Source organism: Stenotrophomonas sp. C-A, from assembly GCF_054030835.1.
This window is the reverse complement of record NZ_CM132916.1, coordinates 3716066-3773736: the sequence shown is the minus strand read 5'-3', so window position 1 is coordinate 3773736 and position 57671 is coordinate 3716066. Positions and strand designations below refer to the sequence as shown.

44 protein-coding genes (2 of these 44 running past the window's edge) are annotated in these 57671 nt (G+C 66.9%); 35 read left to right on the top strand and 9 right to left on the bottom strand.

Annotated features, from left to right (window positions below; translation table 11 throughout):
* From ACW5IY_RS17580 to ACW5IY_RS17565, 4 genes are all read left to right on the top strand, one after another.
* Positions 1–69: the end of a CfaE/CblD family pilus tip adhesin gene (locus ACW5IY_RS17580; protein ID WP_100050004.1), read on the top strand. It extends 1041 nt beyond the left edge of the window; the window shows 69 of its 1110 coding nt (coding positions 1042–1110); its start codon lies beyond the left edge, outside the window; the stop codon is at positions 67–69.
* 17 nt (positions 70–86) lie between these two features.
* The gene (locus ACW5IY_RS17575) at positions 87–794 is read left to right on the top strand and encodes a pilus assembly protein (protein WP_049437129.1); all 708 of its coding nucleotides are present in this window, start codon (positions 87–89) and stop codon (positions 792–794) included.
* A gap of 62 nt (positions 795–856) precedes the next feature.
* Positions 857–5917: an ESPR-type extended signal peptide-containing protein gene (locus ACW5IY_RS17570; RefSeq protein WP_100050000.1), complete on the top strand. Its 5061-nt coding sequence runs from the start codon at positions 857–859 to the stop codon at positions 5915–5917.
* Positions 5918–5986: 69 nt separating this feature from the next.
* Positions 5987–6730, top strand: coding sequence for a hypothetical protein (locus tag ACW5IY_RS17565; protein ID WP_049437127.1), 744 nt, complete (start codon positions 5987–5989; stop codon positions 6728–6730).
* Between the two features lie 155 nt (positions 6731–6885).
* Here ACW5IY_RS17565 and ACW5IY_RS17560 read toward each other — a convergent pair whose 3' ends face one another.
* Positions 6886–7530: a hypothetical protein gene (locus ACW5IY_RS17560; RefSeq protein WP_012511978.1), complete on the bottom strand. Its 645-nt coding sequence runs from the start codon at positions 7528–7530 to the stop codon at positions 6886–6888.
* A 359-nt stretch (positions 7531–7889) separates the two neighbouring features.
* On the bottom strand, positions 7890–10313 hold the full coding sequence (locus ACW5IY_RS17555; RefSeq protein ID WP_049486874.1) for a penicillin-binding protein 1A: 2424 nt from the start codon (positions 10311–10313) through the stop codon (positions 7890–7892).
* Between the two features lie 219 nt (positions 10314–10532).
* On the opposite strand from ACW5IY_RS17555, the gene ACW5IY_RS17550 reads away from it, so the two are divergent.
* From ACW5IY_RS17550 to tkt, 13 genes are all read left to right on the top strand, one after another.
* A complete protein-coding gene (locus tag ACW5IY_RS17550; RefSeq protein WP_049437125.1) occupies positions 10533–11591 on the top strand; it encodes a type IV pilus assembly protein PilM in 1059 nt (352 codons plus the stop codon).
* Positions 11591–12481 carry a PilN domain-containing protein gene (locus ACW5IY_RS17545; protein ID WP_010484062.1) on the top strand — a complete coding sequence of 297 codons (891 nt, stop codon included), beginning with the start codon at positions 11591–11593 and terminating at the stop codon, positions 12479–12481. Before ACW5IY_RS17550 ends, ACW5IY_RS17545 begins: the two co-directional genes overlap by 1 nt.
* Entirely contained in the window at positions 12478–13134 is a 657-nt protein-coding gene (locus ACW5IY_RS17540) for a type IV pilus inner membrane component PilO (RefSeq protein ID WP_049410131.1), read from the top strand. The genes ACW5IY_RS17545 and ACW5IY_RS17540 overlap by 4 nt, the downstream gene beginning before the upstream one ends.
* Positions 13135–13160: 26 nt before the next feature.
* Positions 13161–13667: a pilus assembly protein PilP gene (locus ACW5IY_RS17535; RefSeq protein ID WP_010484064.1), complete on the top strand. Its 507-nt coding sequence runs from the start codon at positions 13161–13163 to the stop codon at positions 13665–13667.
* 21 nt (positions 13668–13688) lie between these two features.
* Positions 13689–15662: a type IV pilus secretin PilQ gene (locus ACW5IY_RS17530; protein ID WP_049437119.1), complete on the top strand. Its 1974-nt coding sequence runs from the start codon at positions 13689–13691 to the stop codon at positions 15660–15662.
* A 173-nt stretch (positions 15663–15835) separates the two neighbouring features.
* On the top strand, positions 15836–16861 hold the full coding sequence (locus ACW5IY_RS17525; protein ID WP_019659996.1) for an AAA family ATPase: 1026 nt from the start codon (positions 15836–15838) through the stop codon (positions 16859–16861).
* Between the two features lie 8 nt (positions 16862–16869).
* The gene (locus tag ACW5IY_RS17520; RefSeq protein WP_049437115.1) at positions 16870–17799 is read left to right on the top strand and encodes a DUF58 domain-containing protein; all 930 of its coding nucleotides are present in this window, start codon (positions 16870–16872) and stop codon (positions 17797–17799) included.
* The gene (locus ACW5IY_RS17515; protein ID WP_010484068.1) at positions 17796–18245 is read left to right on the top strand and encodes a DUF4381 family protein; all 450 of its coding nucleotides are present in this window, start codon (positions 17796–17798) and stop codon (positions 18243–18245) included. The genes ACW5IY_RS17520 and ACW5IY_RS17515 overlap by 4 nt, the downstream gene beginning before the upstream one ends.
* Complete coding sequence (locus tag ACW5IY_RS17510) at positions 18242–19246, top strand: vWA domain-containing protein (protein ID WP_019338744.1); 1005 nt, start codon at positions 18242–18244, stop codon at positions 19244–19246. Before ACW5IY_RS17515 ends, ACW5IY_RS17510 begins: the two co-directional genes overlap by 4 nt.
* A complete protein-coding gene (locus ACW5IY_RS17505; protein ID WP_049437220.1) occupies positions 19243–21081 on the top strand; it encodes a tetratricopeptide repeat protein in 1839 nt (612 codons plus the stop codon). Before ACW5IY_RS17510 ends, ACW5IY_RS17505 begins: the two co-directional genes overlap by 4 nt.
* Positions 21078–22793: a BatD family protein gene (locus ACW5IY_RS17500; RefSeq protein ID WP_049437112.1), complete on the top strand. Its 1716-nt coding sequence runs from the start codon at positions 21078–21080 to the stop codon at positions 22791–22793. Before ACW5IY_RS17505 ends, ACW5IY_RS17500 begins: the two co-directional genes overlap by 4 nt.
* A gap of 57 nt (positions 22794–22850) precedes the next feature.
* Positions 22851–24170: a dicarboxylate/amino acid:cation symporter gene (locus ACW5IY_RS17495; RefSeq protein ID WP_005410848.1), complete on the top strand. Its 1320-nt coding sequence runs from the start codon at positions 22851–22853 to the stop codon at positions 24168–24170.
* Between the two features lie 215 nt (positions 24171–24385).
* Positions 24386–26383, top strand: coding sequence for a transketolase (gene tkt / locus ACW5IY_RS17490; protein ID WP_049437110.1), 1998 nt, complete (start codon positions 24386–24388; stop codon positions 26381–26383).
* Positions 26384–26509: 126 nt separating this feature from the next.
* Here tkt and ACW5IY_RS17485 read toward each other — a convergent pair whose 3' ends face one another.
* Together ACW5IY_RS17485 and ACW5IY_RS17480 are read right to left on the bottom strand one after the other, a co-directional pair.
* The gene (locus tag ACW5IY_RS17485) at positions 26510–28462 is read right to left on the bottom strand and encodes an acetyl-CoA hydrolase/transferase C-terminal domain-containing protein (protein ID WP_049437109.1); all 1953 of its coding nucleotides are present in this window, start codon (positions 28460–28462) and stop codon (positions 26510–26512) included.
* Between the two features lie 34 nt (positions 28463–28496).
* Positions 28497–29054 (bottom strand): flavin reductase family protein, encoded by a 558-nt coding sequence (locus ACW5IY_RS17480; protein ID WP_049437107.1) that lies wholly within the window; start codon positions 29052–29054, stop codon positions 28497–28499.
* A 118-nt stretch (positions 29055–29172) separates the two neighbouring features.
* On the opposite strand from ACW5IY_RS17480, the gene ACW5IY_RS17475 reads away from it, so the two are divergent.
* Genes ACW5IY_RS17475 through ACW5IY_RS17465 form a run of 3 tightly spaced genes read left to right on the top strand, consistent with a single transcriptional unit; the run spans position 29173 to position 31332 of the window.
* Complete coding sequence (locus ACW5IY_RS17475) at positions 29173–29538, top strand: BlaI/MecI/CopY family transcriptional regulator (RefSeq protein WP_457326803.1); 366 nt, start codon at positions 29173–29175, stop codon at positions 29536–29538.
* Positions 29531–30772 (top strand): M56 family metallopeptidase, encoded by a 1242-nt coding sequence (locus tag ACW5IY_RS17470; protein WP_049437102.1) that lies wholly within the window; start codon positions 29531–29533, stop codon positions 30770–30772. The genes ACW5IY_RS17475 and ACW5IY_RS17470 overlap by 8 nt, the downstream gene beginning before the upstream one ends.
* Positions 30769–31332, top strand: coding sequence for a hypothetical protein (locus ACW5IY_RS17465; protein WP_049437101.1), 564 nt, complete (start codon positions 30769–30771; stop codon positions 31330–31332). The genes ACW5IY_RS17470 and ACW5IY_RS17465 overlap by 4 nt, the downstream gene beginning before the upstream one ends.
* A gap of 57 nt (positions 31333–31389) precedes the next feature.
* On the opposite strand, the gene ACW5IY_RS17460 is transcribed toward ACW5IY_RS17465, so the two are convergent.
* The 3 genes from ACW5IY_RS17460 to ACW5IY_RS17450 all read right to left on the bottom strand — a co-directional run bounded on the left by ACW5IY_RS17460 (position 31390) and on the right by ACW5IY_RS17450 (position 33886).
* Entirely contained in the window at positions 31390–32190 is an 801-nt protein-coding gene (locus tag ACW5IY_RS17460; protein ID WP_049437099.1) for an MBL fold metallo-hydrolase, read from the bottom strand.
* An 11-nt stretch (positions 32191–32201) separates the two neighbouring features.
* Positions 32202–33020 carry a S1/P1 nuclease gene (locus tag ACW5IY_RS17455; protein ID WP_049437097.1) on the bottom strand — a complete coding sequence of 273 codons (819 nt, stop codon included), beginning with the start codon at positions 33018–33020 and terminating at the stop codon, positions 32202–32204.
* Positions 33021–33256: 236 nt separating this feature from the next.
* Positions 33257–33886 (bottom strand): OmpW/AlkL family protein, encoded by a 630-nt coding sequence (locus tag ACW5IY_RS17450; protein WP_049437095.1) that lies wholly within the window; start codon positions 33884–33886, stop codon positions 33257–33259.
* 193 nt (positions 33887–34079) lie between these two features.
* Here ACW5IY_RS17450 and gap point away from each other — a divergent pair, with 193 nt between their 5' ends.
* From gap to ACW5IY_RS17410, 8 genes are all read left to right on the top strand, one after another.
* Positions 34080–35084, top strand: a complete 1005-nt coding sequence (gap, locus tag ACW5IY_RS17445; protein WP_010484083.1) for a type I glyceraldehyde-3-phosphate dehydrogenase — start codon at positions 34080–34082, stop codon at positions 35082–35084.
* Positions 35085–35209: 125 nt separating this feature from the next.
* A complete protein-coding gene (locus ACW5IY_RS17440; RefSeq protein ID WP_049437092.1) occupies positions 35210–37885 on the top strand; it encodes a DUF2339 domain-containing protein in 2676 nt (891 codons plus the stop codon).
* Positions 37882–39258, top strand: coding sequence for a DUF3999 domain-containing protein (locus ACW5IY_RS17435; protein WP_049437091.1), 1377 nt, complete (start codon positions 37882–37884; stop codon positions 39256–39258). The genes ACW5IY_RS17440 and ACW5IY_RS17435 overlap by 4 nt, the downstream gene beginning before the upstream one ends.
* A gap of 666 nt (positions 39259–39924) precedes the next feature.
* Positions 39925–41100 carry a phosphoglycerate kinase gene (locus ACW5IY_RS17430; RefSeq protein ID WP_049434788.1) on the top strand — a complete coding sequence of 392 codons (1176 nt, stop codon included), beginning with the start codon at positions 39925–39927 and terminating at the stop codon, positions 41098–41100.
* Positions 41097–41750: an HAD hydrolase-like protein gene (locus ACW5IY_RS17425; RefSeq protein WP_049434789.1), complete on the top strand. Its 654-nt coding sequence runs from the start codon at positions 41097–41099 to the stop codon at positions 41748–41750. The genes ACW5IY_RS17430 and ACW5IY_RS17425 overlap by 4 nt, the downstream gene beginning before the upstream one ends.
* Before the next feature lie 208 nt (positions 41751–41958).
* Entirely contained in the window at positions 41959–43425 is a 1467-nt protein-coding gene (gene pyk, locus ACW5IY_RS17420) for a pyruvate kinase (RefSeq protein ID WP_049434791.1), read from the top strand.
* Positions 43426–43621: 196 nt separating this feature from the next.
* Positions 43622–44626 (top strand): class I fructose-bisphosphate aldolase, encoded by a 1005-nt coding sequence (locus ACW5IY_RS17415; protein ID WP_010481439.1) that lies wholly within the window; start codon positions 43622–43624, stop codon positions 44624–44626.
* A gap of 129 nt (positions 44627–44755) precedes the next feature.
* A complete protein-coding gene (locus ACW5IY_RS17410) occupies positions 44756–45904 on the top strand; it encodes a hypothetical protein (protein WP_049434793.1) in 1149 nt (382 codons plus the stop codon).
* Between the two features lie 92 nt (positions 45905–45996).
* Here ACW5IY_RS17410 and ACW5IY_RS17405 read toward each other — a convergent pair whose 3' ends face one another.
* Both ACW5IY_RS17405 and cysK read right to left on the bottom strand, forming a co-directional pair.
* Positions 45997–46596 (bottom strand): O-acetyl-ADP-ribose deacetylase, encoded by a 600-nt coding sequence (locus tag ACW5IY_RS17405; RefSeq protein WP_049434795.1) that lies wholly within the window; start codon positions 46594–46596, stop codon positions 45997–45999.
* Positions 46597–46806: 210 nt separating this feature from the next.
* Positions 46807–47766, bottom strand: coding sequence for a cysteine synthase A (gene cysK, locus ACW5IY_RS17400; RefSeq protein WP_049434796.1), 960 nt, complete (start codon positions 47764–47766; stop codon positions 46807–46809).
* A 208-nt stretch (positions 47767–47974) separates the two neighbouring features.
* On the opposite strand from cysK, the gene ACW5IY_RS17395 reads away from it, so the two are divergent.
* The 7 genes from ACW5IY_RS17395 to ACW5IY_RS17365 form a co-directional block, all read left to right on the top strand.
* A complete protein-coding gene (locus ACW5IY_RS17395) occupies positions 47975–48958 on the top strand; it encodes a LysR family transcriptional regulator (RefSeq protein ID WP_043403003.1) in 984 nt (327 codons plus the stop codon).
* Between the two features lie 594 nt (positions 48959–49552).
* Positions 49553–49984 carry a DUF2946 family protein gene (locus tag ACW5IY_RS17390; protein WP_049433698.1) on the top strand — a complete coding sequence of 144 codons (432 nt, stop codon included), beginning with the start codon at positions 49553–49555 and terminating at the stop codon, positions 49982–49984.
* Positions 49985–50056: 72 nt separating this feature from the next.
* Positions 50057–52120 (top strand): TonB-dependent copper receptor, encoded by a 2064-nt coding sequence (locus ACW5IY_RS17385; protein WP_049433699.1) that lies wholly within the window; start codon positions 50057–50059, stop codon positions 52118–52120.
* Positions 52121–52393: 273 nt separating this feature from the next.
* A complete protein-coding gene (locus tag ACW5IY_RS17380) occupies positions 52394–53500 on the top strand; it encodes an efflux RND transporter periplasmic adaptor subunit (protein ID WP_010481451.1) in 1107 nt (368 codons plus the stop codon).
* Positions 53497–56622: an efflux RND transporter permease subunit gene (locus tag ACW5IY_RS17375; RefSeq protein ID WP_049433700.1), complete on the top strand. Its 3126-nt coding sequence runs from the start codon at positions 53497–53499 to the stop codon at positions 56620–56622. The genes ACW5IY_RS17380 and ACW5IY_RS17375 overlap by 4 nt, the downstream gene beginning before the upstream one ends.
* Positions 56615–57154 carry a GNAT family N-acetyltransferase gene (locus tag ACW5IY_RS17370; protein WP_049433701.1) on the top strand — a complete coding sequence of 180 codons (540 nt, stop codon included), beginning with the start codon at positions 56615–56617 and terminating at the stop codon, positions 57152–57154. The genes ACW5IY_RS17375 and ACW5IY_RS17370 overlap by 8 nt, the downstream gene beginning before the upstream one ends.
* Positions 57155–57334: 180 nt before the next feature.
* Positions 57335–57671, top strand: partial view of an alanine/glycine:cation symporter family protein gene (locus tag ACW5IY_RS17365; protein ID WP_049433702.1) — the 5' portion only. The gene runs 1181 nt beyond the window's last position; only the first 337 of its 1518 coding nucleotides appear in the window; it begins with the start codon at positions 57335–57337; its stop codon lies off the right edge, out of view.

Here is a 57671-nt window from a genome sequence, read left to right as displayed (position 1 = left end):
AGCAAACGCCCCGGCTATTACGACGGCGATCTCAAGGTGGAACTGCGTGTTCCCACTGTCACGCCCTGATTCCCATGGAGCCCCCGATGAAGCCTCTCATTCGCTGCCTGCTTCCCTTGTCGCTGCTGATGGCGATGCCTGCCCACGCCAATCTCACCGTGCACCCCATGCGCACGTCGGTGGACGTGAAGAAGGGTGCGCAGATCCGCATCTATTCGCAGTCCACCCAGCCGCAGTACGTGCAGGCCTCGATCAAGCGCATCGTCAATCCCGCTGGCGCAGACGAGCAGGAGGTTGAGGTCGAGCCCGGCGAAGCGGCCATCGCCATCACCCCCGGCAAGTTCGCGCTGGCCGGTGGCGGCAATCGCCTGATCCGGGTGATTCCGCTGCAGCCGGTCGAGAAGGAAACCGCCTACCGCGTGTACTTCGAAGGCGTGCGTGGCCCTGACGCCATTGAACGCGCAGGCGAGGGCGAGCGCGCACAGGCCAATGTCGGTGTCAGCCTGATATGGGGTGCGCTGGTCAATGTGCTGCCCGCGCAACCGGCCATGGCGGTGCAGGTGGAAGGCAACCGCCTGCGCAACACCGGCACGGTGCGCGTGGGCATCACCAGCATCGCCGACTGCGATGGCGCGCGCTGCACCGCGCATGACGTATCGCGAAGCCTGTATCCCGGCAGCGCGTTGGAGCTGCCTTTCCCCGTGCAGCCGGGGCACACGCTGCAACTGCGTTACCGCCTGACCCGCGATGGCTATCGCGAGCACGTACAAACCTTGGCGCCCAGCGCCGGTTGATTCCCCAGCCCCGCCAGCGGCGCTGGTGGGGTTCTTTCTGACATCCCTGTTAAGGAGATCCAATGAATCGTATCTATCGTCGACTGTGGAACCGCGTTCGGCAGTGCTGGGTGGTTACCAGTGAATTGGGGCGGACAAAAGGCAAGTCCGCCCGGCAAGGTAGGGTCGCACCCGCGTTGGTGCTGTTGACTCTGGCCGGTTCAGTTGGCGCTTCAGTCGATGTAGAGCGGGATCGCGGTGATCACGTCGATTGGCGTGATCCCATGTCGTTGATTGGATCACCTCTTGCCTTGAGGTCTGCCGTCAGTCCGATGGCGACGTACAGGCAACTAGCCATCGTGAACGACCCCAACTATCGCGATTCGACCGTGAGCGGGGATTTCTCGATGATCCTTGGCTCGCGCTCGACGGCAACAGGTAAGTCATCTGTTGTGTATGGGACGCTGGCAATTCTTGATGGTGAAAGCTCCGCCGCCATTGGTTCGCATTCCACGGTGAGGGGGAGCTTCAGTGTCGGCGTTGGTGCAGGTTCGTACGTCAATGGTTGGGGCTCGACTTCACTCGGTGCGTATGCGAGGACTGTTGGCGACAATGGAGTGGCGATCGGAAGGGCGGCTCAGGTGGATACTGGCGCTGGCATTTCGGGCGTGGCCATCGGTGCTGATTCTCGAGCTGGTACGCCCGGTTGGACGGGGGCTGTAGCGGTGGGTGGAGAAGCTCAGGCGGGCTACGATGGCGTGGCGCTCGGGTATGCGTCGAAAGCCAACGGTGCAGGCGCATTGGCCATGGGCAGCAGGGCCAATGCGACCTCTAATGATGCCCTCGCCTTCGGAAGGAACTCCAGATCGAGCGGCGCCGGTGCAACTTCGCTCGGGGGCTACGCCTCTGCCAGCGGCACGGGAGCGACGGCAATCGGGCTTAACGCCTCGGCCACAGGCGAGTTCGCAATGGCCTTCGGTTACGAGTCAAAGGCGAACAGCACTCACACGACCTCCTTGGGCAGTCGCTCCAGAGCCAGTGGAATTGGCGCCACCGCCTACGGCAACTCGTCATACGTGAGCGGACGCAATGGTATTGCCGTGGGCAGTGGCTCCCGTGTTGACAGCGGAAGCTCGGAGGGTGCCATCGCAATCGGTGGCGATTCCCGTGCCGGGGCCAATGGCTACAACGGTGGCATCGCATTGGGAGGCAAGGCCAACGCCAGCCACGATAGTGTAGCCATCGGTTACGAAGCTGCTACGCGAGCAAACAATGCTGTTGCGCTGGGGCGTGGCTCGATTGCGACCGAGGCCAACACGGTCTCAGTGGGAACCAGTAGCGCCAAAAGGCGCGTTGTGAATGTGGAGGACGCGCGTCTGTCGACCACCAGTACCGATGCGGTTACCGGCAAGCAGCTCAATTCCACCAACACCAACGTGACCAGAGCCCAGACCGCTGCCGATGCAGCGAAGACGACAGCCGCGGCAGCACAGTCCACTGCCAACACGGCCAACACCAACGCCAATACAGCGCTGGCCAAGGCCAATACGGTCAGTGGCCTGGTCAGCCAGGTATCGGCCAGTGGCAACGTGCGCCTTGGCGGCGAGAACACCGGTACCGTGATGGATGTCCGCAACAAGTCCAACGCTGTTCGCAGCATCACCGGCCTGAAGGATGGGGCGCTTTCTACATCCAGCACTGAAGCTGTGACGGGCAAGCAGCTCAATGCAACCAATACCAATGTGACGACTGCTCAGACGGCGGCCGACGCCGCGAAGACGACGGCCACGGCAGCGCAGACCACGGCCACTACGGCCAACACCAATGCCAATACAGCGCTGGCCAAGGCAAATACGGTCAGTGGCCTGGTCAGCCAGGTATCGGCCAGTGGCAACGTACGTTTGGGCGGCGAGAACACCGGCACGGTGCTGGATGCCCGCAACAAGTCCAATGCGGTGCGCAGCATCACCGGCCTGAAGGATGGGGCACTGAGCACGTCAAGCACGGAGGCCGTCACCGGCAAGCAGTTGAATGCCACCAACAGCAACGTTGCCGCCGTGAAATCCACGGCAGACGCAGCGCAGGCGCGCGTGGCGGTACTGGATGGCCTGGTGGGGCAGGTGTCGGCAAGCGGCAACGTGCGCCTGGGTGCGGACAACACCGGCACCGTCATCGACGTGGCCAACAAGGCCGGCGCCAAGCGCAAGCTGCAGAATCTGGCCAACGGCGTGCTCAGTACGTCCAGCACGGATGCAGTGACCGGGCAGCAGCTCAATGCCACCAATAGCGAAGTCACCAGCGTGCGCACGGCGGCAACCGCGGCGAAGACGGCGGCCGACGCTGCCCGTGGCGTAGCCGATGGCGCTGTGCTGAAGGCTGATGCCTTGGGCGGACTGGTCGGCCAGGTGTCTGCCAGTGGCAACGTGCGTCTGGGTGCGGAGAACACTGGGACTATCGTGGATGTTGCGAACAAGAGCGGTGGCAAGCGGCGCATCTACAACATCGCCAACGGCACGCTGAGTACGGGCAGCACGGATGCGGTGACCGGACAGCAGCTGTTTGCGACCAATACCACGGTGGAGACTCAGCGACAGGCTTTGGCTGGGCACGCGCAGCAGCTGACGGATCAGGACGGGCGTATCGCCGACAACCGGGTCGAGCTGGATGCGCTGCGTACGGATTTCGACAACTTCGATCCGGATCTGGAGGGCGTGGTCAAGTTCAGTGCTGATCGTCGCTTGGTGGATATGGAGGGCGCCCGCGTGTCGGGCGTGGTAGCGGGGGATATCAGTTCTGCGACCAGCACGGATGCGGTGAATGGCGGGCAGCTGTTTGCGACTAACGATCGGGTAGAGAAGATCGAAAAATCAAATGGCTACCTGAGAGTTGGAGTGGATGATGAGAGCAATTACGCGCAGGCGGGATTGATGGGTGTGGCGATTGGAGATTCGGCAGAGGCAGCCATTCACTCTGATGGGGCTACCGCAGTTGGTTCATTCGCGCGCGCTCGTGGGCAGGGCTCCGTGGCTCTTGGCAGGGGGGCGCTTGTCGACGCCGCAGCAAAGAGTGGATTTGCACTTGGGACGGGTTCTAATGTCTACGCATCGGGAGGGGCAGCACTGGGTTCCTTCAGTCAGATTGAATCAGGAGCGGAAAACTCAGTTGCGCTAGGCACCGGTTCCGTAGCCGAGGACGCAAACGTTGTGTCCGTTGGGAACTCTCGGCTTATGCGGCGGATCGTCAATGTGGGGCGAGGGGTGAACTCCAGTGATGCAACTACTGTTGGGCAACTGAGCGAAGCTTTGGCTGCTCTTGGCGGGGGCGCAGGTCTGGATCGAAATGGCGATGTCGTTTCTCCGACCTACAACCTCCAGGGGGGAACACAGAAGAACGTTGAAGACGCCTTAGTTGCGTTGGATGGTGCGGTGGTAAGGGCTGACAGTCGCGTAGATGGCCTCGAAGGCCAGCTGCGTGCGACATTCCAACAATCACCCTCGACCCGGGCGGATGGAGTTGGCCAGCTGAATCTGGCAGGTGCGCAAGGCATGGTTCTGTCGAATCTGGCTGACGGACGTATTGCAGCAGGCAGTCGCGATGCGGTGACTGGCGGCCAGTTGTATGCAGCCAAGCAGGATATCGCCGAAAACAGAAGCGAGATCGATCAGATGAAGGAGCAGCGAAATGGCCTGGCTGGCTTTGCTCGCCAAGGTCCGATTGACTTCGCTGGCGCTCGGATCACCGGTCTGGCTGATGGTGATATCAGTTCTGCATCGAGCAGTGATGCCGTCACTGGCGGGCAGCTGTATACGACAAACAGCAGGTTGAATGATCTGGAAGATTCACAAAGGTTCCTGTCGGTAGGCTCCGCCGGTCCGGCAGTTTCCGCCAAAGCTGGTTTGGTGGGTGTTGCGCTAGGTGATTCGGCCGTGGGAGTTGGCGAGGGCGCGATTGCGTTGGGTAGTTTCTCCCGCGCAGGAGGCAAGAACTCTGTAGCTCTTGGCCGTGCAGCGCATGTCATGGAATCTGCGGAGGATGGCTTCGCGGTGGGTGTAAGGTCGGTGGTTGACGCGGAGAAGGGCATTGCAATTGGCGCTGCGAGCTCAGTCCAGGCGGGTGCCGCCTATAGTGTTGCCATTGGCAGTGGCTCTATCGCCAGAGATACTCTTACTGTTTCGTTCGGGGAGGGAGCACTCCAGCGCCGCCTCGTCAACGTAGCCAACGGCCGCAACACCAACGACGCAGCCACCATCGGCCAGCTCCGCGGCGCCCTGTCCACCCTTGGCGGCAACATCGACGCCAACGGCAACGTCACCACCCCCGGCTTCAACGTCCAGGGCCAGCACCAGAGCACCATCAACGACGCACTCACCACCCTCGACTCCGCCGTAGTCACCACCGGCTCCCGCATGGACCGCGTCGAAACCCAGCTCCGCTCGGTCTTCCAGGAAACGCCCTCCACCCGCAGCGACGGCACCGCCCAGCTCACCCTGGCCGGCGCCAACGGCATGGTCATCTCCAACGTGGCCAACGGCTTGATCGCGGCCGGCAGCCGCGAGGCGGTCAACGGTGGTCAGCTGCATGCCGTACAGCAGCAGCTCAATGGCCGCATGGACGGGCTGGAGCAGCGCGTGGATGGCCAGCCGCAGTCGCGTGCGCTGTCCACGGCTTCGGCCGCGCCCACCGAACAGGTCACGCCAACGCCGGAAGCCAGCGATTCGCCGCAGGTGGCCTCTGCAGGCGAGGGCACGTCGCCCACGCCGCAGCCAAAGTCGAAGAAGGACGACACGCCGTCGCCCACGCCGCAGGTCGATACCGCTGAACTGGAGAAGATGCTGGCCCGCGCCAACGAATACACCGATGGCGCCATCAGCAACTTCGAACGCCGCCTGGACAAGGTGGACAAGCGCTTCAACCGCATGGCCGCGATGAGCAGTGCGCAGACGGCCATGGCCATGAACACCGCTGGCTTGGCCACCTACAACCGCCTCGGCGCGGGCGTGGGCTATGCCGAAGGCGAATCGGCCATGGCGGTGGGCTACCAGCGCGTGCTCAACGAAAAGGGCTCAGCCACCTTCAGCCTCAATGGTGCGTTCACCAATAGCGGTGAACGCAGCATGGGCGTGGGTGTGGGCATCGGCTGGTAAGCGATGGAGCCCCGGCGTGACGCGCGTAATCCACCCCGTCGCGCCGGGGTCCTGGCCAAGGAGATGGCAATGTACAGATGGGTAAGCGGCTTCATCAGCTATCGCACGTTCTATATCTGGCGGGCGCGTTATCGCTACTACACACGGAACCTGGATCTGTGGACGCTGATGAGCGGTCTGTGCATCGTCGGTCTACTGCTGGTCCTGTGGTACATGTGGCAGATGCTGGGCGTGCCGCCGCCGCGCATACATCCGGATACAGCGGCGCTGCGCATCGAGGGCGTCACCCACGAGGCGATCCATCGCATCGTGCTGGTGCGCCACGCTGGCAGCACGCGGGGGGCCGAGTTCACCACGCCGGAGGACGTGCGGGCGAGTACGCTGCGCACGATGCGGGTGCGGCAGGTGATGGACAGCGAGGTGGTGTGGCGTCTGAAGGCCGACATGCTGGCGGACATTGCTGACTACATCAACGTCACAGGCGGGTGCTTCCCCTACGACTGCCGGCAGATTCGGGATCGGTTGGATCCTGTGCGCAAGGCCGCTGTGGAGAATGCGCAGATCAATGCCTCACTGGCGACGATCCTGGACGTGCCGCTGGACCAGATGCCGCTCTTGAAGGGCGGCGAGCGTGAGCGGGTGAAGAGTGGGTGGTCGGATACGTTCAACGACGTCTACTTTCAGGCCGGCTTGCTGCGGGACCTGCAGGCCATGCATGCGCAGATGATGCGGGAGTATCCGGAGCGAGCCCCCGCGCCCTGGTTGCCGCGGTTGCTCAGCGACCCGCTGCGCGATACCCGTTTCGTCTGGTAGCGGGAGCATGATGGGCGCCATCTGCCAGAGCAGGTAGCGCAGCTCTTGTAGAGTCGAGCCGCGCTCGGCTGCTCTTCGGTCGGCAATCGGTTGCCTGAAGCACGGTGCGGACCAACGGTCCGCACCCACCAAAGACAGGTACCGCTGCGCTACCGTCACCCGCCGATGTACGCGGTGATCTCCGCCTCGGCCAGCACCTGCCGCAACTGCGCGACAGACGCGCGCCGCATCGGCTTCTCATCCACTGGTGACAGCGGTGCTTGGCGCAGGGCGTCGTACGGCAGTACGGCCAGGTCGAAGGTCAGTTCCTCGGCACTGAACACCCACACCGGCACATCCAGGCAGCGTTCGCGGTCCATGCGCAGGCGGCGCGTCCGTGATTCGGCTGGGATGCCGTGCTCGTCCAGGAAGCGATGCACGGCCTCCGGGTCGTCGCTGTGCAGGTGCAGCTGCACGGGGCTGTTGGCGTCGGCGGTGCCATCCAGCACCGGCCCGGCCAGGCGAGGGGCGAAGCCGTGCAGGAACTCCAGCGCACGCATCGCGGCCTCGCGGCGGCGTTGCAGTTCGTTGCCGTGCTGGGGCCCGGAGAACAGCCGCTGGTACTCGCGCAGGGCGTCTTCGATCTCGGTGTTGCGGGGCAGGGAGGCATCGTCGTGGATGCCGAGCCGGCTGGCGGCCTTCAACTTGGCCTGGTGGTAGTCGCGGATGCCGCCTTCGGCCATCAGGCGGGCGGCTTCGTGGGCGAGGCGGTGGCGACGCTCGCGGGTCTGGCTGGCAGCATGCTGACGGGCGCGATGCATGCGATGACTCCCTGTTGCGACCTGGGTACAGAGTAGCGCAGGGATGTGACATCTGCGTGGGTATGGCGCAGAGATGCCAACCAACGGTTGGCAGCTACCACGGCAAACGGGTGCCGTTGATCCTGTAGAGCCGAGCCCATGCTCGGCTGCTCTATCGCGAGCGCCCGGAGCCGAGCATGGCTCGGCTCTACAAAGGCGGCGCCAACCAAGGTTGGCTGCTACCAAGGCAAAAGGGGGCCGTTGATCCTGTAGAGCCGAGCCCATGCTCGGCTGCTCTACCGCGGGCCACCGGAGCCGAGCATGGGCTCGGCTCTACAAAGGGCAGTGCCAACCAAGGTTGGCACCCACCTGTCCCTTCCTCAGAAGATATCGAACGCGGCGGCGTCGGCCTGCGGCGTATTGAGGTTCAGGTCGTAGTCGGTCAGGCGGTCCATGTCTTCCACCTTCACCCATTCGGTCGCGCCGTTGAGGGTGGCCTGGACCATGCCGCTGGGCGGCTCGTTCTGCGCGATCGGGGTGTCCTTCAGCGCGGTGCGCATGTAGTCGATCCAGATCGGCAGGGCGGCCTTGCCACCGTATTCGCGGTAGCCCAGTGAGCGGAAGTCGTCGCGGCCCACCCACACGGTGGTCACGTACGGGCCGCCGAAGCCGGAGAACCAGGCATCGCGGTGGTCGTTGGTGGAGCCGGTCTTGCCGCCCACGTCCTCGCGGCCGAGCACCTTGGCCTGGGCGCCGGTACCGCGCTGGACCACGTCGCGCATCATCGACACCAGCTGGTAGGCGGTGCGGGCGTCGATCGCGCGCGGGGCGGTGCGGGCATCGGGGTTGACCGGCGCGGCCGGGGTCTCGGCCTTGGCTTCGGCCTTGGCCGCAGCAGCCGGGTCCACCTTCGGGGCCGGGGCGCCGAAGTTGAAGCCGTCCACCACCTGGTTGACCGGCTGGTCGCTGCTGCCGGCGCAGTCGCGGCAGGCCATCGCCGGGTTTTCCTTGAACACCAGGTTGCCGTCGCGGTCGTTCACCTGGTCGATCAGCCAGGTGTCCACGCGCGAGCCGCCGTTGGCGAACACAGCGTAGCCACGGGCCACCGATAGCGGGGTGAGCGACGCCGTACCCAGCGACATCGACAGGTTCGGCGGCAGTTCCGATTCGGCGAAACCAAATTCGCTGATGTACTTGCGCGCGTAGTCCACGCCCATGCCATCAAGCAGGCGCACCGAGACCAGGTTGCGCGACTGCACCAGTGCTTCACGCAGGCGCATCGGGCCGCGGAAGCCGCCGCCGTCGTTCTGCGGCGCCCAGGTCTTGCCGCGGCGGTCGCGGAACACGACCGGGGCGTCGAGCACGATCGAGGCCGGGTTGTAGCCCTTGTCGAAGGCGGCCGCGTAGACGAACGGCTTGAAGCTCGAACCCGGCTGGCGGCGGGCCTGGGTGGCGCGGTTGAACTTGTTGCCGGAGAAGCTGAAGCCACCGACCAGCGCCTTCAGCGCGCCGCTGTGGGCATCCAGCGAGACCAGCGCGGACTGGCCGCGGGGGAGCTGGTCCAGCAGCCACTCACCTTCCTTGGCGCCAGCACGCACGCGCACGATGTCGCCGCGCTGCACCAGCTTGCCCGGGGTCTTGTTGGTCCACTTGGCGGCACCGGCCGGCAGCACGATCTCGCTGCGGTTGGCCAGCACCACGGTGGCGCTGCCATCGGCACCGGTGCTGGCGACGATGGCCGGCAGCAGGCCAGCCTGCCCGAACAGGCCGCGCAGGTGCTCAGCCAGGGCGGCGGCATCTTCGCCGGCACCCACCTGGACCTGCTTCTCCACGCCGTGCCAGCCGTGGCGGTGGTCGTACAGCAGCAGGCCGTCGCGCACCGACTGGTTGGCGGCGGTCTGCAGGGTGGCGTCGATGGTGGTGGTGACGTGGTAGCCCTTGTTGACCACATCGCCGCCGAAGCGGGCGATCATTTCCTGGCGCACCAGCTCGGCCACGTACGGGGCATCGACCTGCACCGGCGGCTCATGCGCGGTGGCGTGCATCGGCACGGCCTTGGCCGCGTCGGCCTCGGCCTGGCTGACGAACTTCAGGTCGGCCATGCGCTGCAGCACATAGTTGTCACGACGCTGGCGGGCACGTTCCGGGTTGGAGATCGGGTTGCCCGAGGACGGGAACTTGGGGATGCCGGCCAGCGAGGCCATTTCGTCCAGGTCCAGCTCGTTCAGCTTCTTGCCGTAGTAGAACTCGGCGGCGGCGGCCACGCCGTAGGCGCGGTTGCCGAAGAAACTCTTGTTCAGGTACAGCTCGAAGATCTCGTCCTTGCTCAGCTCGGACTCGATCTTCCGCGCCAGCAGGATCTCGGCCAGCTTGCGGGTGTAGCTGTACTCGGAGCTGAGGAAGAACTGGCGGGCCACCTGCTGGGTGATGGTGGAGCCACCCGGCACGCGCTTGTCGTTGGTGGTGGCCAGCAGCCACACCGCACGGCCGATGCCCATGTAGTCCACGCCGCCGTGCTCGTAGAAGCGGGCGTCCTCGGTGGCCAGGAAGGCCTGCTTCAGGCGCTCGGGCACGTCCTTCATGGTGATCGGGGTACGCCGGGTCTCGCCGAACACCGCCATCAGCTTGCCGTCGGCAGCGTAGACGTACATCGGCTCCTGCATTTCCACGTCGCGCAGGGTCTGCACGTCGGGAAGCTTGGAGGACACGGCGTAGTACAGACCGCCTACGGCGGCCGCGCCGATCAGCGCCAGGACCAGGACAATCAGGAAGATCCAGCGCAGCCAGCGGCGGAGTCGAGTCATCGGGTTCAGATTCCGATTGCGAATTTCGTGGTCGCAGAGTATAGATTACGCAAGGTGGCGGCTGGGGTCGTCGCCGGGGAGCGCAAGGGGAACAGTCAGGGGCTGCATGGTGAATCCGTGAGGGACTTCACAGCAGGGCCGTTGCCATTTGCTAAGAATACGTTATTAATGCTCGGGCGCAGGTCTTGCGTCCAAGTGCCCGTCGGCAGGGGAGAAACCGTGGGGCTCATCCCAAAAAGTCAGTCGCCGCTTGTGGGCGTCGACATCAGTTCGACTGCGGTAAAGCTTTTGCAGCTGTCCCGCAGTGGCAACCGTTTTCGTGTGGAACATTACGCCGTGGAACCTCTTCCGCCGAACGCGGTGGTGGAGAAGAACATCGTGGAAGTGGAGGCCGTGGGTGAGGCCATCCGCCGTGCGATGAACCGCTCGGGGAGCAAGGCCAAGCTGGCCGCTGCCGCCGTCGCCGGTTCGGCGGTGATCACCAAGGTGATCCCGATGCCGGCCGAGCTCGACGAAAACGACATGGAAGCCCAGATCGAGCTGGAAGCGGTCAACTACATTCCGTACCCGATCGAGGAAGTGAACCTGGACTTCGAGGTGATCGGGGCGATCCCGAACAACCCGGAGATGGTCCAGGTGCTGCTGGCCGCGTCGCGTTCGGAGAACGTGGAACTGCGCCAGTCGGCCCTGGAACTGGGTGGCCTGCAGGCCAAGGTGATGGACGTGGAGGCCTTCGCGGTCGAGAACGCCTATGCCCTGGTGGCCAGCGAGCTGCCGGTGTCCGTCGAGGGCGTGGTCGCGCTGGTCGACATCGGCGCCACCATGACCACCCTCAACGTCCTGCGCGGTGGCCGCAGCCTGTACAGCCGCGAACAGGTGTTCGGTGGCAAGCAGCTGACCGACGAGATCATGCGCCGTTACGGCCTGAGCTACGAGGAAGCCGGCCTGGCCAAGCGCCAGGGCGGGCTGCCGGAAAGCTACGAGATGGAAGTGCTGGAGCCGTTCAAGGAAGCCACGGTCCAGCAGATCAGCCGCCTGCTGCAGTTCTTCTATGCAGGCAGCGAGTTCAACCGCGTTGACCACATCGTGCTGGCCGGCGGCTGCGCCGTGCTCGGCGGGCTGCCGGAAATGGTCGAGGAACAGCTGGGCGTGCCGACCGTGGTCGCCAACCCGCTGGCGCAGATGACCCTGGGGCCGAAGGTGAACGCCCATGCGCTGGCCCAGGATGCCCCCGCGCTGATGATCGCCACCGGTCTGGCGCTGAGGAGCTTCGACTGATGGCACGCATCAATCTATTGCCCTGGCGCGCCGAGCGGCGCAAGCAACGCCAGCGCGAGTTCTACGCAATGCTGGGCATGGCCGCTGTCGGTGGCCTGCTGCTGTCGCTGGTGATCTGGTTCTATTACGACCGCCAGGTGAGCGGCCAGATGGACCGCAACGCCTATCTGGAAGCCGAGATCGAAAAGGTCAAGGAACAGAACAAGGAGATCGACCGCCTCGACGCGCAGAAGGAACGCCTGCTGGCCCGCAAGAAGGTCATTGAGGAACTGCAGGCCAAGCGCTCGCAGATGGTGCACCTGTTCGATGCGCTGGTGCGCACGATTCCCGATGGCCTGGTGCTGACCGCGCTGAAGCAGGAAGGCGACGTGCTGACCCTGGAAGGCCGCACCCAGTCCAACGCCCGTGTTTCGGCGTACATGCGCAACCTGGAGACCTCCGGCTGGATGACCAACCCGGAACTGTCGATCATCGAAGCGCGTGATCCCGAGAAGGACAAGGACGGCAAGGTTGGCCCGCTGGCCGACATCAAGGCGCTGCCCTATGTGTTCGTGGTCAAGGTGAAGCTGCCGGCGCAGAGTGAGGAAGTGGCCGGTACGCCAGGCCTCAACGCGGACGGTTCGGTGGCAACGCCGGCTCCGCCCGCAGTGGCCCCGCTTGCCGCCGGCCCGGATGCAGCGGCGCCCGCTGCACCGGCCGCAGGCCAGCCCGCTGCTGCTCCGGCTGCACCCGCCCCCGCCGCCGCTCCGGTCAATGCACCTGCTGCCACCCCGGCCGCGCCGAACCAGCCGGCAGCCCCGGCTGCCAAGCCTGCGCCGAAGCCCGAGGGCAGCCGCCTGGCGCAGCCGCCGCAGGCCTTCAACGCCCCGCTGCAGGGGGATCGCGCATGAGCCAGAAAATCGATCTGAAGAACCTGGATTTCAACGACATCGGCAACTGGCCGCAGAAGGCCAAGATCGTCTTCTGCTCGCTGTTGGCGCTGGTGATCATGTTCGTTGCGTGGATGCTGCTGATCAGTGGCAAGCGCGAGGAACTGGCCGGCCTGGAATCGAAGGAAGTCGACCTGCGTGCCGAGTTCACCAAGCAGCAGGAGCGCGCGGTGAACCTGGCGCCGCTGAAGCAGCAGCTGGCACAGATGGAACAGGTGCTGCAGCAGATGCTGCGGCAGTTGCCCAGCAAGACCGAAATGCCGGACCTGATCATCGACATCTCGCAGACGGCGTTGTCCAGCGGCCTGACCAACGAGCTGTTCGAGCCGGAGCAGGAGCAGGTCAAGGAGTTCTACGCCGAAAAGCCGATCAAGCTGCGCATGGTGGGCAGTTACCACCAGTTCGGTGCTTTCGTCAGTGGCGTGGCGTCGCTGCCGCGCGTGGTCATCCTGACCATGCACGACATCAACCTCAAGCCCAAGGACAAGGCCAGCGGCAACGCCCGCAGCGGTGCGCTGGAGCTGTCCGGCACGGTCAAGACCTATCGCTATCTGGATGAGACCGAGGTGCAGGCACAGCAGGCGGCTGACGCCGGCAAGGAGGAGAAGAAGTGATCCGTTCCCTCTTTGCGCGTTGTGGGATGGCTGCCGTCGTTCTGATGCTGGCTGCGTGCGGCCGCGATGTGACCAGCACGCCGGGTGATGCGCCGAACCTTGAAAAGTGGGTGGAAGGCGAGCGTGCCCGACCGGCGCAGCCGCTGGAGCCGCTGCCGGTGATGCAGCAGTTCGAAACCTTCGAATACTCCGCACAGGGTCTGCGCGACCCGTTCACCGATGCCTGGACCAATCCGCAGCAGGGGAATGGCGGATTGCGTCCGGATCCGAACCGGCGCAAGGAGCCGCTGGAAGGCTTCCCGCTGGATGCACTGGACATGGTCGGTACCATCGGCACCGGCGCCGCTACCGTGGCGCTGGTGATGGGGCCGGACAAGGTGACCTACCGGGTACGCCCGGGTGGGTACCTTGGGCAGAGCGACGGGCGGGTCACGGCGGTCTTCGAGGACCACGTGGAGCTGATCGAACTGGTGCCGGATGGCGCGGGCGGCTGGCTGGAACGGCCGGCAACGCTCTCGCTTGAAGATCAATGATCGTTTACTGGGGATAGCACGATGACCTTTCACCAAGCCAAGGGGCTGCGTCCCATCCGGCGCTCTACCTTGAACCGTGTCAGCGCGTTGGGAGTCGCGCTGATGCTGGCCTGCGCTCCGGCGCTGGCCGCCGCACCGGCCGAGAAGCCGGTGGGCGCCACCGTGGCACCGGCGGCAGCGCCGGCGGGCCTGTCGGTGGCCAAGATCGATTTCAAGCGCGGCGATGATGGCGCCGGGCGCCTGATCGTCCAGTTCGACGGCCAGGGCGCGGTGCCGGACCTGCGGACGCAGGGCAACAGCGTGGTGGTCGATGTCGGTAACGCCCGACTGCCGGCCAACCTGCAGAAGCCGATGAACGTCACCGACTTCGCCACGCCGGTGCAGCGCATCGACGCCAAGCCGTCCGGTGCCGGTACCCAGCTGGTGCTCAGTACCGGTGGCGCGGTGGAGTCGCTGGCCTACCAGAGCGGCAACGAGTACGTGGTGGAGATCAGCCCGCGGCAGGCGCCCGCCGCGGTGGGCGCGGTCACCGCCGGCAGCGTCACCCAGGCCGCCAAGGCGGTGGGGCAGCGTGGCTTCACCGGCAAGCCGGTGACCTTCAACTTCCAGGACGTGCCGGTGCGCACCGTGCTGCAGTTGATCGCCGAAGAATCCAATCTCAACGTGGTGGCGTCCGATTCGGTACAGGGCAATGTGACCCTGCGCCTGGTCAACGTGCCGTGGGACCAGGCGCTGGACATCGTGCTGCGTGCCAAGGGCCTGGACAAGCGTCGCGATGGCAGCGTGATCTGGGTCGCTCCGCAGGCTGAGCTGGCCAAGTTCGAGCAGGAGAAGGAAGACGCGCGCATCGCCATCGAGAACCGCGAAGACCTGGTCACCGATTACGTCCAGATCAACTACCACAGCGCCACGCAGATCTTCAAAGCGCTGACCGAGGCCAAGGGCATCGGTGGCGGCAGTGGTGGCGGCAATGGCGGTGGTGGCGGTTCGTCGCAGGAAGACAGTGGTTTCCTGTCCTCGCGCGGCCGTATCGTGGCCGACGAGCGCACCAACACGCTGATGATCAGCGACATCCCGAAGAAGATCGCGCGCATGCGTGAGCTGATCGGCGTGATCGACCGCCCGGTCGACCAGGTGCTGATCGAAAGCCGCATTGTCATCGCCACCGATACCTTCGCCCGCGAGCTGGGTGCGAAGTTCGGCATCAGCGGCAGCCGCGACAACGTGTACTTCAGCGGCAGCCTTGCTGCCAACGAGGAAACCCGCAAGTCGCAGGTCGATACGGCACTGGCCAACGCCAAGGCGGTCCGTGAGTGGCAGGCCGGTGGCAGCGTCGGCCCGGCGCCGGTTCCCAGTGGCCCGACCATCAAGCGCGGCCTGAACTGGAACCTGCCGGTGGCTACGGCCAGCAATCCGGGTTCGTTGGCGCTGTCGATCCTCAACGCTGGCTACCTGCTGGACGTGGAGCTGTCGGCCATGCAGGAAGAGTCGCGAGGTGAGGTGATCTCCAACCCGCGCGTGGTCACCACCAACCAGCGCGAGGCGATGATCAAGCAGGGCAAGGAAATCGGCTACGTCACCATCAGCGGCACCGGTGCTGCCGGTGGCGCCGGTTCCACCCCGAACGTGCAGTTCAAGGAAGTGGTGCTGGAACTGCGGGTGACCCCGACCATCACCAACGACAACCGCGTGTTCCTCAACATGCAGGTGAAGAAGGATGAAGTCGACCGCCTGATCGAGCTGCAGGGCTACGGCACGGTGCCGTCGATCAACCGCCGCGAGGTCAACACCGCGGTGCTGGTCGAGGATGGGCAGACCGTGGTCATCGGTGGTGTGTACGAGTTCACCGACCGCAGCAGCATCAGCAAGGTGCCGTTCCTGGGCGACGTGCCGTTCCTGGGCAACCTGTTCAAGAAGCGTGGCCGCAACAAGGACAAGGCCGAGCTGCTGGTGTTCGTGACGCCGAAGGTGTTGCGCGTGGCCAAGCAGAACTGAGCCCGCGCCACCCGCGAAACGAAGAAGGGCCGCCATGCGCGGCCCTTCTTCGTTTCCACCCTTAGATCCACGCCATGCGTGGATGGGCCGTTCAGCCGTTCTTGATGCCAATCGCAGGGCACCCTGCGATGATGTCGGGAACCCGTGCCGTCCCGCGCCGGTCAAAGGCCCCCATGAACCTGCCACCGCCGATGCCCGAAACCGTCTCGCCGCCGCCCGCGCCGGCCACCTCCCGCCTGCATGGCGCCTTCACCCAGCTGCGCGATGCCCTGTCGGCCGAGATCGTCGGCCAGGCGGCACTGGTCGAACGCCTGCTGATCGCGCTGCTGGCCGATGGCCACCTGCTGGTGGAAGGCGCTCCGGGCCTGGCCAAGACCACGGCGATCCGCGCGCTGGCCTCGCGCCTGGAAGCTGACTTCGCCCGCGTGCAGTTCACCCCGGACCTGCTGCCGGCCGACCTGACCGGCACCGAGATATGGCGTCCGCAGGAAGGTCGCTTCGAATTCGTACCCGGACCGATCTTCCACCCGATCCTGCTGGCCGATGAAATCAACCGCGCGCCAGCCAAGGTGCAGTCCGCACTGCTGGAAGCGATGGGCGAGCGCCAGGTTACCGTTGGCCGCCACACCTACGCGCTGCCGCCGCTGTTCCTGGTGATGGCCACGCAGAACCCGATCGAACAGGAAGGCACCTTCCCGCTGCCGGAAGCACAGCTGGACCGCTTCCTGATGCATGTGCGCATCGGCTACCCGGACCAGGCTGCCGAATCGGAGATCCTGCGCCTGGCCCGCGAGCGCGCCCGTGGCGCACTGGGCGAAGCCGCACCGGCGCCGGAAAAGCTGCCGATGCAGGATGTGTTCGATGCCCGCCGCGAAGTGCTGGACCTGCACATGGCGCCGGCGCTGGAGCGCTACCTGATCGAGCTGGTGCTGGCTTCGCGTGATCCGGCGCGCTATGACGCTGGCCTTGGCCGCCGCATTGCCTGGGGCGCCAGCCCGCGCGGTTCCATCGCACTGGAACGCTGCGCGCGTGCGCGCGCCTGGCTGGCCGGCCGCGATTTCGTCACCCCTGATGATGTGCGTGCGGTCGCTGCCGACGTGCTGCGCCATCGCGTGCTGCCCAGCTACGAAGCTACTGCCGAAGGCTGGGATGGCGAACGCCTGGTGCAGGAGCTGCTGGCCCGGGTGCCGGCACCCTGAGCCTGCGCATGACCGATCCATCCCTGCACCACGCCTCCTCCGTCAGCGACGGTGACGGGCTGCGCCCGCAGCTGTCCGAGCTGGTGGCGCTGCGCCGCCTTGCACAGCGTCCGCCGCCGCCACGCCGTGGCCGTGCCGGCAACGTCGGGCAGGCGCCGTCACCGCTGCGTGGGCGTGGCATGGAATATGCCGAGTCACGCGAGTACGTGGCCGGTGATGATGCGCGGCATATCGACTGGCGGGTGACCGCACGGACCGGTCGTGCCCACACCAAACTGTTCCAGGCCGAACGCGAGCGGGTCAGCCTGATCGTGGCCGATACCTCGCCGGCCCTGTACTTCGGCACCCGCGTGCGCTTCAAATCGGTGCAGGCCGCACGTGCAGGCGCCGTCGCCGCGTGGTCGGCGCAACGTCGTGGCGATCGCATCGGAGCCCTGCGTGGCAGCGACCGTGAACCACCGATCGCACCGGCAGGAGGCCCGCGCGGCGTGCTGCGCGTGCTGGATGCGCTCACCCGCTGGTATGCGCAGCCCCCGGCCGATGACCTTGGCCTGGAACGCGCGCTGGACCATGCCGGTCGCGTCCTGCGCCCCGGTGCACGTGTGCTGGTGCTGGCCGATCCGCAGCAGGCCATCCGTATTCCGCCTGCGCGCTGGAGCGCGTTGGCCCAGCACCATGACCTCAGCCTGGTGCTGCTGGTCGATCCATTGGAACTGCAGCCTCCGTCGGCCGCGCTGCAGTTCCAGACCCTGCACCAGCGCATCGGCCTCGACCTGCGCCGCAGCGAAGTGCAGGCGCACTGGCAGGCGCATTTTGTCGAGCCGCTGCAGGAACTGCGGCGCCAGCTCGGCGCGCGCCGCGTCGACGTACAGGTGCTGTCCACCGATGCGCCTAGCGATGCCTGGCTGGCACCATCACCCACCGAGGTGCCGGCATGAGCGCGAACCTGCCGCTGCGCGATGTGCAGCTGCCGCCGGCCCCATCGTGGTGGCCACCGGCACCGGGCTATCTGATGATCGGCGGCGTGGTGCTGCTGTTGCTGGTGGCGATGGCCTTCCTGTGGTGGCAGCGCCGCCGACGCCGCCAGCGCTGGTTGCAGCTGTTTGATCAGGAGCTGGCAACCACCGCCGATGCGGCTGCCGAACTGGCGGCGATCGCAGGGCTGCTGCGTCGCGCTGCACGCCAGGCACAGCCCGGCAGTGAATCCCTGCGCGATGACGCCTGGTGGCAGCGCGTGGATCCGGAAGGCACGCTGCCCGCGGCACGTCGCAGTCTGCTGGCCGAAGGTGCCTATCGCCCGCGGGTGGACGCCAACGATGTGGCGGCGCTGCGCAGCTGGGCGCGCGAGCGCTACCTGGCCATGCTACTGGAGCGCCGCCGATGAACCTGCTGGCAAGTTACTGGCCATGGCCGGACCTGCAGCTGGCGTGGCCGCTGGCCCTGCTGGCGCTGCCGTTGCCGTTGCTGATGCGCTGGTGGAAGCGTCGTGCCGACCCCGGCGCTGCGCTGCGCGTGCCCTATGCAGCGACGGAACTGGAAGCGCTGGCCGGTGGCGGCCGCGTCGATGTGTCGTGGCTGCGCACGCTGCTGTTGTGGCTGGGCTGGTGCGCGCTGTGCATCGCACTCACGCGCCCGCAGCAGTTGGGCGAGGCCATCACCCCGCCGCAGCAGGGCCGGCAGATGATGCTGGCGATGGACGTGTCCGGCAGCATGGGCGAGGGCGACATGGTGCTGGGCGGGCAGGCGGTGGATCGCCTGACCGCGGCCAAGGCCGTGCTCGCCGATTTCCTTGATCGTCGTGCCGGTGATCGCATCGGCCTGCTGATCTTCGGCGACCGCGCCTACACGCTTACGCCGCTTACTGCCGATCTGGCCAGCGTGCGCGACCAGCTGCGCGACAGCGTGGTCGGCCTGGCCGGGCGCGAGACGGCCATCGGTGATGCCATCGGCCTGGCAGTGAAACGCCTGCGCAGCCAACCGGAGGGGCAGCGCGTGCTGATCCTGCTGACCGACGGCGTCAGCAACGCCGGGGTGCTGGAGCCGCTGCGTGCGGCGGAAGTGGCCCGCGCCGAAGGTGTACGCATCCACACCGTCGCGTTTGGTGGCGATGGCAGCATGCGCCTGTTCGGCATTCCCATTTCCGCCGACCAGGATCCGGTCGACGAGGCCACGTTGAAAAAGATTGCCAGCATGACCGGTGGCCAGTTCTTCCGCGCCCGCGATACCGCGCAGCTGGCCGGCATCTACGCCGAACTGGACCGGCTGGAGCCGATCGCGGCGAAGGGGCCAAGCCTGCGACCGCGCGAGGAGCGCTATGCCTGGCCGTTGGGCCTGGCGTTGTTGCTGGGTGCGTTGGCATGGGTGTGGCCGGAGCGCCGCCGATGATCGCGTTGGCATCCCATCTTCCCGACTGGAATGCGCTGCACTTCCTGCGCCCGGAATGGCTGTGGGCCTTGCTGGCATTGCCGCTGATCCTCGCGCTGGCGTTGTACCGGCAGCGGCGCAGCGATGTGTGGCGAACAGCAGTCGATGCCCACCTGTTGCCGCATCTGCTGGCTGCGGGCACGCGCCGCCGTGCACGCCTGCCCTGGGCCGTGCTGCTGGGCGGGACGCTGGCCTCGCTGGCCATGGCCGGGCCGAGCTGGCGCCAGCAGGCACAGCCGATGTTCCAGGCCAGCGCACCGCTGCTGGTCGTGCTGGATCTGTCCAGCCGGATCAATGCCACCGACCTGCCGCCGTCGCGCCTGCTGCAGGCCCGGGCGAAAGTGGGTGAGCTGCTGCGTGCCCGCCAGGGCGGACAGGTGGGCCTGGTGGTCTACGCCGAGGATGCCTACACCGTGGCGCCGCTGACCGACGACGGCAGCAACGTTGCGCTGTATCTGGACGCGTTGTCGCCGGATGTGATGCCACGTGACGGCCAGCGTGCCGACCGCGGTATCGACTGGGCGACGCGGTTGATGCGCCAGATCGGGGCATTGCGGGGGCAGATCCTGCTGGTGAGCGATCAGGCGGATGATGAAGCGGCACTGGCCGCCGCGCAGGCGCGCAGCCTCGGCCTGCAGGTGTCGGTACTGGGCCTGGGCACAGCTGCCGGTGCGGCGTACCGGGATGGCAGTGGGCAGATCCGCCAGGCTGCGCTGGATGAAGGCAGCCTGCGTGCGGTGGCTACCGCCGGTGGTGGCCGTTATGCACGCATCGCCGCCGATGACAGTGATCTGCGCGCACTGGGTGTACTGGATGCACGCGAAGGTACTGCGGCGCAGCGGCCCGGCGAGGGCAAGCAATGGCGTGATGAAGGGTTCTGGCTGCTGCCACCGGTGATGCTGCTGGCGCTGCTGGCCTTCCGCCGCCGCGCGCTGCTGGCGGCGGTGCTGGCGGTGGGCCTGCTGCCGTGGATGAGTGATGTGCAGGCGCAGGCACCCGCCGTGCCGGCTTCACCGCCAGCGCAGGGCACACTGTGGAAGCGCGCCGACCAGGTGCAGCACCAGCGTCTGGCCGAAGGTGCGCAGGCGTACCGCAATGGCGATTTCGCCAGTGCCCGCAAGCAGTTCGAGGGCATCGACAGCGATGCGGGCTGGTACAACCTGGCCAATGCACTGGCCCGCCAAGGCAACTACGACGAAGCCATTGCCGCCTACGACCGCGCGCTGGCACTGCATCCCGGCATGGCCGACGCGGTCGCCAACCGTGCCGTGGTCGATGCCGCGCGCAAGCGCAAGCAGTCGGGTGGCAAAGGCCAGGATCAGCAGAAACCACCGCAGAACGGGCAGCAGAAACCACCGCAGAACGGCCAGGGGCAGCAGAATCCCCAGGGCCAGCAGCCGCAGCAGGGCCAGCAGAATCCCGGCCAGGGCCAGCCGCAACCGGGCCAGCAGGGGCAGCCCAGGCCCGGTGACGACAAGAACCCGTCGAGCCCGCAGCCCGGCGAGCGTGGCCGCGATGGACAGCAGGCGCCACCCCAGGTGGAGGATGCCAAGGCGCAGGCGCAGGCGGATGAGCAGCAGCGCCAGCGCATGCAGCAGGCAATGCAGCAGGCACGTGAAGGCAAGGGCGAACAGGATGGCAAGCCCGTGCCGGGTAGTGACGGCAGCACCCCGCGCCAACGCGAGGAGCAACAGGCGGTGGAGGCATGGATGCGGCGCGTGCCGGATGATCCGGGCGCACTGCTGCGGGCCAAGTTCCAGCTGGAAAACGAACGCAGGAAGAGGGAAGGGCGATGACGCGGGCGATCAACATGCACGGGCGCTGGCCACTGCAGGTACTGGCGGCACTGCTGCTGTGGCTGCCGATGCTGGCCTGGGCGCAGCCGCGCGCGTGGCTGGACCGCGACCGCATTGCGATGGGTGAGACGGTCACCCTCAATGTCGAGAGCGATCAGGGCGCACCAGACTTCACGCCGTTGCGTACCGACTTCGATCTCAGCGGCCAGACCAGCAGCCGTCAGGTGGAGTGGAGCAATGGCAGCATGCAGCAGCGCAATCTGTATGGCGTGGCACTCACGCCGCGGCGTAGCGGTGCACTGGTGGTGCCGGGCCTGCAGGTGGGCAGCGTGCGTACCGCGCCGCTGACCCTGCAGGTGGATGCCGCTGCCGTGGCCGGCCCCGACAGCAACGCGGTGGCCTTCATCGAAACCGTTGTCGATGACCAGACGCCGTATGTGCAGCAGAGCGTAGGCGTGGTGGTGCGGTTGTATTTCGCCTCGCAGCTGGCCTCCGGCGAACTGGTGCTGGATACCCCGGCAGGTGCGTCGTTGCAGCGGGTGGGCGATGACCGCACCGATGTGCGGCAGGTCAACGGCCGCCGCTACAACGTGGTCGAACGGCGCTTCCTGCTGATTCCTGAGCGCAGCGGTGCACTTCGGCTGGCCGGTGCGCGTTTCAGTGGACGCAGTGCCGGTGGCTTCTTCGACGACTTCTTTGGCGGCGGCGACGGGCGGATGAATGCCACCGGCGCCGACCGCACGTTGCAGGTACAGGCACAGCCGGCACAGGCGCCGCAGCCGTGGCTGCCGCTGCAGGGCCTGCAGCTGCGCTACACCAGTGCACCGACCAGCGCACGTACCGGTGAGGCGGCCAACGTGGTGGTCGAGGCGATTGCCGACGGTGCCACCCGCGCGCAGTTCACCGACCTGCCGGTGCCCGACGTTGGCAGCGCCGCGCAGGTGTTCGCCGAACCGGCGCAGTACGAAGAGACCTTCAACGGCAGCACGCCGCGGCTGAAGATCACCCGCCGTTACTCGATCGTGCCGCGCCAGCCGGGTTCGCTGGTGGTGCCGGGGCCGCGCCTGCCGTGGTGGGATGTGCGTGCAGGCAAGCCACAGGAAGCGAAGCTGCCGGACCTGACGCTGGCGGTTGCCGCTGGCAGTGGCGGCGGTAACGCTTCACCTGCATCGCTGCCACCGATCGACACCACGGCGGCGCTGCCGGGCAGTGATGACCAGGACAGCCGCATCGCCGCGACCGATCCGCGCGCCAGTGGCCTGGCAGAGCGTCCGTGGCCATGGATGGGCGCCGCCATCGGTCTGGCGCTGCTGTGGCTGCTGACCCTGTTGTGGGGCTGGCAGCGTGGCCGTCGCCCGCGCGTGGCGTCGCCTGAGGCGGGCAGGGGGGCTGTGCCGGCTGTGGCGACTGGACGTGCCGGCCTGGCCGAACTGCGCCGCGCGCTGGATGGTGAAGGCTTCGATCAGGTAGAAGCTCAGCTGTGCGCGATGGCCGGCGTTGAACGCATCGAGCAGGTCATCGCGCGGTTGGATGACCCGGCCCAGCGCCAGGTGCTGCAGGACCTGCAGCAGGCCCGCTGGGGCGGGCAGGGTGATCTGGCGCCGCTGCGCACGCGCCTGCGCGAGGTCTTCCGTGACGGACCGCACTGGTCGGCGGCGGCGATCACCGCTGACACTGGCCTGGCGCCGCTGTATCCACCGCGGCGAACCTGAACCGGCGCCGCTTGCGCGCTTTGTTAGAGTGCATTCATTTTTCGAGGAAACCCGCGCATGACAGCAGCTGCTGCCGACAAGAAGAAGTTGCCCCTGCATTGGAAGATGGGCATCGGCTTTGCGATCGGCCTGATCCTGGGACTGATCGTGCACGCCCTGGGTGGCAGCGTCGATGGTCTGCAGGCCGGTGCCAAGTGGGTAATGGACTACATCACCACCCCGGCGTCGGGCCTGTTCCTCAACCTGATCTTCATGCTGATCGTGCCGCTGATCTTCTCGGCGCTGATCATGGGCGTGTCGGAGATGGGCGACATCCGCGCCCTCGGCCGCATCGGCTGGAAGACCCTGGCGTATACCGTGCTGCTGTCCGGCATTGCCGTGGGCATCGGCCTGGTGCTGGTCAACCTGCTCAAGCCGGGCGCGGGCGTCGATCCGCAGGTCGCCGCGATGATGCTGTCGGAGAACGCCGAGCGCAGCAAGGAAATCGTTGCTGGCATCCATGGCACGCCGAAGGGCATGGACATGCTGCTGTCGATCGTGCCGAGCAACGTGCTGCAGGCGGCGTCTGACAACGGCGCGATCCTGTCGCTGATGTTCTTCGCGCTGATGTTCGGCATCGGCATGGTGCTGACCGACAACGAGAAGGTCGCACCGCTGCGCCGCGCCATCGAAGGCGTGTTCGAAATCTCGATGACCCTGATCAACCTGGTCATCCGCCTGGCCCCGTATGCGGTGGCCTGCTTCATGTTCAACCTGGCCGCGCTGTTCGGCTTCGAGCTGATCATCCGCCTCGGTGCCTACGTGGGCGTGGTGGTGCTGGCGCTGGGCCTGCACATGATCGTGACCTACGGCACCGCCGTGTGGCTGTCCGGCCGTTCGCCGCTGTCGTTCTTCCGCGATACCCAGGAAGCGACGGTGATGGCGTTCTCCACCGCCTCCAGCAACGCCACCCTGCCGACCGCACTGCGCGTGGCCGACCAGATGGGCCTGCCGCAGCGCGTGTCGCGCTTCGTGCTGACCGTGGGCGCCACCGCCAACCAGAACGGCACCGCGCTGTTCGAGGGCGTGACGGTGATCTTCCTGGCCCAGTTCTTTGGCGTGGACCTGAGCATCGGCCAGCAGATCATGGTGATGGCGGTCTGCATCCTCGGTGGCATCGGTACCGCTGGCGTGCCGTCCGGCTCGTTGCCGGTGGTGGCGATGATCTGCGCGATGGTGGGCGTGAACCCGCTGGGCATCGGCCTGATCCTGGGCGTGAACCACTTCCTGGACATGTGCCGTACCGCGCTGAACGTGACCGGCGACCTGGCCCTGACCACGCTGGTGGCCAAGGGCGAGTCCCACGATGGCCCGGCGCTGGGCCCGCAGCAGGACTGAGTCCGGAGCCACTGCTGGTGACCTGATCGGGGTCGGATTCCTTTCCGCAAGGAAAGGGATCCGACCCCTTTTCACATGCGGAATCCGGCAGAGATCACGACGCTGCCGGCCAGCGGCCAGCTCTACCGGGCAAGTGGAACTGACCCCCCGCCCGGCGACTATGGGACAATAGGCCGCCCGCACGTCCGCGGCCGCCTCCCGATTCCGACAGAACCATGACGCAGCCTACCCGTCGCCAGTTGGCCAACGCCATCCGCTTCCTTGCCGCCGATGCGGTTGAAACCGCAAAGTCCGGCCACCCCGGCATGCCCATGGGCATGGCCGACATCGCCGAAGTCCTCTGGAACGACTACCTCCGCCATAACCCGAGCAATCCGCACTGGTTCAACCGCGACCGTTTCGTGCTGTCCAACGGCCACGGTTCGATGCTGCAGTACGCGCTGCTGCACCTGAGCGGTTACGACCTGCCGATCGAGCAGCTGAAGCTGTTCCGCCAGCTGGGCAGCCACACCGCCGGTCACCCGGAACGCCACGAGACCCCGGGCGTGGAAACCACCACCGGCCCGCTGGGCCAGGGTTTCGCCAATGCCGTGGGCTTCGCCCTGGCCGAGAAGCTGCTGGCACAGCGCTTCAACCGCCCGGAGCTGGAAGTGGTCGACCACCGCACCTGGGTGTTCATGGGCGATGGCTGCCTGATGGAAGGCGTGTCGCATGAAGCGGCGTCGCTGGCCGGTACCTGGGGCCTGCACAAGCTGGTCTGCTTCTGGGACAACAACCACATCTCCATCGACGGCAACGTCGAGGGCTGGTTCACCGACAACACCCCGGAGCGTTTCGAAGCCTATGGCTGGAACGTGGTCCGTGACGTCGATGGCCACGACCCGGAAAGCATCAAGGCCGGCATCGAGGCCGCGCTGTCGCAGAGCGACAAGCCGACCCTGATCTGCTGCCGCACCACCATTGGTTTTGGTTCGCCGAACAAGGCAGGCAAGGAATCCAGCCACGGCGCACCGCTGGGCAAGGACGAGCTGGAAGCCACCCGCAAGCAGCTGGGCTGGGAATACGGTCCGTTCGAGATCCCGCAGGCGATCTACGACGGCTGGCGTGCCAATGGCGCCGGCACCCTGCGCCAGGCCGAGTGGGAACAGCTGTTCGACAAGTACGCCAGCCAGTACCCGGGCGAAGCGGCCGAACTGACCCGCCGTTCGCATGGCGAGCTGCCGGCCGACTTCGTTGCCAAGGCCGATGCCTACATCGCCCAGGTGGCGGCTGAAGGCCCGACGATTGCCTCGCGCAAGGCCTCGCAGCTGGCCATCGAAGCCTACGCCCCGCTGCTGCCGGAAATCGTCGGCGGCTCGGCCGACCTGGCGCACTCCAACCTGACCCTGTGGAAGGGCAGCACGTCGGTCGCCAGCGACGACGCCAACGCCAACTACGTGTACTACGGCGTGCGCGAGTTCGGCATGACCGCCATCGCCAACGGCCTGGCCCTGCACGGTGGTTTCATTCCGTTCGATGCCACCTTCCTGGTGTTCAGCGACTACGCCCGCAACGGCGTGCGCATGAGCGCGCTGATCCCGGCCCACGCCATCCACGTCTACACCCACGACTCGATCGGCCTGGGCGAAGACGGCCCGACCCACCAGCCGGTGGAGCATCTGGCCTCGCTGCGCTACATCCCGAACAACGACGTGTGGCGCCCGTGCGATGCGGTCGAGTCGGCAGTGAGCTGGAAAGCCGCAATCACCCGCCAGGACGGCCCGAGCTGCCTGGTGTTCAGCCGCCAGAACCTGCCGCACCAGCCGCGCAACGCCGAGCAGATCGCCCAGATCGAGCGCGGTGGCTATGTGCTGGCTGATGCCGCCGGCACTCCGGACGTGATCCTGATCGCCACCGGTTCGGAAGTTTCGCTGGCCACTGAAGCCAAGGCCCAGCTGGATGCGGCCGGCCTCAAGACCCGCGTGGTCTCGATGCCGTCCACCGACGTGTTCCTGCGCCAGGATGCGGCCTACCGTGAATCGGTGCTGCCGAACGCCGTGCGCAAGCGCGTGGCCGTGGAAGCCGGCGTGACCGGTTTCTGGCGCCAGTTCGTCGGCCTGGACGGCGCGGTGATCGGCATCGACACCTTCGGTGCCTCGGCCCCGGCCGACCAGCTGTACAAACACTTCGGCATCACCACCGCCCACGTGGTGGAAGCGGCCAAGGCGCTGTAAGCAGCGTCGCAGCGTGATGAAGGAAAGGCCGGCGCACGCCGGCCTTTCCTTTGCTGCAAGAAAAAGGGGACGGAGGGGATTAAGTCGTTTGTGCATAAACGACTTAATCCCCTCCGTCCCCTTTTCTCAGGCAGTGCGTGCCAGCGCCAGGCGCAGCAGTCGCGCGTCCAGGCGCTCTGCGAAATCCGTCGGAGCCTGCAGGCCCATGCGCTGCAGGTACACCGCATCGCCGTCGCCGGCCGGTTGCCGCAACGCTGCCCAGACGGTACGCAGCTTGTCGCCGCGGGTCTGGGTGTTGGCCTTCAGCCAACCCAGCGCTTTCACCAGTACCTGCTCGATGTCGTTGAAGTCGCTGCCCAACGGATAGTCCGGCAGGCTGCCATCGGCGCGGAACGGTGCCAGCGTTGCCGCCAATGCCTGCGGCGTGTTGCGCTGCAGGCGCTGCGGGTCGGGCGGGGACGCCGCCAGCAGCTTGCGCGCGGCATGTGCCTGCTGCAGCAGATCGCCCTGGAACGGGGCTTCGGTGATCGCGGTCATCGCATGCACGCAGTCCTCGTCGGTCAGTCCGCGCAGGTCGGCGATGCCGTACTCGTTGAGGTAGATGTCGCGCAGGTGACGCGGGATGGTGGTATGCCCGTAGTTCCAGCGAACGTTCGATTCGCGCCGGCCCTTGTCATCGCGCGCGGCGCGGAACATCAGCACGCTGCGCGCTTCCGGCAGGGCATGTGCCATCGCCACGAAGTTGTACTGGCCACCCACGCCGGACACCACGCGGCCATCGTCCAGCGCGTCCGACACCGCTGCACCCAGCGCGGTGGCCATCATGCAGGAATTGAAGAAGCGCGCGTGCCGGCGCTGCAGGCGTTCTAGCGTTTCGTTGCCACCGTACAGCTGGTTGATCTCGCTGATGCGGCGCATGCCGATTGCACGGCATTCGTCTTCCGGCAGCGTGCGCAACCACTCGTAGAACTCCGGCGAACCCAGGTAGAACGCGCCATGCAGGTACTCGCCCTCGGCGGCCAGGGTGGCGTGGTCGATGGACAGCGTGCTGCCATTTTCGATGCGCTGCATCAGCGCCAGGTCGTCGTGCACCTTGCGCTTGATCACCCCGGTCTGCACCAGCCGGCGGAAGCCCTCGTTGAGCATCTCGCTGCAGCCGTACAGGCCCACTTCGAACGGATCCAGCCCGCCGATCTCCTGCACCAGCGGGTGGCTGGCCAGCTGCGGATCCAGCGCGTGCAGCACGCGGCGGTAGCGGGCGTTGTCGGTGTGGCGCAGCACAAGCGCATGGCTGAGTGCATCGGCCAGCGTGCCGATACCGATCTGCAGGGTGCCGCCGTCGCGCACCAGCGTGCTGGCGTACAGGCCGATGGCGTAGTCGGCATCGCCGACCGGCTGCCGCGGCAGCCCGAACAGCGCCGGGTACGGCGGTGGCGGAGTGATCACCAGATCGAAGAACGACACATCGACCGTCGCCGAGCCGCCCAGATAGGGCAGCTGCGGATCGATCTCGGCGATCATCAATGGGCGCGGCAGGCCGCGCGCGGTCATCGCATCCAGGGTGTCCTGGGTGATGTCGTTGTTGCACGACAACGACAGCCGGCGGTCATCCGGCCGCATCGCCACCTTCTGCACGATCACCTGCGGCGCGCGCTGGGCGACCGCATCGGCGGCGTGGGTGTAGTTCAGGCTGGTGTAGCTGGACTGCGCCTGCCGCGAACCGAGCAGGGCGCCGGACTGCATGTAGAACTCTTCCACCTGCACATGTGCCGGCAACGCGTCGCGCGCGATCGCATCGGCATAGGCCAGGCGCGGGAAATCGTCGCCGAAATGGCGCTGCGCGAACGGTGCCATGAAGCGCGCTTCCAGACCGTTGCCGCGCGCCTTCGGCGGATTCAGCGACAGTGCGGTATACAGCTGCAGCGGCCGCGAAGGGTCGTGCTCGACGCGTGCGTAGAGGGCATTGAGCAGCCGGTGTGGCTTTCCCAGTGCCAGCGGTGCCCCGATCCGCAGCGGCCCGTCCACGCGCGCAAACAACCAGTCGACGGCGGCGTCCAGGTCGGTGAGGTGTTCGGTCATGCGCGGCGGTCCTGCGTGTGGGGGAGTGCTGGCATTACAGCATGTCGGGCTTGAACCGCCGTCGACGCGAGACTTCGGCGCCGGACACCATGAACTGCCCATCGCCCCGGTAGTGCACCGTGCGCGGCAGCTTCGGCCGGGGCGCGACGTGGGCGCGCACGATTTCCCAGATGAACAGGTTGCTCGATTGCACCTGGCTGTCGTCGTAGAGACGGCATTCGAAGCAGGAATGGCATTGCCCGACCAGCGGCGCGCCGACCTCGCGCGCAGGTACTGCATCCAGCCCGAAACGCGCGAACTTGTCGACCTCGCGGCCGCTGCAGTTGCCGATGTCGACCACGGTATCGAGCAGCTCCACGCCGGGTACGTTGATCACGCACTCGCCACTACTGACGGCCAGTGCATGGCTGTGGTTTTCATTCCACAGGTAGGTGGCGACCAGCGACGGCGAAAAGCCCATCACCATGTGCCAGCCCATCGTCATCAGGTTGCGCTGGCCCTGCCACGCGGTACTGACCAGCACGATCGGGCCGGGTTCGAGCAAGCGGCGCGCCTGCTCGACCGGGAAATCCTTCTTGGGCAGCGCTTTCATCCAGGGCCTGGGGCGGGAGGAACCGATGCTGGCGCAGCCGGGATGAACCCGGAGTCGAGGGGCTTGACAGACGATTCGATTACGCGCGTAATCGGGCTGTCGATTACGGATGTAAACCATGACCCCGATCAGCGAAGCCGAAGCCGTTGTGATGGAGGAGCTGTGGCAGCAGGCACCGCGTAGCGCCGATGACGTGGTGGCCGCGCTGGCCCACCGCGACTGGGCCGAGCCGACCATCAAGACCCTGCTCAACCGCCTGCTGACCAAGGGCGCGATCGCTGCCGAGCGCGATGGCCGGCGCTACCTGTACCGGCCGCTGCTGCAGCGCCAGGCATGGGTGGAGGCGCAGAGCCAGGACTTCATCGGGCGTGTTTTCGAGGGGCGCGTGGCGCCGCTGGTCGCGCACTTCAGCGAGCGCGGCCAGTTGAGCGCGCAGGACATCGCCGAACTGAAGAAGCTGATCCGGGAGCTGGACCATGACTGAGCTGCTCGACGGATTGTGGCAGGCCAGCCTGTGGCTGGCGGTGGGCGCGGTCCTGCTGGCGGTAATGCGACCGCTGCTGGTGCGGATGGGCGGCGCGGGGCTGGCCTACCGCAGCTGGTGGCTGCTGCCGATGCTGCTGGTGGCACTGATGCTGCCGTTGCCGCAGGTTGCGTTGTTGCAGCAGGTGCCCACGCTGCCGCTGAAAGTGATGCCCGGTGCCATCGATGCCCTTAACGGGCCGTCGTTGCCATGGGCCGGGCTGTTGCTGGTGCTGTGGGCACTGGGCACGGGCCTGTGCCTGCTGCGCGACCTGCGCGCACAGCGTCGTTTCGAACGGCGGATGGGCCCACTGAAGCCGCGCGCCGATGGCAGCTGGCAGGCCAGCGGCGACCCCGGCCTGCCGGCGCTGGTTGGCCTGTGGCGGCCGCGCATCGTGGTCGGTCCGGCATTCGACCAGCAGTTCAGCGCACAGGAACAGGGGCTGATCCTGCAGCACGAGCGCAGCCATCGCCGCCATGGCGATCACTGGGCCAACGGCGCGCTGCTGCTGGCGCGCGCGGTGTTCTGGTTCCACCCGCTGCTGCCATGGGCGGCACGCCGCTTCCTGCGCGATCAGGAATTGGCCTGCGATGCCCGCACCATCGGTCCGCAGCCTGCGCTGCGCGGCCTCTATGCCAGCACGCTGCTGAAGGCGCAGCTGGTCCACCCGGTTGCGCCCGCGGTTTGCCATTGGCGCAGCCAACCCGTGTTGAAGGAGCGTATCGCCATGTTGAAGCAGTCCAAGCGGAAGGCATTGCCGTGGGTGTCCGGGCAGGTGCTGGTGGTCGGGTTGTGTGTGGGCATGGGGGCGGTGGCATGGGCCAGCCAAGGCGGTGCGGCCGGTGGCACCCGGATCGGTGTCGAGCCGTTCGAACATGCGCAGGACGATGCGGCCAAGGCGGGGTTGGACCGGCCGATCCAGGTGGACAAGATGCCGCCGCCGTCCTATCCGAAGTCCGCCGTCGAGCAACGCCAGGTAGGCGTGGTCAATCTGCGCATCGAAGTGGATGCACAGGGCCATCCGACCGATGTGCGGGTACTCAGTGCGACCAATCCGGGGGTGTTCGACGCCGTCTCCGTCGCCGCCGCGCGCAGCTGGACCTATCGTCCCGCGGTGAAGAACGGCAAGCCGGTGGCCGGTGCCGTACGCATTCCGATCACCTACGCCATGGATGACACCGAGGACGCGAAGTGAAGTCCGCGCCGCTGTTGATGATGGCGGCGCTGCTGGTGGGGTGTGCAACCCAGGATCGCCTGACCACCGTCGATACCCGCAGCGAGAATGTCGGTCACCAGCGCCTGCAGCCGCAGACGGGCGGCGGCAGTGGGCAGCTGCAGGTGTATTCGCTGGGTGCGACCGAGGGCTACAGGATGCCGCAACTGTACGCGGCACCGGACCCGGAGGTCGGTGATCGCGACCCGCGCGCGGAACTGGCGCCGACCACCATCTGCCTGCAGGTGGTGGTTGATGCCAACGGCGACGTCGAGCGCAGCCTGCCATTGACCGATCGCCCGGAGTGCGCGGCAGGGGCTGCAAGCGAGAACGCGCCCCTGCTGCAGGCTGCGCAGGAAGCCGTGGCGATGTGGAAGTACTCGTCCGCAGCGGTCTGCCACTTCGCGGCCGGCAAGGTGCCTGCCGATCGCGGTGACTGCCGCGGCGCCGAGCGTCTCGAACCGGTGGCCGTCACCCTGCAATATGCCTTTACCTTCGAGATCGTGAAGGGCCAGCACGTGGTGCGCACGCAGGGAAAATGATCGCTCGCGATGACCAGGGGAGCGCCGGGCCATGCCCGGCGGGCGCTGCGGCGTGGATCAGGCTCCGCCCTGGATGTTGGCCTTCACTGCGGGCTGCATCAGCTTTGGTTCTTCCAGCGTCGCATCGCGGGCCTGGCGCACGCTGACGAACTCTGCCTCGGCCACGCCGTCGTGCACGTGGATGTTATGCGCGCGCTGTTCGCCGATGGTGGTTTCGTTGGCGAACCCGCGGCCACCCGGGCCGTAGTCGTGGCAGACAAACACGCGCGTCGCATCGGGCAGGGCCAGCAGGCGCTGGATCGAGCGGTACAACTGCGCGGCATCGCCGCCCGGGAAATCGCAGCGGGCAGTGCCGCCGTCGGGCATGAACAGCGAGTCGCCGGTGAACAGCGCATTGTCGATCAGATAGGCGATGCTGTCGCTGGTGTGGCCGGGCACGGCGATCACCTGGCAGCGCAGTTCACCCAAAGCGAAGGTTTCGCCATCGCTGAACAGGTGGTCGAAGATCTCATCGGCCGCGGGAAGCTGCAGGCCATAGCGCGGTGCAAACGTGGCCTGCACCGCGCGGATGCCTTCACCGATGGCCAGCGTGGCCTGCGGGAAGCGTTGCTTGAGCCGGCGCCCGGCCGACACATGGTCGGCGTGGGCATGGGTTTCCAGCAGCCAGCGCAGCTGCAGGCCCTGTTGTTCGATGGCCTGCAACGCGGCATGCAACGGCGCTTCACTGCTGGCGTCGGTATCCGGGTCGTAGTCCAGGACCGGGTCGATCAGCGCCGCCTCGCCGCTGGCCGGGTCGCTGACCAGGTAGCTGAAGGTGTTGCTGTCACGGTGGAAGAACGACTGCACCTGGACCGACATCGGAACTCTCCTCAGCGCGTGCCGAGCACGCGGTTCAGTAACTGCGCCAGGTTCTCACCGGCCAGTCGCAGCTGCGCTTCGGCCAGCGGCCGGTAGCGTTCGGTGTATTCGTCACCGATTTTACGCGTGGCCGGATAAACGCCAGCTTGCATGGAGATGCGGCAGCTGGCCTCGGCCCACGTCTGCGGGTCGCGCTGCGGGTTGGACTGGCGCGCCAGCTTCGGCGCGCGCTGGCTCTGCAGCAGCGGCAGATAGCCCGCATCGTCCAGCTTGCGGGTATTGAGCATGCCGCTGTCCCACAGCGAGTGCAGGTTGGTACCGCGGTTGCCGAACTGCAGCTGGAAATCGTTGCCGCCCTTGTCGTGGGCGTAACCGGCGTGCATCGGCTGGTGAATGTCGCCGACCAGATGCACCACGAACTTCAGCGCCTGCAGGCGCTCGCCGTCGGTCAGGCTGCGATCGCCGAGGATGGCGCTCTGTGCCTTCAGGGCCTCGACGATGCAGTTGCCGTTTTTGCAGTGTTTCGGTGCTTCGTAATGGCAGTTGTCTTCGGCAATGTTGACGTAGTGCCAGCCGGCCGAGCGGCGGCCCAGGCCCGGGTCCTTGGCGCGCAGCTGGTCGGCCCACGGCGCGATGCTGGCCAGCGTGGCGTCCGGTTCGGTGGCCAGCAGGCGGTCCACTTCGGCGCGGGCGGCGGGGTTGAGGCGGGCGTCGGCGACTTCGGCAACCAGGCGGTGGCCTTGCGCGCCCCAGGCATGTGCGGGGGCGGAGACGGACAGCAGGGCCGGCGCCAGGGCGGCGGCGAGGAACAGGGAGTGCAGGGCTTTCATGCGCACATTCTAGCGGGGTAGGTGGATTGAAGAGCGGCGCGTTCCTGTTCCGAAGTGGGAGCGCAGAGGGATGGGTTTACGGCGTGTCCCAGCTCCGCTCCCCGCCTTGCCCCAGCTCCGGAACCGCTTCAGTCCCAGGCACAAAAAAGCCCCGGCAATCACCGGGGCAACATGCTGCGAGGGTTTTGCGTGCGGCGGGGGAGCGGGGGCGAAGCCCCCGCGCTCAACACACCGCTTTAGAACTTGAAGACGTACGAAGCGCCATAGACCAGCGGATCGATGTTGACCGTGCCGATCTTCTCGCCGTTCAACTTCACCTTGCTGTCGATGTCGATCCAGCGCATGTCCACGCGCAGCGCGCCCTTCTCGCCGATCGCGAAGTCCACGCCCGCATGCGCGGCCAGGCCCCACGAATCCTGCAGCTTCAGGCGGCTGTCCTTCAGCGCACCGGTGGTGTCTTCGCTGAAGAAGGTGGTGTAGTTCACGCCCGCACCGATGAACGGCGACACCTTGCCCTTGCTGTTGAAGTGGTACTGCACGGTCACCACCGGCGGCAGCTGCTTGGTGCTGCCCACGCGGCCCAGGCCATTGATGTTGATGTCGTGCTTGAACGGCAGCGCGGCCAGTACTTCGATGCCCAGGTTGTCGGCGATGAAGTACTCACCGGTGATGGTCGGCTTGACGTCGTTGTCGACGTCGACCTTCAGGGTGTGGTTGGCCAGCCAGCCATTGTTCGACTTCGGGGCCACCTGGTGCACGCCGGCGGAAATGGTCCAGTCGCCCTTGGACTGGGCCATGGCCGGGGCGGCGGCGAGCGACAGGGCGGCGGCCAGGCTGGCCACGATCAGGGGGGAGGTCTTGCGCATGGGGGTGATCTCGTTGCTGGGTGGATGTGGCCAGTCTCGGCCTCACATCGCGCTAACGCTTTGATCCGGATCAAATCCTGTCTGCCGGCCCGCTGCCCGCGGGGGCTGGCCCGCGGTGGCCAGCCCCGGTTTGCTAGACTTGTGGGCCCTATCCATCCCGCCGCACCCGTCGCGGCCGCAGGAGCTTGAGAACATGGCAATCAAGGTTGGTATCAACGGTTTCGGTCGCATCGGGCGTAACGTCCTGCGCTCGGCGGTGCTGAACTTCGGCGACGACATCGAAATCGTGGCCATCAACGATCTGCTGGAGCCGGACTATCTGGCGTACATGCTCAAGTACGACTCCGTGCACGGTCGTTTCAAGGCCGACGTGGCGGTGCAGGGCAACGACCTGCTGGTCAACGGCAAGAAGATCCGCCTGACCCAGGAACGCGACCCGGCCAACCTGAAGTGGAACGAAGTGGACGTGGACGTGGTGATCGAGTCCACCGGCCTGTTCCTGACCAAGGAAACCGCGCAGAAGCACATCGATGCCGGCGCCAGGAAGGTCATCATGTCGGCCCCGTCGAAGGACGATACGCCGATGTTCGTCTACGGCGTGAACGACAAGACCTACGCCGGCCAGGCGATCGTCTCCAATGCTTCGTGCACCACCAACTGCCTGGCCCCGCTGGCCAAGGTCATCAATGACAAGTGGGGCATCAAGCGTGGTCTGATGACCACCGTGCATGCGGCTACTGCCACCCAGAAGACCGTCGATGGCCCGTCCAACAAGGACTGGCGCGGTGGCCGTGGCATCCTGGAAAACATCATTCCGTCGTCCACCGGTGCGGCCAAGGCCGTCGGCGTGGTCATTCCGGAACTGAACAAGAAGCTGACCGGCATGAGCTTCCGCGTCCCGACCTCGGACGTGTCGGTGGTCGACCTGACCGTCGAGCTGGAAAAGGAAGCCACCTACGCCGAGATCTGCGCTGAAGTGAAGGCACAGAGCGAAGGCCCGCTGAAGGGCATCCTCGGCTACACCGAAGACAAGGTCGTGGCCACCGATTTCCGCGGCGAGACCTGCACCTCGGTGTTCGACGCCGAGGCCGGCATCGCCCTGGACGGCACCTTCGTCAAGCTGGTCACCTGGTACGACAACGAGTGGGGCTACTCGAACAAGTGCCTGGAAATGGCCAAGGTCGTCGCCGCCAAGTAAGGCCGGCCAAGATCGCACGCGGACCCCGGCCTGGCCGGGGTTCGTCGTTTATGGGGCCAGCCCTGTCGTAGCATGGGCCGGTCGACCGCTGCCGCTGGGGCGCGGGATTGCAATGGAAGCATGCAATGGAAGCATTGATCGCCCTGGTGGTACTGGTCCTGCTGGCCATCCCGCTGCTGCTGGTGGTGGCGCTGGTGATGATTGCCGGCCTGCGCCGCCGTGTGGCCGCGCTGGAAGGTGCCCTGGCCGCCGCGCCGGCCGCCCGGCCGGTTGCAGCCGAGCCTGCGCCAGAACGGGCTGCGCCCATGCCTGCGGCCGGCGCCGATCCGCCGTTCCTGCGGCCGGTGGCGGCTGCCGCACCGCCTCCGCCCCAGCCAACGCCGCCGCCGGTGCGCGAAGTGGTGCCTGCGGCAACGGAGGCGCTGCGCCCGGTCGCACCACCGCCGGTGCCACACGCGCCGGTGCAGCCGCCGTTGCCTTCCGAACCGGCGCTGCCCAACTTCATCGAGCGCGGCATCGGAGCGGTCAAGCGCTGGTTCACCGAGGGCAACGTGCCGGTCAAGATCGGCATGCTGGTGCTGCTGGCCGGTGTTGCCGCGCTGTTGAAGTACGTCAGCGACCAGGGCTGGCTGGTGCTGCCGATCGAGCTGCGCCTGGCCGGTGTCACCGTGGGTGCGCTGGGCCTGCTGGCGTTCGGCTGGCACCAGCGTGAGCGCCGGCGCCTGTTCGCACTGGCGCTGCAGGGCGGTGCCATTGGCGTGTTGCTGCTGACCATCTTCGCCGCCTTCAAACGGTTCGAGCTGCTCAACCCCGGGTTTGCCTTCGCCAGTTCGATCGCGCTGGTGGCTGGCCTGTGCGTGCTGGCGGTGGTGCAGAACTCGCGCACGTTGGCGGTGCTGGGCATCCTCGCCGGCTTCATGGCACCGCTGTGGCTGTCCACCGGCAGTGGCAACCACGTGGGTCTGTTCAGCTACTACGCGGTGCTCAACGCTGGCATCTTCGCCATCGCCTGGTTCCGTCCGTGGCGTGCGCTGAACCTGCTTGGCTTCGCTTTTACCTTCGGCATCGGCACGTTCTGGGGCGTGTTGCAGTACGCGCCGGACAAGTTCAGCAGCACCGAGCCGTTCCTGCTGCTGTTCTTCGCCTTCTACCTGTTGATCCCGCTGCTGTACGCGCGCCGGCAGCCCGCCGGGCGACGTGACCTGGTCGACGGCAGCCTGGTGTTCGGCACGCCCTTGGTCGCCTTCTCGATGCAGGCGGGCATGCTGCACGAGCAGCCGATGACGCTGGCGCTGTGCGCACTGGGCCTGGCGGCGATCTACGCCGTGCTGGCGCGGGCACTGATCGCGCGCGCGTCTTACACCGTGCTGGCGCAGTCGCATGCGGTGCTGGCGGTGGGCTTCGCCACGCTGGCGGTGCCGCTGGCATTGTCTGCGCGTGCCACCGGCGCGGTGTTCGCGCTGGAAGGTGCGGGCCTGGCCTGGCTGGGCCTGCGCCAGAAACGCTGGCTGCCGCAGGTGTCCGGCGCGTTGCTGCAGATCGGTGCTGCGTTCGCCTTTGTGGCCGGCGCCGACCACTGGCTCGAAGACGCACGCTTCCTGCTCAACCCGACCGCCATCGGTGCACTGCTGCTGGCCATTGCCGGTTTCGCTTCGGCATGGAGTTACCAGCGCAGGGAGCGCCATGAGATCGCACTGGTCTACTACCTGTGGGGCCTGCTGTGGTGGCTGGGCGGCCTGGTGCACGAGATCTTCCGCTTCTTCCCGCACCGCACGCAGGCCGATGCGTTGCTGGTGCTGGTCGCGGCCACGGCCTGGCTGGCGGCTGAAATGCAGCGCCGCCAGCCGGCACGCGCGCTGGGCGTAACCGCCCTGGCGATGCTGGCCCTGGGCTTCCCGCTGGCGCTGATGCAGAGCGATGCGCACCAGCAGCCGTTCGCCGGCTATGGCGCACTGGCCTGGGCGGTGTTTGCGGCGCTGGGCGTACGTACGTTGCTGTGCCTGCGCCAGGGCGGCAACACCGTGGCACGCATCGCGCAGTTCCTGTGGTGGCTGCTGTGGCCGTCGCTGCTTTCGTTGCTGGCCCTGTGGGGCGGCGGCGAGGCCGGGCTGGCACAGGGCTGGACGCTGCTGTTGTTCACGCTGCCGTGGCTGCTGATGGCGGCGCTGTCGTTGTGGCGCTGGGATGCACTGCGCTGGCCGTTGGGGGCTGCCTTCGACAGCGTGCGCCTGCCGTTGCAGTGCGTGCTGTTCGGCCTGCTGTCCGCAGGCTGGCTGTTCGGCCAGTTGCTGCCGGGTGACGCAGCGCCGCTGCTGTGGCTGCCGGTGTTGAACCCGGCCGAGCTGGGGCAGTGGTTGAGCCTGGCGCTGCTGGCGCGCTGGCTGTACAGCGGGCAGGCGCCGCAGGCACTGGTGAAGATCCGGCTGCCGCTGTTGGCATTGGCCACCTTCGTCGCGCTGACCAGCCTGGTGCTGCACGGCGTGCATCAGTGGGGCGGCCTGCCGTGGAGTTCGTCGATGATGCGTTCCAGCCTGGCGCAGACCAGCCTGACCGTGCTGTGGAGCGTGCTCGGCGTGATCGCCTGGGTCTGGGGTTCGCGCCGCGGCCAGCGCGTGCTGTGGATGGTGGGTGCGGTGCTGATGGGCGTGGTGCTGGCCAAGCTGGTACTCATCGATCGCCAGCACCTGGGCAACCTGCTGGGTATCGCATCGTTCATCGCCTACGGCCTGCTGTGCACGGTCGTGGGTTATCTGGCACCGGCACCGCCGAGCGCGGCGCCGACCGTGGAGGAAAAACAATGAAGACGTGGAGCAGGGCGCTGCTGCCGGCGATGTTCGGCATGCTGGCCGCCGTCACCGCACAGGCCGCCGATTACCGTACCCAGTACGCCGAACAGTGGCCGCTGACGTTGTCCAGCGCACAATCGGGTGCCTACCGTGTTGTGCTGGAACCGGCGATCTACCGTCGCGCCGGCAGTGCGGACCTGGGCGATGTGCAGGTGTTCAATGCCGCCGGCCAATCGCTGCCGTCGGCATTGCTGGCGCCGGATCAGCCGCTGGCACAGCCGCCGGTGCAGCGTGAGCTGCCGTGGTTCGCGTTGCCGCCACTGGCCGAAGCACAGCGCAACGACCTGCAGTTGCTGACCGAGCGCGATACCGATGGCCGTGTGCGTCGCGTGGAAGCCCGCGTGAGTGGTGGTGCGGCGGCGAGCGGGCAGGGTGGCTGGCTGATCGACGCCAGTGTGCTGGGCCAGCAGCCGCTGGCGGCCCTGGTACTGGATTGGGCCGACAGTGGCCAGCCGTTGCAGGCTCAGGTGCAGCTGGACGTCAGCGACGACCTGCAGCACTGGCGTGCGATTGGCCGCGACATTCCGCTGGTGGATCTGCAGCGCGCCGGCAAGCGCCTGCTGCAGCGCCGCCTGGAGGTGGATGGTGAAGCGCGCTATCTGCGGGTGCTGGCGCAAGGCGATGCGCGTCTGCCGACGCTGCGCAGCGTACTGGCCGAGCTGCCGCCGGCACCGGCCACACTGCCGTGGGAATGGTTGTCGCTGGAACCGACCTCGAAGGGCAAGGGCGAATACACCTTCGAGATGGATGGCCGCTTCCCGGCGGCACGTGCCGACGTGGCCAGCACCGACAACAGCCTGGTGCAGTGGACATTGTTCAGCCGCGATGACCAGAGCGCGGAATGGCAGCGCCGCAGTGCGCCGTGGATTGCCTATCAGCTGCAGCAGGGTGCGCAGGGCCAACGGCAGCAATCGGCCGCGCAGCCGCTGGGCGGCGTGCATCGGGATCGTTATTGGAAGCTGGTGGCGAACCCCGCCGAAACGGCCACCGCACCGACTCTGCGCCTGGGTTACCAGCCCGAAGTACTGGTATTCCTGAGCCAGGGCGCGGCGCCCTACGCATTGGCGGTGGGCAGCTCGACCGCGCGCCGCACGGAGGCGCCGATTGGCGTGCTGATCGAGGAACTGCGCTTGCGCAACGACCCGTCGTGGCAGCCGACGCTGGCACGCCTGGAAGGCAGCCCGGAGCCGCTGGCCGGCGAGGCGGCGCTGAAGCCGCAGCATGATTGGAAGTCGTGGTTGCTGTGGGCGTTGCTGGGTCTGGGTGTGCTGGTAGTGGGCGGCCTGGCGGTCAGCCTGCTTCGGCAGAAGCCGGCGCCTTCGGCGTAGGTTCCGGCGAACGGCGCAGCCCCTCGTGGGTGGGGGTGGTCGTGCAAAGCAAAAGCAAAAGCCGCGCTTGGCCGGGCGGGGTGGGTTCGCGGCGGACGCCGCAAGTACGTCCTTGTAGGCTTGGCAGCCGCATCCATGCGGCTGACACCCCCGCGAACCCACCCCGCCCGGCCTCTGACAGTTTCCGGTTGCTTCCACCCACGGAAGAGAAAGAAGAAGAGCAAGAGCAAAGCAGCTTCGCTGGGCGCTTCTTGTAGAGCCGAGCCCACGCTCGGCTGCTCTCCGCGAAATCTCCAGCCGAGCATGGGCTCGGCTCTACGTTCCTTCTCCGTCCGACATCAGAAACCGCTCTTGCCTTTTGCCATCCGCTCCACCTCGTGAACCTGTCGAGGCCGGGGCGGTGTGGGCTGGCAGGGGTGTCAGCCGCATGGATGCGGCTGCCAAGCCTCCATGGACGGATTCACGGCGCCCCCTGCCAGCCCACACCACCCCGGCCCACTCACAGCACCACGAAGCGCCAGCGCTTTGGCAGTTGCTGTTGCCGTTGCCGTTGCCGTTGCCGTACGCCTCTGCCTGCCGCAGGCATCGACCCTCCCACCACCCGCACCCGATACAATGGCCGTCTGCCGTACCCCGGCATCCCGTCCCTGAGCCAAAGAGTTGCCCATGTCCATCGTCCGCATGACCGACCTCGACCTCTCCGGCAAGCGCGTGCTGATCCGCCAGGATCTGAACGTGCCGATCGAGAATGGCCGCATCACTTCCGAACAGCGCATCACCGCTTCGCTGCCGACGCTCAAGCGCGCGCTGGAGCAGGGCGCGGCGGTGATGGTCACCTCGCACCTGGGGCGCCCGAAGGAAGGCGTGTGGAGCGAAGCCGAGTCGCTGGCGCCGGTTGCCCAGCGCCTGTCCGAGCTGCTCGGCCGCGAGGTTCCGCTGGTGCGTGACTGGGTCGACGGCGTCGACGTGCAGCCGGGCCAGCTGGTGCTGCTGGAAAACTGCCGCATGAACGTCGGCGAGGGCAAGGACGATGAAGCCCTGTCGAAGAAGTACGCGGCGCTGTGCGATGTGTTCGTGATGGATGCCTTCGGCACCGCGCACCGCGCGCAGGCCTCCACCCACGGTGTCATCCGCTTCGCCCCGGTGGCGGCCGGTGGCCCGCTGCTGATGGCCGAACTGGACGCGCTGGCACAGGCGCTGGATGCACCGGCCAAGCCGCTGCTGGCCATCGTCGCCGGCAGCAAGGTCAGCACCAAGCTGGAACTGCTGGCCAACCTGGTCGGCAAGGTCGATCAGCTGATCGTCGGTGGTGGCATCGCCAATACCTTCATTGCTGCCGCCGGCTACAACGTCGGCAAGTCGCTGTACGAGCCGGACCTGCTGGATACCGCCAAGAAAATCGTGGCCGATGCCAAGGCGCGTGGCGCCGACATTCCGCTGCCGGTGGACGTGGTCACCGCCAAGCAGTTCATGCCGGACGCGGTTGCTGAAGTGAAGGCGGTCGACGCGGTTGCCGAAGACGATCTGATCCTGGACATCGGCCCGCAGACCGCTGCGCAGTACGCGCAGCTGATCGACAAGGCCGGCACCGTGGTCTGGAACGGCCCGGTCGGCGTGTTCGAGTTCGAAGCCTTCAGCAAGGGCACCGAAGCGCTGGCCCGCGCCATCGCCAGCTCGCCGGCATTCTCCATCGCCGGTGGCGGCGACACCCTGGCCGCGGTCGACAAGTTCGATATCGCCCAGCAGGTCAGCTACATCTCCACCGGTGGCGGTGCGTTCCTGGAGTTCCTGGAAGGCAAGACCCTGCCGGCGGTGGCCGCACTGGACGCGCGCGGCGCATGAGTGCCGAGCGCAGCAAGGATGTGCTGTTCTTCGACCTTGATGGCACGCTGATCGATTCGCAGGTGGGCATCACCACCTGCATCGCTTACGCGCTGCAGAAGATGGACCATCCGGTGCCGCCGCAGGAGACGCTGCTGGGTTGGATCGGTCCGTCGCTGCGGACCACCTTCGCGCCGCTGTTCGTTGAACCGGCGCGGGTGGAACAGGCGGTGGGCTACTACCGTGAGCGCTTCGATGCCGAGGGCTGGCGCGAGCATACGGTGTACCCGCAGGTGGAAGACACCCTGCGCACGCTGCACGGTCGTGGCCACCGCCTGGCGGTGGTCACGGCCAAGAACGAGCCGCATGCGCGCCGCATCCTCGCCCACCTGCCGTTCGGCGGGCTGTTCGAGGAGATCGTCGGTTCGACCCTGGACGGTTCGCGCAGCCACAAGCCGGAACTGGTGGGTGAGGCATTGCGCCGCCTGCAGGTGCAGCCCGCGCAGTGCTGGATGATCGGCGACCGCCGCATGGACATCGAAGGCGCACACCACCACGGCCTGCGCAGTGTCGGCGCGCTGTGGGGTTTCGGCGGTGAGGCCGAACTCACCGAAGCCGGTGCCGGCCAGCTGGCCCGTGAGCCAGCACAGCTGACGACGCTGTTGGCCTAGGCTCCTGTAGAGCCGAGCCCATGCTCGGCTGCTTCGGCGTGTGCCCAGCCGAGCATGGGCTCGGCTACAGCACGCCCTGCGCCAGCGTATGTCCGGCCGATGTCCGTTCCATGACCCGCGAAGTCAGGCAGCACAAGGCTGTAACCGTATACATGCGGCGTGAAGGATGTGCTAATTTCCGTTCTTTATCGGGAGAGGCCCATTCACCATGTTCGAGCGTCAGCGTCGCACCAAGATCCTTGCCACCCTCGGTCCGGCCACTGATCCGCCGGGCGTGCTGGAGGATCTGTTCCGCGCCGGCGTCAACGTGGTGCGCCTCAACTTCAGCCACGGCGATCCCTCCGGCCAGGCCAAGCGTGCCGCCGAAGTGCGTGCTGCTGCGGCCCGCGTGGGCGTGGAAGTGGGCATCCTGGCTGACCTGCCGGGCCCGAAGATCCGCATCGAACGCTTCGCCGAAGGCAAGGTGCAGCTCAAGGCGGGTGACCGCTTCGACCTGATCGCCAGCGCCAATGCCGGCCCCGGCGATGCGACCCAGGTGGGCGTCAGCTACCTCGGCCTGCCGCAGGACGTCGGCCCGGGCGATGTCCTGCTGCTCGATGATGGCCTGATGCAGCTGCAGGTGGTCGAGGTGCAGGGCGAGCGCATCATCAACACCGTGCTCAATGACGGCGCGCTGTCTGATCGCAAGGGCCTGAACAAGCAGGGCGGTGGCCTCTCGCTGGGCGCACTGACCGAGCGCGACAAGGAGCTGATCGGCATCGTCGCCAAGATCGGTGTCGACTTCATCGCCGTGTCGTTCTGCCGCAACGCGCAAGACATGAACGACGCGCGTGACATCGCCCGCTCGCATGGCTGCGATGCTGCGCTGGTGTCGAAGATCGAGCGCACCGAAGCGATCGAGAACCTGGAAGAGATCGTCGAGGCCAGCGACGTGGTGATGGTGGCCCGTGGCGACCTCGGCGTGGAAATCGGCGACGCCGAACTGCCCGGCCTGCAGAAGAAGATCATCAAGGCCTCGCTCGCACAGAACAAGGTGGTGATCACGGCCACGCAGATGCTGCAGTCGATGGTCGAAAGCCCGATCCCGACCCGCGCCGAAGTGCTGGACGTGGCCAACTCGGTCATCGACGGCACCGACGCGGTGATGCTGTCGGCCGAAACCGCTGCCGGTGCGTACCCGGTCAAGGCGGTGGAAGCGATGGCGCGTATCTGCCTGGGTGCCGAGCGCCAGTTCCAGACCGAGACCGACTTCAACGCCTCGCCGCGTAATCTGGAACGTGCCGACCAGGCGATTGCCATGGCCACCATGTTCCTGTCGCAGCACGTGGGCGTGCGTGCGATCGTGGCGATGACCGAATCCGGTGGCACCGCCCGCTACCTGTCGCGCTTCCGCGCCAAGGCGCCGGTGTTCGCAGTCACCCGCCACGACGGCGCACGCCGCCAGATGGCCCTGATGCGCGACGTGTTCCCGATCAACTTCGACAGCCGTGGCCTGACCCCGCGCGAAGCCGCGCGCGGCAGCATCCGCCTGCTGGTGGAAGCCGAACTGCTGCAGGCCGGTGACCGCGTCGTGTTCACCAGCGGTGAGCACATGGAAACCCTGGGCGCGACCAACACCCTGCGCCTGCTGGAAGTGGGTGAAGACGGCCGCGCCAGCGGCCTGGGCGATCTGTAAACCCCGTCGGCCCCGGGTCGGAGCCGCTGTGCGGATCCGGCCCAGGGTCAGATCCGCAAAGGGGCTCTGACCCGGCGCAACAGGACATCGCCTGTCCGGTGCGGACATTGGAATCGTTTCCAGACTGGCCTGCACGTCGGCGCAACGGGCGGCGGGGCTATACTTACGTTTTTCCCGCACCCGCCACAGGAAGTACATGAGCATCGAACAGCTGGCTGAAACCGCCCAGGCCATGGTTGCCCCGGGCAAGGGCATCATCGCGATCGACGAATCCACCGCTACCATCGCCAAGCGTTTCGCTGGCGTCGGTATCGAGAACACCGAGGAGAACCGTCGTGCCTACCGCGAACTGCTGCTGACCACGCCGAAGCTCAACGAGCACATTTCCGGCGCCATCCTGTTTGACGAAACCATCCGTCAGTCGACCAAGGACGGCGTGCCGTTCGCCAAGTACATGGCCGACCACGGCATGATTCCGGGCATCAAGGTGGACAAGGGTGCGCACCCGCTGGCCGGCTGCCCGGGCGAGCTGGTGACCGAAGGCCTGGACGGCCTGCGCGAGCGCCTGCAGGAGTACTACAAGCTGGGTGCGCGCTTTGCCAAGTGGCGTGCGGTGATCAACATCGGCGAGAGCATTCCGTCGGGCACCTGCATCGAGTCCAACGCCCACGCGCTGGCCCGCTATGCCGCCCTGTGCCAGGAATGTGGCCTGGTGCCGATGGTCGAGCCGGAAGTGATCATGGACGGCGACCACGACATCGAGACCTGCTACGAAGTCACCGAAGCCACCCTGCGTTCGCTGTTCGACGCCCTGTACCAGCAGAACGTGCTACTGGAGGGCACCATCCTGAAGGCCTCGATGGTCATCTCCGGCAAGGGCTGCGATGAGCAGGCCGACGTCGAGGAAGTGGCCGAGTCGACCGTGATGTGCCTGAAGAGCACTGTGCCGGCGATCCTGCCGGGCGTGGTGTTCCTGTCCGGTGGCCAGAGCGACGAGCAGTCCACCGAGCACCTGAACGCGATGAACCAGCTGGGCAACCTGCCGTGGCCGCTGAGCTTCTCCTACGGCCGCGCCATGCAGCAGGCCGCGCTGAAGCTGTGGGCCAAGGACATGAAGGGCAACTACGCTGCTGCCCAGAAGACCGTGTACGAGCGCGCCAAGGACAACGGCCTGGCCGCGCTGGGCAAGTGGAACGGTTGATCCGTCCCATCGCTGGATGAACAAGGCAACGCCGGCATCACGCCGGCGTTTGCTTTTGCGGGTATCGTTTCCGCCCCCACGCGCCCGGCCGGTGCGTGGGAACCACATGGAAGGCCAAGGAGAAACAACATGCGTTTGGCAGCAATCACACTGGCCGTCGCCACGGTCCTGGTCGCCGGCGGTTGCAACCGTCTCGGCGGCGGTGGTGACGCAGGCAAGGCCGCGTCGCTCGATTTCGACAAGCCGGTGTCCGGCGAGATCACCTCGCGCAGCGGCATCAACTACAACGACGGCAGCCATCACCAGCTGTACCAGATCAAGCTGGAAGACAAGGACCTGGTCGGCCTGAAGCTCACCGGCGCCCTCACCGGTTCGATCGCGGTGTTCAACAACGGCAGCCTGGTGTCCACCAGCAATACCGGTTACGAGCGCGAAGGCGACGTCTCGCTGGCCTTCCGCGCCAACGGCGGCGGCACCTACCAGGTGGCGGTCAACGCCAACGGTCCCAGCGATTTCGGTCCCTACCGCCTGCGCGCCGAGAAGCTGAAGCCGTATGACGGCAAGCCGCTGGTGGGCAGTGGCGAGATCGTCGACATGCTGGCCAGCAGCTCGCAGGACTACACCCTGCAGGTGGAGAAGGCGGGCCTGTACGAGATCCGCCTGGTCTCGGATGTCTTCGATCCGGTGCTGAAGCTGTCGGGCCAGGGTGTCGATGCCGAGAACGATGATGGCGGCGACAGCACCAACTCGCGCCTGACCCTGTCACTGAAGCCGGGCAAGTACACCCTGACTGCACGCGGTCTGGGCGACGGCGTCAGCGGCATGTTCACCCTGTCGGCCAACCGCATCGAGCTGCCCGGCAATCTGGTGGAACGCGATGGCACAGCGCTGCCGAAGTCGGGCAGCGTGTACACGATGCTCGACAACGACGGCCGCCGCCGCTTCCTGCTGACCCTGGATCGCCCGGCCGACGTGCGCCTGGATGCGGTTTCCAGCCAGATCGATACCGTGCTTCGCGTGGTCGGCGGCGACGTCGAGCTGACCGACGATGACGGTGGCAGCGGTACCAATTCGCGCCTGGAAGAGACCCTGCCGGCCGGTCACTACACCGTGGACGTGTCCAGCCTGAACAATGGTGCGGGCATGGTGGAAGTGCGCGTGCAGGTGGATGGAGCCAGTGCCGACGGTACTGCCGCCTCGGCCGCGCGTGCTGCGGCCGAGGCTGCCGCTGCTGTGGCCGATGACGCCGCTGCTGCGGTGGAAGCCGCCAGCCGTTGAGCGTGATCCACGCCGCGCGTGGATGACGACAACGATGCAACGGAAAAGGCCGGGCAATGCCCGGCCTTTTCCTCTACCTGCAGCGCTGCGGTTCAGTGCGCAGCGGCGAAGCCCGAATCGCCCAGAGGCGGCAGCACCGACCCGCGCGGTTCGTTGTCCGTACTTTGCCCGGCGGCGCTCAACGCCTGCTGGTAGGCCTTCGCCGTGGCAGTGTTGAACGCCACCAGCACGATGCGCATCGGCTGTGCATGGCTGCGCTGCCATGCCAGCGTTTCGGTCACCGCGATCTGCGCGGCCTGGTACAACGGATAGCCGTATACGCCACAGCTGATGGCCGGGAACGCGATCGACTGCACGCCCAGCGACTCGGCCAGCTGCAGCGATTTCCAGTAGCAGTTGGCCAGCAATGCCGGTTCGTCGCGCTGGCCGTCATGCCAGACCGGGCCGACCGTGTGCAGCACATGCCGCGCCGGCAGCGCGTGGGCATCGGTGGCGCGCACTTCGCCGGTCGGGCAACGCACGCCCGGGCGCAGCTCCGGCAGTTGCTCGCACTCGGCCAGCAGCGCAGGGCCCGCAGCACGATGGATCGCACCGTCGACACCGCCGCCACCGAGCAGCGTTTCATTGGCCGCGTTGACGATCGCATCCACCGCCAGGGTCGTGATGTCGCCCTGCCAAACCTCGATCTTCATGCGTCCGTCTCCTGCCTGTGAGGTGTTCCGCGCAGCATCTGCGCCGGCTGTTCCCACGGTAGGAGACAGGGCATCGATACTGCGTCATGACCGTCTCACGCGCTGCGATCCGACGGCCTTCACGCACGATGGCGGGCGACGCCTTCACGCAGGCTGAAGCAGAAGCGGGGCAGGGCCTTTTGCCGACGGAAAAAGGATCCGGCCCTTGAATTACGGCAGGCCGGCCAGCCAGTCGTCGTCGGAACCCTCATTCACATCGGCGAACAGCGGCGTGGAGAAATAGCGTTCACCGGTGTCCGGCAGCATCGCCAGGATCACCGAGCCCGGTTCAGCACGGGCCGCCACGTCCAGCGCGCTGGCCACGGTAGCGCCGGCGGAGATGCCGACGAAGATGCCTTCTTCTGCAGCCAGTCGGCGTGCGGTGGCGATGGCGCGGTCATCGTCCACCGTCACCAGTTCATCCACCACAGCGCGGTTGAGCACATCCGGCACGAAGTCCGGGGTCCAGCCCTGGATCTTGTGCGGCTTCCAGTCATCGCCCTTCAGCAGTGCGGCACCGGCCGGTTCGGTGGCGATGATGCGGGTCTGCGGGCGCGCGACCTTCAGCACTTCGCCAACACCGGTGAGCGTGCCGCCGGTGCCCCAGCCGCTGACGAAGTAGTCCAGCCGCTTGCCGGCGAAGTCGCGCAGGATCTCGGCGGCGGTGGTGTTGCGGTGGTACGCCGGGTTGGCCGGATTGGCGAACTGGCTGGCCAGGAACCAACCGTGCTGTTCGGCCAATTCAGCGGCCTTGCGCACCATGCCGCTGCCACGTTCGGCGGCCGGGGTCAGGATCACCTTGGCGCCATAGGCGCGCATCAGCTTGCGGCGCTCCACCGAGAAGGTTTCGACCATGGTCGCCACGAACTTGTAGCCGCGCGCGGCGGCGACCATCGCCAGTGCCACGCCGGTGTTGCCTGACGTGGCTTCGACGATGGTGTCGCCCGGCTTGAGCACGCCACGCGCTTCGGCGTCGAGGATGATCGCCAGCGCCAGGCGGTCCTTCACCGAGCCGCCCGGGTTGAACGACTCGACCTTGGCGTAGACGCTGACCTGCAGGGGCGCCAGGCGCTGCAGCCTGACGATGGGGGTGTTGCCGACGGTATCGAGGATGGAGTCGTACAGGGCCATGGAAGCGCTCCGGAAACGGGGCCGCGCCGGGCTTCGGCGGGCGAAGGGGGGAGGGCTGGCTGTTCAGGCCAGCGGCTGCCGGCTGACCGTAGCGCCGGCATATGACGCCCGGAAATGACCAGATACCTTTCTTAAACAACCTTTGGTTATAAGCTGGTGACGGCAAATGACCCTAGAGTGGACTTCCGCCCCACGCCGCCTGCCTCCCATGACGCTGACCCAGCTGCGCTACCTGGTTGCCATCGCCGACGCCGAGCTGAACATCACGCTCGCCGCCTCGCGCGTGCATGCCACCCAGCCTGGCCTGTCCAAGCAGCTCAAGCAGCTGGAAGACGAGCTCGGCTTCCTGTTGTTCGTGCGCAAGGGCCGCAGCCTGGAGTCGGTCACTCCGGCCGGCACCGAAGTGATCGCCCGCGCCCGCGCGGTGCTGGCCGAGGCCAACAACATCCGCACCTACGCGGCCAACCAGCGCCGCGAGAGCCAAGGCCAGCTGATCCTGACCACCACCCACACCCAGGCGCGCTTCGTGCTGCCGCCGGCGGTGGCAGCGATCAAGCAGGCCTACCCGCAGGTCAGCGTGCACCTGCAGCAAGCCGGCGAAGCCGACGCGCTGGACCGCCTGAACCAGGGCGATGCCGATATCGCGATCATCAGTACCGCCGGCGGTGAGCCCACCGATGGCATCGCGGTGCCGCTGTTCCGCTGGCGGCGTCTGGTGGTGGTGCCGAAGGGCCACCCGCTGGACCGCGCCGGCCGCGCCCCGGACCTGGCCGCGCTGGCACGCCAGCCATTGATCAGCTACGAATCCTCGACCCGTCCGAACTCGTCGCTGCAACGCGCCTTCGCCGCCAATGGGCTGGTGCCCGACCTGGCACTGACCGCGCTCGATGCGGACCTGATCAAGACCTACGTGCGTACGGGTCTGGGCGTAGGCCTGCTGGCCGAGATGGCGGTCAGTTCCAACGATGAAGACCTGCGCTCGTGGCCGGCGCCTGAGCCGATCACCGAGTGCATTGCCTGGGCGGTGCTGCCGCGTGACCGCGTGCTGCGTGATTACGCGCTGGAGCTGGTGCATGTGCTGGCACCGCAGATTGATCCGCGCGACCTGCGCAGGGTGCTGGATGGCAACCAGGCGGCGGCGTGGCCGGTGCCACCGACGTGGGAGTCACTGACCCAGACCATCACGGTGTGAGGTGGGTCGAGCAGGGCTTGCAGCCCTGCACCTGCTGCAAACCGGAGCAACAGCAACGTCAACGTCAAAAGCTCGCTATCCGTGGGATGGCGGGGCGGTGTGGGCAGGCAGGACACGCCGTAAACCCATCCTTGGGGGCTCGATGGCGCCATCCATGGCGCCAACGGTCCTGCCTGCCCACACCGCCCCACCTCTGACAGATTCCGAGGGCTGTTGGTAGGTGTCGACCTTGGTCGACACGGTAGATCCACGCCATGCGTGGATGCTTTTCGATTCCAATTCGAAATATTCGATTCCGATGGAGATTCATCCACGCATAGCGTGGATCTACGACAGATCGCAGAAATCTGTCGAAGGCGGGGTGGGTCCGGTTGCGGGAGTGTCCGCGGCATGGATGCCGCGGCCAAGCCCCCAGGGACGGGTTTACGGCGTCTCCCGCAACCGAACCCACCCCGCCATCCCACGGATTGCCCGCTTTTGACGTTGACGTTGACGTTGATTCAGCGGGTGCAGGGCTGCAAGCCCTGCCGATAAACCCTCTCCTGCGACCGTTCGTCGCACGAGCAACCCTGGACCCGCATCTACACTAGCGGGGTGACCCGCCTGTCCCGCCCGCAGCGCCTTCTGCTCCAGTTCGCCGTCCTGGCGACGCTGCTGATGGTGCTTGCGCCCCTGGTCAGCCGCGCGCTGCAGGCGCCGCCGATGGAGCACGCCGCGATGGCAGGCATGGACCATGCCGCCATGGGCCATGACATGCACGACATGGCCATGGCCGGGCACGCTCAGCATGGCGCTGCGCCGGCAGCGCCCAACCATCCCGCCGATCCCCACGCCATGCACGGCGAAGCCTGCGAATACTGCGTGCTGGCCATGCGCCTGCTGCCGTGGCTGGCGGTGCTGGTGCTGCTGTTGCCGCTGCTGTGGCGGCCGCGCCTGGTGTTCCCGTGGTCGCAACAGGTGCTGCCGGCACTGCGTTGGCCGGCGCACGCCGCGCGTGGGCCACCGCGCCCCTCCATCGTCCGCTGATGTCCCTATCGAATCTGCCGCACGACGCCTGACCGGGCGCCGTGCGCGCGTGCGTACTCTGGAGCTGTTCCGATGAAAATGACTTCCCGCCCCGCGGGCGCCTGCGCGCGCCTGCCGGTTGCCCTTGGCCTGGCCGTGGCCGCGTCACTGGCCCACGCTGCGCCTGCCGAGCAGGCGCGCACCCTCGACACGATGGTGGTCACCGCCGCCGCACCGTCCTCGCCGCTGCACTGGGTGACCGATCCGCGCCTGCCGCGGCAGCCGGTGCCGGCCAGCGACGGTGCCGATTACCTGAAGACCGTCCCCGGCTTCTCCGCCATCCGCAATGGCGGCACCAACGGCGACCCGGTGCTGCGCGGCATGTTCGGTTCGCGGCTGAACATCCTCAGCAACGATGGCAACCTGATCGGTGCCTGCCCGTCGCGCATGGACAATCCGCTGTCCTACATCGCGCCGGAGAGCTTCGACCGGCTGACCATCATCAAGGGGCCGCAGAGCGTGCGCTGGGGTGCGGGTGCATCGGCCGGCACCGTCCGTTTCGAGCGCGATACGCCGCGCTTCGACGAACCGGGGCTGCGTGCCGATGCCAGTGCGCTGGTTGGTTCGCGCAACCGCAATGACCAGGTGCTGGACCTGACCCTGGGTAATCCGACCGGCTATGTACGCGCAAGCGGCAACCGTTCCGAAGCCGATGACTACAAGGACGGCCACGGTGATGTGGTGCCGTCGAAGTGGCGCAAGTGGAACGGTGACGTGGCCATCGGCTGGACGCCGGATGCCGACACGCTGTTGGAAATCTCCGCCGGTGCCGGCGATGCCATCGCGCGCTACGCCGGGCGCGGCATGGACGGCGCCGCGTTCGAACGCACCAGTTACGCGGCACGCTTCGAGAAGCGCAACCTGCCGGGCGCGTGGGATACGGTGCAGGCCAACGTGTACTACAACGAGGCCGATCACGTGATGGACAACTACACGCTGCGCACGCCGAATCCGAACAGCATGATGCCGATGCCGATGGCCTCGAACGTGGACCGCCGTACCCAGGGCGGCCGGGTCAGTTCCGAGTGGCGCTGGCAGGACGTGCAGCTGGTGGCCGGTGTGGATGGCGAGGACAGCCGCCATCGTGGCCGCATGGGCATGGGCCGCGACACCTACCGGCAGGCCGCCTGGGAGACCGATGCCAACTTCCGCCGCTATGGCGTGTTCACCGAGTTGACCCTGGGCGCCGGCACCGACCAGCGCTGGATCAGTGGCCTGCGCATCGACCGTGCCAGCGCCCGCGATGAGCGGCAATCAATCCGCGGAATGATGGGCAACCGGCCCAATCCGACCGCCGGGCAGACGCGCAAGGAATGGCTCGGCAGCGGTTTCCTGCGTTACGAGCAGGACCTGGCCGATGGCCTGACCTGGTACGCCGGTCTCGGCCACAGTGAGCGCATGCCCGACTACTGGGAGCTGTTCTCGCCCAACCATGGCCCGGCCGGTGCAGTGAACGCGTTCACCGGCGTGCAGCCCGAGCGCACCACCCAGCTCGACGTCGGCCTGCAGTACAAGGGGCCGCGTGTGCAGGCGTGGGTTTCGGCGTACGCCGGGCAGATCCAGGACTACATCCTGTTCACCTACCACGGCAGCGGCATGATGGGCATGAGCCAGGCCCGCAACGTCGATGCGCGCATCGCCGGTGCCGAAGCCGGGCTGGAAGTGAGCCTGGCCGAGCAGTGGAAGCTGGGTGGCACGCTGGCCTATGCCTGGGGCGAGAACCGCGACCAGCAGCGTCCGTTGCCGCAGATGCCACCGCTGGAAGCACGCCTGAGTGCGAACTGGGAAGGCGAGCGCTGGAGTGCCGGTGCGCTGCTGCGCGCGGTGACCCACCAGCATCGCGTCGCCGATGGCCAGGGCAATGTGGTCGCGCAGGACCTGGGGCCGAGTGCCGGCTTCGCCACCTTTGCGCTCAACGCAGCCTACCGCTTCAGTTCGCAGCTGCAGCTCAGTGCGGGCGTCGACAACCTGTTCGACCGCGCCTACAGCGAGCACCTGAACCTGGCCGGCAGTGCCGACTTCGGTTTCCCGGCCGATCCGGTGCGCATCAACGAGCCGGGCCGCAGCCTGTGGATGAAGGTGAACTACCGGTACTGATCCGCCGGGTGAAAAAAACCGGGGCCGGATCCCCGCCAGGATCCGTCCCCGCCCGACGCCCTCTGTCGGGCAGCTTCGACTCTACGATGGCAACGCCTGCGGTGCACGGCTGGATACACCTCGACACATGCCGACACCGCTGCTGCCAGCCTTGCACGGAACGGGTTCAGGGCGCTATCGCGACGCCGGTTCCACGCTGGTAAACGCTTGGCACATATCGCTTCTGTGGGCGCTTGCCTACACTCGGCGGCCGTGGATCACTCAGGACCGTTCATGTTGGCTCGCATCGCTTCGACCCTGGCCCTTGGCCTCTGCCTGGCCGTGCTGGCCGGGTGCGCGGGCAAACAGGAGGCCGCCGCCCGTCGGCAGGGAGAAGCGGTGCCGGTCACCGCGCAGGTCGTGCAGTCCACGCAGTGGAACGACACGCTGCAGGCACTGGGTACGGCCAAGGCGCGCGAATCCATCAGCGTCACCGCCAAGGTCAGCGAGATCGTCGAGAAGGTGCACTTCGAAAGCGGCCAGCATGTTGCTGCCGGTGCGCCGATCGTAACCCTGCGCGGGCAGGCCCAGGAGGCCGCGCTGGTGCAGGCGCAGGCCACCTTCCATGAGGCCGACCAGCTGTACAAGCGCCAGCGCGAGCTGGCCGCGCAGCGGCTGGTGTCCAGCGCCACGCTGGATACGCAGAAGTCGATCCGCGATGCCGCCGAGGCGCGTGTGGCGCAGATGCAGTCGGACATCGGTGACCGTCGCGTGCGTGCGCCGTTCGCCGGTGTGCTCGGCATCCGCCAGGTCAGCCCGGGCACGCTGCTGACGCCGACCACGGTGATCGCCACGCTCGATGACATCGAGCACATGCACATCGATTTCCAGGTGCCGGAAGTGGAGCTGGCCGCGCTGGGCGTCGGTGACAAGGTCAGTGCCACCAGCGTGGCGTGGCCGGGCCGTACTTTCGAGGGCGTGGTCAGCACCATCGACGCACGCATCGATCCGGCCACCCGCGCGGTGACCGTGCGTGCCGACTTCGCCAACGGTGACCATGCCCTGCGCCCGGGCATGCTGCTGGACGTGCGCCTGTTCCACCCCGAGCGCCCGGCGCTGGTGATTCCGGAAATCGCCGTGGTGCAGGTCGGTCGCGATACCTTCGTGTACCGCATCACCGCCGACGACAGCGTCGAGCGCGTGGACGTGATCACCGGCGCACGCCGTGCCGGCGTGGTCGAGATCAAGCAGGGCCTGGAAGCAGGCCAGCGCATCGTGGTGGACGGTACGGGCAAGCTGCGCCCGGGCTTGAAGGTTGCGGCCAAGGACGCGGCACCGGCCAGCGGTGCGAAGCCGGCTGACGCGCCGGCGCCGGTCGCGGCCGAGGGCCACGGCGGATGAAGCTGTCCGACATCTCCATCCAGCGGCCGGTGTTCGCCGTGGTGATGAGCCTGCTGTTGCTGGTGCTGGGCGTGATGTCCTTCACCCGCCTGACCCTGCGCGAACTGCCCGCCATCGATCCACCGATCGTTTCAGTATCAGTGGATTACACCGGTGCCTCGGCGGCGGTCATCGAAAGCCGCATCACCCAGGTGCTGGAAGACGCGCTGGCCGGCATCGAAGGCATCGATACGATCAACGCGCGCAGCACCAACGGCCGCTCGCAGGTCAGCATCGAGTTCACTTCCAACCGCGATATCGAAGCGGCGGCCAACGACGTGCGCGATGCGGTCAGCCGTGTCGCCGACCGCATGCCGGAAGAAGCGCGGCCGCCGGAAATCGCCAAGGTCGAAAGCGATGCCGACCCGATCATCTGGTTCAACATGGTCTCCTCGACCATGGACACGCTGGAACTGAGCGACTACGCCGACCGCTACGTGGTCGACCGCTTCTCCAGCCTCGATGGCGTGGCCCAGGTCCGCATCGGCGGCCGCCAGCGCTATGCAATGCGCATCTGGCTGGACCGCGACCAGCTGGCCGCACGTGGGCTGACCACCGGCGACGTGGAAACCGCGCTGCGCAACGAGAACGTGGAACTGCCGGCCGGCCGCATCGAGTCGGCCGACCGCGATTTCACCCTGCGCGTGGAGCGCAACTACATCAAGCCGGAAGACTTCGCGACCATCCCGCTGGGCAAGGGCCGCGACGGCTACGTGGTGCGCATGGGCGACGTGGCGAAGATCGAACTGGCCTCGGCCGAGCGCCGCGCCTACTACCGCAGCAACGGCGAGCCGGGCATCGGCCTGGGTATCGTCAAGACCTCCACCGCCAACTCGCTGGACGTGGCGCGCACCGCGCGCGCTGAAGCCGAGCGGGTGGCGCTGACCCTGCCCAAGGGCACGCAGATCTTCGTCGCCTTCGACAACACCACCTTCATCGAGGCTGCCGTGGACCGCGTCTACGCCACGCTGGTGGAAGCGATGATCCTGGTGCTGGCAGTGATCTGGCTGTTCCTCGGCAGTTTCCGCGCCGCATTGATTCCCGCAGTGACGGTGCCGGTGTGCCTGGTCGCCGCGTTCATCGCGCTGTATGCGTTCGATTTCTCGATCAACCTGCTGACCCTGCTTGCCCTGGTGCTGTGCATCGGCCTGGTGGTGGACGATGCGATCGTGGTGGTGGAGAACGTGCAGCGCCGCATCGACCTGGGCGAGCCCCCACTGGTGGCCTCCAAGCGCGGTACCACGCAGGTCGCCTTCGCGGTGATTGCCACCACTGCGGTGCTGGTGGCGGTGTTCCTGCCGGTCGGTTTCCTGGAAGGCAACACCGGGCGCCTGTTCCGCGAGCTGGCGGTGGCGCTGGCGGCGGCGGTCGCGTTGTCCGCGTTCGTGGCGCTGACGTTGACGCCGATGATGGCCTCCAAGCTGCTCAAGCCGCATACCGGACAGGCACCGCGGGGCCTGCATGGCTTCATCAACCGCAATCTGGAGCGCCTGGCCTCGGGCTATGGCCGCGTGCTCGACCACCATGTCGACCGTACCTGGATCTACCTGCTGGTGATGGTGGCCGCGCTGGCCGCCAGCTGGGGCCTGCTCAAGCTGCTGCCGTCGGAGTTGGCGCCAGCCGAAGACCGCGGTTCGTTCCAGATCATGATCGACGGCCCGGAGGGCGCCGGCTACGACTACACCGTGCAGCAGGTGCAGCAGGTGGAAGCGATGCTGGCACCGCATGTCGGCCCGGACAAACCCATCGTGCGTGCCAACCCGCGCGTGCCGGGCGGCTGGGGCGCCAGCGAGGAAATGCACACCGGCCGCGTCAGCATCTTCCTGCAGCCCTGGCGCCAGCGCAGCGAGGCCACGCCGGATGTGGCCAATGAGCTGCAGAAGGAACTGGACACCATCCGTGGCGTGCGTGTGCGTACCCAGGTCGGTGGTGGCCTGGTGCGCAGCGGCGGGCAGCCGTTCCAGATCGTGCTGGGCGGGCCGGAGTACGCCGAGATCGCGCAGTGGCGCGACCGCATCCTGCTGCGCATGGCCGACAATCCCGGCCTGGTCGGCCCGGATTCGGACTACAAGGAAACCCGGCCGCAGATGCGGGTCAACATCGATCGCCAGCGTGCGGCGGATCTCGGCGTGCCGGTCACCGCGATCGGTTCGGCGCTGGAAACCATGATGGGTTCGCGCCGCGTCACCACCTTCGTCGACAACGGCGAGGAGTACGACGTGCTCGTGCAGGCCGGTCGCGATGGACGCGCCAGCCCGGCCGACCTGGCCGCGATCCGCGTGCGTGCCACCTCCGGTGAGCTGGTGCCGCTGTCCAACCTGGTCACGCTGAGCGAAGTGGCCGAGGCCGGCACCCTGAACCGCTTCAACCGCCTGCGCTCGATCACCATCAACGCTGGCCTGGCGCCGGGCTATCCACTGGGTGAGGCCATCGCCTGGGCGCAGCAGGTCACGCGCGAAGAGCTGCCGCAGTATGCGCAGGTGAACTGGAAGGGCGAATCGCGCGAGTACCAGAGTGCGGGCGGCGCAGTGCTGCTGACCTTCGCGATGGCCCTGCTGGTGGTCTACCTGGTGCTGGCCGCGCAGTTCGAAAGCTTCATCCACCCGCTCACCATCATGCTGACCGTGCCGCTGGGTGTGCTCGGTGCGCTGGTCGGATTGTGGGTGAGTGGTGGCACGGTGAACCTGTTCAGTCAGATCGGCATCGTCATGCTGGTCGGCCTGGCAGCGAAGAACGGCATCCTCATCGTCGAATTCGCCAACCAGCTGCGCGACGACGGAAGAACCGTGCGCGAGGCGATCATCGAATCGGCGATGGTACGCCTGCGCCCGATCCTGATGACCTCCATCGCCACCGTGGTCGGCGCGATCCCGCTGGTGGTGGCCGGTGGCCCCGGTTCGGCCAGCCGTGGCACGATCGGCATTGTGATCATCTTCGGCGTGACTCTCTCGACGTTCCTGTCGCTGTTCGTGGTGCCGGCGTTCTACGCGCGGCTGGCCCCGTACACCCGTTCGCCTGAAGCGGTGAAGCGCGAGCTGGAGAAGCAGGAAGCGGAATCGCCCTCGGTGGGTGGCCATGCCTGATCCGGCCACTTTGCTGCGGGGCGATGGCTTCCAGCTGCGCCCCTGGCGCGCGGATGATCTGGAATCGCTGCTGCGCCATGCCAACGACGCCGAGGTGTCGCGGGGCCTGCGTGACCGCTTCCCGTATCCGTACACCCGCGAGGATGGCGAAGCCTTCCTGGGCGGGCGCGTGCTGGCCCCGGGCACGCTGAACCTGGCCATCGAGATCGACGGCCAGGCCTGCGGCAGCGTCGGCGCCCAGCAGGGTGTGGCCGAGCGCGGACACATGGCCGAGCTGGGCTACTGGCTGGGCCAGGCCTACTGGGGCCGGGGCCTGATGACCCGGGTGGTTGGCCTGTTCGCGCCGTGGGTGATGGACGAACTGCGCCTGTTCAGGCTGCAGGCCGGGGTGGTCGACTTCAACCTCGGCTCGGCACGGGTACTGGAAAAGAACGGCTTCCAGGAAGAGGGCGTGGATCGCTGCGCGATCTACAAGCGGGGTGAGCTGCACGACCTGCGCCGCTTCGCCCGGGTGCGCACGCAGCTGCCCTGAACACGCGGGCGGGCCGCTGTAGAGCCGATCCCATGCTCGGCTTGGGCCCCTGACGGCAGCCGAGCATGGGCTCGGCCCTGCAAAACAGCGCTACCGCAGCGGCCTTCGATCAGGGAGAATCGACCGGTCCCCTCCAGCCGACGGGACGTCCTTACAACCCGCCGACTGGAGAGAGCGCGCGTGGAAGCTACCGTACATTTCATCAACAGCATCATCTGGAGCAAGGCGCTGATCTTCATGTGCCTGGCCGCCGGCCTGTTCTTCAGCCTGCGCACGCGCTTCATGCAGATCCGTGGTTTCGTCGAGATGTGCCGCCTCACCGTCAAGGGTGAGAAATCCGACGCCGGTGTGTCCTCGTTCCAGGCCCTGGCCATGTCGATGGCCGGCCGCATGGGCATCGGCAACATCGCCGGCGTGGCCACCGCCATCGCCTTCGGCGGCCCTGGTGCGATCTTCTGGATGTGGGTGATGGGCTTCCTCGGCGCGTCCACCTCGTACGTGGAATGCACCTTGGCGC

Bases quoted from the DNA above. Each gene is read 5' to 3' on its own strand.
- ACW5IY_RS17575 (WP_049437129.1), top strand. From the start codon at position 87: ATGAAGCCTCTCATTCGCTGCCTGCTTCCCTTGTCGCTGCTGATGGCG.
- ACW5IY_RS17570 (WP_100050000.1), top strand. From the start codon at position 857: ATGAATCGTATCTATCGTCGACTGTGGAACCGCGTTCGGCAGTGCTGG.
- ACW5IY_RS17565 (WP_049437127.1), top strand. From the start codon at position 5,987: ATGTACAGATGGGTAAGCGGCTTCATCAGCTATCGCACGTTCTATATC.
- ACW5IY_RS17560 (WP_012511978.1), bottom strand. From the start codon at position 7,530: ATGCATCGCGCCCGTCAGCATGCTGCCAGCCAGACCCGCGAGCGTCGC.
- ACW5IY_RS17555 (WP_049486874.1), bottom strand. From the start codon at position 10,313: ATGACTCGACTCCGCCGCTGGCTGCGCTGGATCTTCCTGATTGTCCTG.
- ACW5IY_RS17545 (WP_010484062.1), top strand. From the start codon at position 11,591: ATGGCACGCATCAATCTATTGCCCTGGCGCGCCGAGCGGCGCAAGCAA.
- ACW5IY_RS17540 (WP_049410131.1), top strand. From the start codon at position 12,478: ATGAGCCAGAAAATCGATCTGAAGAACCTGGATTTCAACGACATCGGC.
- ACW5IY_RS17535 (WP_010484064.1), top strand. From the start codon at position 13,161: ATGGCTGCCGTCGTTCTGATGCTGGCTGCGTGCGGCCGCGATGTGACC.
- ACW5IY_RS17530 (WP_049437119.1), top strand. From the start codon at position 13,689: ATGACCTTTCACCAAGCCAAGGGGCTGCGTCCCATCCGGCGCTCTACC.
- ACW5IY_RS17525 (WP_019659996.1), top strand. From the start codon at position 15,836: ATGAACCTGCCACCGCCGATGCCCGAAACCGTCTCGCCGCCGCCCGCG.
- ACW5IY_RS17520 (WP_049437115.1), top strand. From the start codon at position 16,870: ATGACCGATCCATCCCTGCACCACGCCTCCTCCGTCAGCGACGGTGAC.
- ACW5IY_RS17515 (WP_010484068.1), top strand. From the start codon at position 17,796: ATGAGCGCGAACCTGCCGCTGCGCGATGTGCAGCTGCCGCCGGCCCCA.
- ACW5IY_RS17510 (WP_019338744.1), top strand. From the start codon at position 18,242: ATGAACCTGCTGGCAAGTTACTGGCCATGGCCGGACCTGCAGCTGGCG.
- ACW5IY_RS17505 (WP_049437220.1), top strand. From the start codon at position 19,243: ATGATCGCGTTGGCATCCCATCTTCCCGACTGGAATGCGCTGCACTTC.
- ACW5IY_RS17500 (WP_049437112.1), top strand. From the start codon at position 21,078: ATGACGCGGGCGATCAACATGCACGGGCGCTGGCCACTGCAGGTACTG.
- ACW5IY_RS17495 (WP_005410848.1), top strand. From the start codon at position 22,851: ATGACAGCAGCTGCTGCCGACAAGAAGAAGTTGCCCCTGCATTGGAAG.
- tkt (WP_049437110.1), top strand. From the start codon at position 24,386: ATGACGCAGCCTACCCGTCGCCAGTTGGCCAACGCCATCCGCTTCCTT.
- ACW5IY_RS17485 (WP_049437109.1), bottom strand. From the start codon at position 28,462: ATGACCGAACACCTCACCGACCTGGACGCCGCCGTCGACTGGTTGTTT.
- ACW5IY_RS17480 (WP_049437107.1), bottom strand. From the start codon at position 29,054: ATGAAAGCGCTGCCCAAGAAGGATTTCCCGGTCGAGCAGGCGCGCCGC.
- ACW5IY_RS17475 (WP_457326803.1), top strand. From the start codon at position 29,173: ATGACCCCGATCAGCGAAGCCGAAGCCGTTGTGATGGAGGAGCTGTGG.
- ACW5IY_RS17470 (WP_049437102.1), top strand. From the start codon at position 29,531: ATGACTGAGCTGCTCGACGGATTGTGGCAGGCCAGCCTGTGGCTGGCG.
- ACW5IY_RS17460 (WP_049437099.1), bottom strand. From the start codon at position 32,190: ATGTCGGTCCAGGTGCAGTCGTTCTTCCACCGTGACAGCAACACCTTC.
- ACW5IY_RS17455 (WP_049437097.1), bottom strand. From the start codon at position 33,020: ATGAAAGCCCTGCACTCCCTGTTCCTCGCCGCCGCCCTGGCGCCGGCC.
- ACW5IY_RS17450 (WP_049437095.1), bottom strand. From the start codon at position 33,886: ATGCGCAAGACCTCCCCCCTGATCGTGGCCAGCCTGGCCGCCGCCCTG.
- gap (WP_010484083.1), top strand. From the start codon at position 34,080: ATGGCAATCAAGGTTGGTATCAACGGTTTCGGTCGCATCGGGCGTAAC.
- ACW5IY_RS17440 (WP_049437092.1), top strand. From the start codon at position 35,210: ATGGAAGCATTGATCGCCCTGGTGGTACTGGTCCTGCTGGCCATCCCG.
- ACW5IY_RS17435 (WP_049437091.1), top strand. From the start codon at position 37,882: ATGAAGACGTGGAGCAGGGCGCTGCTGCCGGCGATGTTCGGCATGCTG.
- ACW5IY_RS17430 (WP_049434788.1), top strand. From the start codon at position 39,925: ATGTCCATCGTCCGCATGACCGACCTCGACCTCTCCGGCAAGCGCGTG.
- ACW5IY_RS17425 (WP_049434789.1), top strand. From the start codon at position 41,097: ATGAGTGCCGAGCGCAGCAAGGATGTGCTGTTCTTCGACCTTGATGGC.
- pyk (WP_049434791.1), top strand. From the start codon at position 41,959: ATGTTCGAGCGTCAGCGTCGCACCAAGATCCTTGCCACCCTCGGTCCG.
- ACW5IY_RS17415 (WP_010481439.1), top strand. From the start codon at position 43,622: ATGAGCATCGAACAGCTGGCTGAAACCGCCCAGGCCATGGTTGCCCCG.
- ACW5IY_RS17410 (WP_049434793.1), top strand. From the start codon at position 44,756: ATGCGTTTGGCAGCAATCACACTGGCCGTCGCCACGGTCCTGGTCGCC.
- ACW5IY_RS17405 (WP_049434795.1), bottom strand. From the start codon at position 46,596: ATGAAGATCGAGGTTTGGCAGGGCGACATCACGACCCTGGCGGTGGAT.
- cysK (WP_049434796.1), bottom strand. From the start codon at position 47,766: ATGGCCCTGTACGACTCCATCCTCGATACCGTCGGCAACACCCCCATC.
- ACW5IY_RS17395 (WP_043403003.1), top strand. From the start codon at position 47,975: ATGACGCTGACCCAGCTGCGCTACCTGGTTGCCATCGCCGACGCCGAG.
- ACW5IY_RS17385 (WP_049433699.1), top strand. From the start codon at position 50,057: ATGAAAATGACTTCCCGCCCCGCGGGCGCCTGCGCGCGCCTGCCGGTT.
- ACW5IY_RS17380 (WP_010481451.1), top strand. From the start codon at position 52,394: ATGTTGGCTCGCATCGCTTCGACCCTGGCCCTTGGCCTCTGCCTGGCC.
- ACW5IY_RS17375 (WP_049433700.1), top strand. From the start codon at position 53,497: ATGAAGCTGTCCGACATCTCCATCCAGCGGCCGGTGTTCGCCGTGGTG.
- ACW5IY_RS17370 (WP_049433701.1), top strand. From the start codon at position 56,615: ATGCCTGATCCGGCCACTTTGCTGCGGGGCGATGGCTTCCAGCTGCGC.